The sequence below is a fragment of the Roseivivax isoporae LMG 25204 genome (assembly GCF_000521865.1).
Classification (GTDB): Bacteria; Pseudomonadota; Alphaproteobacteria; order Rhodobacterales; family Rhodobacteraceae; genus Roseivivax; species Roseivivax isoporae.
Window position 1 is genome coordinate 55201 of record NZ_JAME01000014.1, and the last position, 50175, is coordinate 105375.

The 50175-nt window shown below is 71.0% G+C and carries 56 protein-coding genes (1 of these 56 only partly in view); 24 read left to right on the top strand and 32 right to left on the bottom strand.

Going from position 1 to position 50175, the window contains the following annotated elements; all coding sequences use genetic code 11:
- The 3 genes in view from RISW2_RS10665 to RISW2_RS10675 are tightly spaced (at most 19 nt apart) and all read left to right on the top strand, a layout consistent with a single transcriptional unit that may run on beyond the window.
- Positions 1 to 60 carry the 3' portion of a flagellar biosynthesis repressor FlbT gene (locus RISW2_RS10665; protein WP_084615337.1) on the top strand. It extends 393 nt beyond the left edge of the window, so 60 of the gene's 453 nt are visible here — the last part of the coding sequence; its start codon lies off the left edge, out of view; the stop codon is at positions 58 to 60.
- On the top strand, positions 57 to 884 hold the full coding sequence (locus RISW2_RS10670) for a DUF1217 domain-containing protein (RefSeq protein WP_043770378.1): 828 nt from the start codon (positions 57 to 59) through the stop codon (positions 882 to 884). Before RISW2_RS10665 ends, RISW2_RS10670 begins: the two co-directional genes overlap by 4 nt.
- 19 nt (positions 885 to 903) lie before the next feature.
- A complete protein-coding gene (locus tag RISW2_RS10675; protein WP_043770381.1) occupies positions 904 to 1635 on the top strand; it encodes a sulfotransferase family protein in 732 nt (243 codons plus the stop codon).
- Positions 1636 to 1686: 51 nt separating this feature from the next.
- Here RISW2_RS10675 and RISW2_RS10680 read toward each other — a convergent pair whose 3' ends face one another.
- The 5 genes from RISW2_RS10680 to fliF are packed head-to-tail and all read right to left on the bottom strand — an operon-like array spanning position 1687 to position 6435.
- Positions 1687 to 2751 (bottom strand): flagellar motor switch protein FliG, encoded by a 1065-nt coding sequence (locus tag RISW2_RS10680; protein ID WP_043770384.1) that lies wholly within the window; start codon positions 2749 to 2751, stop codon positions 1687 to 1689.
- Positions 2752 to 2776: 25 nt separating this feature from the next.
- Positions 2777 to 3598: a flagellar type III secretion system pore protein FliP gene (gene fliP, locus RISW2_RS10685; RefSeq protein WP_043770387.1), complete on the bottom strand. Its 822-nt coding sequence runs from the start codon at positions 3596 to 3598 to the stop codon at positions 2777 to 2779.
- A 4-nt stretch (positions 3599 to 3602) separates the two neighbouring features.
- Entirely contained in the window at positions 3603 to 4058 is a 456-nt protein-coding gene (locus RISW2_RS25470; protein ID WP_084615338.1) for a FliM/FliN family flagellar motor switch protein, read from the bottom strand.
- The gene (locus RISW2_RS10695) at positions 4051 to 4719 is read right to left on the bottom strand and encodes a FliH/SctL family protein (RefSeq protein WP_043770389.1); all 669 of its coding nucleotides are present in this window, start codon (positions 4717 to 4719) and stop codon (positions 4051 to 4053) included. The genes RISW2_RS25470 and RISW2_RS10695 overlap by 8 nt, the downstream gene beginning before the upstream one ends.
- Before the next feature lie 3 nt (positions 4720 to 4722).
- Complete coding sequence (fliF, locus tag RISW2_RS10700) at positions 4723 to 6435, bottom strand: flagellar basal-body MS-ring/collar protein FliF (RefSeq protein ID WP_244437544.1); 1713 nt, start codon at positions 6433 to 6435, stop codon at positions 4723 to 4725.
- Positions 6436 to 6599: 164 nt separating this feature from the next.
- Here fliF and RISW2_RS10705 point away from each other — a divergent pair, with 164 nt between their 5' ends.
- From RISW2_RS10705 to RISW2_RS10720, 4 genes are read left to right on the top strand one after another with little or no spacing between them, the layout of a single operon-like run.
- Positions 6600 to 7148: a flagellar basal body-associated FliL family protein gene (locus tag RISW2_RS10705; RefSeq protein WP_051491936.1), complete on the top strand. Its 549-nt coding sequence runs from the start codon at positions 6600 to 6602 to the stop codon at positions 7146 to 7148.
- Positions 7145 to 8065, top strand: coding sequence for a flagellar motor switch protein FliM (locus tag RISW2_RS10710; protein ID WP_043770395.1), 921 nt, complete (start codon positions 7145 to 7147; stop codon positions 8063 to 8065). Before RISW2_RS10705 ends, RISW2_RS10710 begins: the two co-directional genes overlap by 4 nt.
- Positions 8062 to 8439 (top strand): hypothetical protein, encoded by a 378-nt coding sequence (locus tag RISW2_RS10715; RefSeq protein WP_043770398.1) that lies wholly within the window; start codon positions 8062 to 8064, stop codon positions 8437 to 8439. Before RISW2_RS10710 ends, RISW2_RS10715 begins: the two co-directional genes overlap by 4 nt.
- The gene (locus RISW2_RS10720; protein ID WP_051491937.1) at positions 8436 to 9107 is read left to right on the top strand and encodes a MotE family protein; all 672 of its coding nucleotides are present in this window, start codon (positions 8436 to 8438) and stop codon (positions 9105 to 9107) included. The genes RISW2_RS10715 and RISW2_RS10720 overlap by 4 nt, the downstream gene beginning before the upstream one ends.
- 4 nt (positions 9108 to 9111) lie before the next feature.
- Here RISW2_RS10720 and RISW2_RS10725 read toward each other — a convergent pair whose 3' ends face one another.
- Genes RISW2_RS10725 through RISW2_RS10760 form a run of 8 tightly spaced genes read right to left on the bottom strand, consistent with a single transcriptional unit; the run spans position 9112 to position 15335 of the window.
- Positions 9112 to 10233: an EscU/YscU/HrcU family type III secretion system export apparatus switch protein gene (locus RISW2_RS10725; RefSeq protein WP_043770401.1), complete on the bottom strand. Its 1122-nt coding sequence runs from the start codon at positions 10231 to 10233 to the stop codon at positions 9112 to 9114.
- A 10-nt stretch (positions 10234 to 10243) separates the two neighbouring features.
- Complete coding sequence (locus tag RISW2_RS10730) at positions 10244 to 10999, bottom strand: flagellar biosynthetic protein FliR (RefSeq protein WP_043770403.1); 756 nt, start codon at positions 10997 to 10999, stop codon at positions 10244 to 10246.
- 4 nt (positions 11000 to 11003) lie between these two features.
- On the bottom strand, positions 11004 to 13094 hold the full coding sequence (gene flhA, locus RISW2_RS10735) for a flagellar biosynthesis protein FlhA (RefSeq protein ID WP_043770407.1): 2091 nt from the start codon (positions 13092 to 13094) through the stop codon (positions 11004 to 11006).
- A 4-nt stretch (positions 13095 to 13098) separates the two neighbouring features.
- Positions 13099 to 13884, bottom strand: a complete 786-nt coding sequence (locus RISW2_RS10740; protein WP_043770410.1) for a lysozyme family protein — start codon at positions 13882 to 13884, stop codon at positions 13099 to 13101.
- Positions 13881 to 14150: a flagellar biosynthesis protein FliQ gene (gene fliQ / locus RISW2_RS10745; RefSeq protein WP_043770413.1), complete on the bottom strand. Its 270-nt coding sequence runs from the start codon at positions 14148 to 14150 to the stop codon at positions 13881 to 13883. Before fliQ ends, RISW2_RS10740 begins: the two co-directional genes overlap by 4 nt.
- Positions 14151 to 14160: 10 nt before the next feature.
- Positions 14161 to 14481 carry a flagellar hook-basal body complex protein FliE gene (fliE, locus tag RISW2_RS10750; protein WP_043770416.1) on the bottom strand — a complete coding sequence of 107 codons (321 nt, stop codon included), beginning with the start codon at positions 14479 to 14481 and terminating at the stop codon, positions 14161 to 14163.
- 23 nt (positions 14482 to 14504) lie between these two features.
- Positions 14505 to 14915 (bottom strand): flagellar basal body rod protein FlgC, encoded by a 411-nt coding sequence (gene flgC, locus RISW2_RS10755; protein WP_043770419.1) that lies wholly within the window; start codon positions 14913 to 14915, stop codon positions 14505 to 14507.
- 12 nt (positions 14916 to 14927) lie between these two features.
- On the bottom strand, positions 14928 to 15335 hold the full coding sequence (locus RISW2_RS10760) for a flagellar basal body rod protein FlgB (protein WP_043770423.1): 408 nt from the start codon (positions 15333 to 15335) through the stop codon (positions 14928 to 14930).
- A gap of 65 nt (positions 15336 to 15400) precedes the next feature.
- On the opposite strand from RISW2_RS10760, the gene RISW2_RS10765 reads away from it, so the two are divergent.
- Entirely contained in the window at positions 15401 to 16768 is a 1368-nt protein-coding gene (locus RISW2_RS10765; RefSeq protein ID WP_244437545.1) for a FliI/YscN family ATPase, read from the top strand.
- Here the strand turns inward: RISW2_RS10765 and RISW2_RS10770 are convergent.
- Positions 16747 to 17433, bottom strand: a complete 687-nt coding sequence (locus RISW2_RS10770) for a D-lyxose/D-mannose family sugar isomerase (RefSeq protein WP_043770426.1) — start codon at positions 17431 to 17433, stop codon at positions 16747 to 16749. The two genes, RISW2_RS10765 and RISW2_RS10770, sit on opposite strands and share 22 nt — an antisense overlap.
- A 134-nt stretch (positions 17434 to 17567) precedes the next feature.
- Here RISW2_RS10770 and RISW2_RS10775 point away from each other — a divergent pair, with 134 nt between their 5' ends.
- The 4 genes from RISW2_RS10775 to RISW2_RS10790 all read left to right on the top strand — a co-directional run bounded on the left by RISW2_RS10775 (position 17568) and on the right by RISW2_RS10790 (position 21913).
- The gene (locus RISW2_RS10775) at positions 17568 to 18338 is read left to right on the top strand and encodes an endonuclease/exonuclease/phosphatase family protein (RefSeq protein ID WP_051491938.1); all 771 of its coding nucleotides are present in this window, start codon (positions 17568 to 17570) and stop codon (positions 18336 to 18338) included.
- An 82-nt stretch (positions 18339 to 18420) separates the two neighbouring features.
- Positions 18421 to 19176, top strand: coding sequence for a CDP-alcohol phosphatidyltransferase family protein (locus RISW2_RS10780; RefSeq protein ID WP_051491939.1), 756 nt, complete (start codon positions 18421 to 18423; stop codon positions 19174 to 19176).
- Positions 19173 to 20864 carry an alkaline phosphatase family protein gene (locus RISW2_RS10785; RefSeq protein WP_051491940.1) on the top strand — a complete coding sequence of 564 codons (1692 nt, stop codon included), beginning with the start codon at positions 19173 to 19175 and terminating at the stop codon, positions 20862 to 20864. The genes RISW2_RS10780 and RISW2_RS10785 overlap by 4 nt, the downstream gene beginning before the upstream one ends.
- Positions 20861 to 21913, top strand: a complete 1053-nt coding sequence (locus tag RISW2_RS10790) for a glycosyltransferase family 4 protein (protein ID WP_211238692.1) — start codon at positions 20861 to 20863, stop codon at positions 21911 to 21913. Before RISW2_RS10785 ends, RISW2_RS10790 begins: the two co-directional genes overlap by 4 nt.
- A 4-nt stretch (positions 21914 to 21917) precedes the next feature.
- On the opposite strand, the gene RISW2_RS10795 is transcribed toward RISW2_RS10790, so the two are convergent.
- The 16 genes from RISW2_RS10795 to RISW2_RS10870 form a co-directional block, all read right to left on the bottom strand.
- Positions 21918 to 22763 carry a RibD family protein gene (locus RISW2_RS10795; RefSeq protein WP_043770431.1) on the bottom strand — a complete coding sequence of 282 codons (846 nt, stop codon included), beginning with the start codon at positions 22761 to 22763 and terminating at the stop codon, positions 21918 to 21920.
- A gap of 21 nt (positions 22764 to 22784) precedes the next feature.
- A complete protein-coding gene (locus RISW2_RS10800) occupies positions 22785 to 23558 on the bottom strand; it encodes a class I SAM-dependent methyltransferase (RefSeq protein ID WP_043770435.1) in 774 nt (257 codons plus the stop codon).
- 3 nt (positions 23559 to 23561) lie between these two features.
- On the bottom strand, positions 23562 to 23957 hold the full coding sequence (locus RISW2_RS10805; RefSeq protein WP_043770438.1) for a 6-pyruvoyl trahydropterin synthase family protein: 396 nt from the start codon (positions 23955 to 23957) through the stop codon (positions 23562 to 23564).
- A gap of 14 nt (positions 23958 to 23971) precedes the next feature.
- Positions 23972 to 24922 (bottom strand): zinc-dependent alcohol dehydrogenase, encoded by a 951-nt coding sequence (locus RISW2_RS10810; RefSeq protein WP_043770572.1) that lies wholly within the window; start codon positions 24920 to 24922, stop codon positions 23972 to 23974.
- Between the two features lie 182 nt (positions 24923 to 25104).
- Positions 25105 to 25899: an inositol monophosphatase family protein gene (locus RISW2_RS10815; RefSeq protein ID WP_043770441.1), complete on the bottom strand. Its 795-nt coding sequence runs from the start codon at positions 25897 to 25899 to the stop codon at positions 25105 to 25107.
- Positions 25896 to 26447 (bottom strand): biotin transporter BioY, encoded by a 552-nt coding sequence (locus tag RISW2_RS10820; RefSeq protein ID WP_043770444.1) that lies wholly within the window; start codon positions 26445 to 26447, stop codon positions 25896 to 25898. The genes RISW2_RS10815 and RISW2_RS10820 overlap by 4 nt, the downstream gene beginning before the upstream one ends.
- 1 nt (position 26448) lies before the next feature.
- Positions 26449 to 27072, bottom strand: a complete 624-nt coding sequence (locus RISW2_RS10825; protein WP_043770449.1) for an energy-coupling factor transporter transmembrane component T family protein — start codon at positions 27070 to 27072, stop codon at positions 26449 to 26451.
- Between the two features lie 15 nt (positions 27073 to 27087).
- On the bottom strand, positions 27088 to 27774 hold the full coding sequence (locus RISW2_RS10830; protein ID WP_043770453.1) for an energy-coupling factor ABC transporter ATP-binding protein: 687 nt from the start codon (positions 27772 to 27774) through the stop codon (positions 27088 to 27090).
- A gap of 22 nt (positions 27775 to 27796) precedes the next feature.
- Positions 27797 to 28822: an ABC transporter permease gene (locus tag RISW2_RS10835; RefSeq protein ID WP_043770457.1), complete on the bottom strand. Its 1026-nt coding sequence runs from the start codon at positions 28820 to 28822 to the stop codon at positions 27797 to 27799.
- Positions 28812 to 30314 (bottom strand): sugar ABC transporter ATP-binding protein, encoded by a 1503-nt coding sequence (locus RISW2_RS10840; RefSeq protein ID WP_043770461.1) that lies wholly within the window; start codon positions 30312 to 30314, stop codon positions 28812 to 28814. Before RISW2_RS10840 ends, RISW2_RS10835 begins: the two co-directional genes overlap by 11 nt.
- Before the next feature lie 67 nt (positions 30315 to 30381).
- Positions 30382 to 31458, bottom strand: a complete 1077-nt coding sequence (torT, locus tag RISW2_RS10845; RefSeq protein WP_043770465.1) for a TMAO reductase system periplasmic protein TorT — start codon at positions 31456 to 31458, stop codon at positions 30382 to 30384.
- A gap of 65 nt (positions 31459 to 31523) precedes the next feature.
- Positions 31524 to 32492 (bottom strand): 5-oxoprolinase subunit C family protein, encoded by a 969-nt coding sequence (locus RISW2_RS10850; RefSeq protein WP_043770470.1) that lies wholly within the window; start codon positions 32490 to 32492, stop codon positions 31524 to 31526.
- The gene (locus RISW2_RS10855) at positions 32482 to 33357 is read right to left on the bottom strand and encodes a 5-oxoprolinase subunit B family protein (protein ID WP_043770473.1); all 876 of its coding nucleotides are present in this window, start codon (positions 33355 to 33357) and stop codon (positions 32482 to 32484) included. The genes RISW2_RS10850 and RISW2_RS10855 overlap by 11 nt, the downstream gene beginning before the upstream one ends.
- On the bottom strand, positions 33354 to 34736 hold the full coding sequence (locus tag RISW2_RS10860) for an acetyl-CoA carboxylase biotin carboxylase subunit (RefSeq protein WP_043770477.1): 1383 nt from the start codon (positions 34734 to 34736) through the stop codon (positions 33354 to 33356). The genes RISW2_RS10855 and RISW2_RS10860 overlap by 4 nt, the downstream gene beginning before the upstream one ends.
- A gap of 2 nt (positions 34737 to 34738) precedes the next feature.
- Entirely contained in the window at positions 34739 to 34975 is a 237-nt protein-coding gene (locus RISW2_RS10865) for an acetyl-CoA carboxylase (RefSeq protein WP_043770482.1), read from the bottom strand.
- Positions 34976 to 34991: 16 nt separating this feature from the next.
- Positions 34992 to 35774, bottom strand: coding sequence for a 5-oxoprolinase subunit PxpA (locus RISW2_RS10870; RefSeq protein ID WP_043770484.1), 783 nt, complete (start codon positions 35772 to 35774; stop codon positions 34992 to 34994).
- A gap of 231 nt (positions 35775 to 36005) precedes the next feature.
- On the opposite strand from RISW2_RS10870, the gene RISW2_RS10875 reads away from it, so the two are divergent.
- The gene (locus RISW2_RS10875) at positions 36006 to 36914 is read left to right on the top strand and encodes a LysR family transcriptional regulator (protein WP_043770487.1); all 909 of its coding nucleotides are present in this window, start codon (positions 36006 to 36008) and stop codon (positions 36912 to 36914) included.
- Positions 36915 to 36934: 20 nt separating this feature from the next.
- Here RISW2_RS10875 and RISW2_RS10880 read toward each other — a convergent pair whose 3' ends face one another.
- Positions 36935 to 37843: a LysR family transcriptional regulator gene (locus tag RISW2_RS10880; protein ID WP_043770491.1), complete on the bottom strand. Its 909-nt coding sequence runs from the start codon at positions 37841 to 37843 to the stop codon at positions 36935 to 36937.
- A gap of 233 nt (positions 37844 to 38076) precedes the next feature.
- Here RISW2_RS10880 and RISW2_RS10885 point away from each other — a divergent pair, with 233 nt between their 5' ends.
- The 3 genes from RISW2_RS10885 to otsB all read left to right on the top strand — a co-directional run bounded on the left by RISW2_RS10885 (position 38077) and on the right by otsB (position 41126).
- Positions 38077 to 39195 carry a cache domain-containing protein gene (locus tag RISW2_RS10885; protein ID WP_043770495.1) on the top strand — a complete coding sequence of 373 codons (1119 nt, stop codon included), beginning with the start codon at positions 38077 to 38079 and terminating at the stop codon, positions 39193 to 39195.
- Between the two features lie 191 nt (positions 39196 to 39386).
- Positions 39387 to 40271, top strand: coding sequence for a formyltetrahydrofolate deformylase (gene purU, locus RISW2_RS10890; protein ID WP_043770500.1), 885 nt, complete (start codon positions 39387 to 39389; stop codon positions 40269 to 40271).
- 114 nt (positions 40272 to 40385) lie between these two features.
- Positions 40386 to 41126 carry a trehalose-phosphatase gene (gene otsB / locus RISW2_RS10895; protein ID WP_043770503.1) on the top strand — a complete coding sequence of 247 codons (741 nt, stop codon included), beginning with the start codon at positions 40386 to 40388 and terminating at the stop codon, positions 41124 to 41126.
- Here the strand turns inward: otsB and RISW2_RS10900 are convergent.
- Entirely contained in the window at positions 41107 to 41871 is a 765-nt protein-coding gene (locus tag RISW2_RS10900; RefSeq protein ID WP_051491941.1) for a Crp/Fnr family transcriptional regulator, read from the bottom strand. The two genes, otsB and RISW2_RS10900, sit on opposite strands and share 20 nt — an antisense overlap.
- Positions 41872 to 42085: 214 nt before the next feature.
- Here RISW2_RS10900 and RISW2_RS10905 point away from each other — a divergent pair, with 214 nt between their 5' ends.
- The 8 genes from RISW2_RS10905 to RISW2_RS10940 all read left to right on the top strand — a co-directional run.
- Positions 42086 to 43516 carry an alpha,alpha-trehalose-phosphate synthase (UDP-forming) gene (locus tag RISW2_RS10905; protein ID WP_084615340.1) on the top strand — a complete coding sequence of 477 codons (1431 nt, stop codon included), beginning with the start codon at positions 42086 to 42088 and terminating at the stop codon, positions 43514 to 43516.
- Complete coding sequence (locus RISW2_RS10910; protein WP_043770508.1) at positions 43516 to 44235, top strand: PIG-L deacetylase family protein; 720 nt, start codon at positions 43516 to 43518, stop codon at positions 44233 to 44235. The genes RISW2_RS10905 and RISW2_RS10910 overlap by 1 nt, the downstream gene beginning before the upstream one ends.
- A gap of 81 nt (positions 44236 to 44316) precedes the next feature.
- Positions 44317 to 44664 (top strand): SPW repeat domain-containing protein, encoded by a 348-nt coding sequence (locus tag RISW2_RS10915; RefSeq protein ID WP_043770513.1) that lies wholly within the window; start codon positions 44317 to 44319, stop codon positions 44662 to 44664.
- 275 nt (positions 44665 to 44939) lie between these two features.
- The gene (locus RISW2_RS10920; RefSeq protein ID WP_043770516.1) at positions 44940 to 45764 is read left to right on the top strand and encodes a manganese catalase family protein; all 825 of its coding nucleotides are present in this window, start codon (positions 44940 to 44942) and stop codon (positions 45762 to 45764) included.
- A gap of 105 nt (positions 45765 to 45869) precedes the next feature.
- Positions 45870 to 46397, top strand: coding sequence for a hypothetical protein (locus RISW2_RS10925; RefSeq protein ID WP_051491942.1), 528 nt, complete (start codon positions 45870 to 45872; stop codon positions 46395 to 46397).
- Positions 46397 to 46843: a phage holin family protein gene (locus RISW2_RS10930; RefSeq protein WP_084615341.1), complete on the top strand. Its 447-nt coding sequence runs from the start codon at positions 46397 to 46399 to the stop codon at positions 46841 to 46843. The genes RISW2_RS10925 and RISW2_RS10930 overlap by 1 nt, the downstream gene beginning before the upstream one ends.
- Positions 46836 to 47873 carry a DUF3618 domain-containing protein gene (locus RISW2_RS23495; protein WP_051491943.1) on the top strand — a complete coding sequence of 346 codons (1038 nt, stop codon included), beginning with the start codon at positions 46836 to 46838 and terminating at the stop codon, positions 47871 to 47873. The genes RISW2_RS10930 and RISW2_RS23495 overlap by 8 nt, the downstream gene beginning before the upstream one ends.
- Before the next feature lie 125 nt (positions 47874 to 47998).
- Positions 47999 to 50175 (top strand): heavy metal translocating P-type ATPase (locus RISW2_RS10940; RefSeq protein ID WP_043770519.1); only part of this gene is annotated, 2177 nt, incomplete at its 3' end.

Here is a 50175-nt window from a genome sequence, read left to right on the forward strand (position 1 = left end):
AAGACCGGGGAAGACGCCGGCTCGATTCCGAGCGAGGCGGCGGGGATCGCGGCGGAATGATCCCGATCGGCGGCATGACCGGGCAGACGGCCCTGACGCTGGTCAAGGCCACCGAGGACCGCGCGCGCGAGCTGATCCGGACATCGGCGCAGCACGAGCGCGCGATCTCGCATTTCCGCGAGAACATCGCCGACGTGAACTCGGTGGACGACCTGATGGCCGACCCCGAGCTCTACGGCTTCGTCATGCGCGCCTTCGATCTCGAGGACCAGATCTTCGGCAAGGCGCTCATGTCCAAGATGCTGAAGAGCGACATCGCCGAGCCCGATGCGCTGGTGAACCGGCTGTCCGACCCCCGGTTCAAGGAACTCTACAACGCGCTCGGCTTCGGTCCCGAGGGGGTCAACACGCTCAACACGATCAGCAGCCGCTGGCGCGAGGAGGTGGTCGACCGCTACGTGACACGGCAGATGATCGACACCTACAACGACCAGAACGAGACGGTCGGCCGCGCGCTCGACTTCCGCGAGAAGATCGGCGGCGTCAGGAACTACTTCGACATCCTCAAGGACCAGGACCTGTCGGTGGTCATGCGCACCGCATTCGGCATCCCCGATGCGGTGGCGGGCATCGACATCGACCGCCAGGCCGAGATCCTCGCCGACAAGTTCGACCTCGAGTCCCTCAAAGACCCCGAGGAGATCGACCGCATCATGCGGCTCTACGTGACGCTGACCGACGCGAGGAACGGCGTGGCCGGCCTGTCCGCCGGAAGCGCCGCGGTGCAGATGCTGTCGACCGGCCTGAACAGGGGCGGCGCGTTCACGCCCATCACCATCGACATCGCCGCGATCAGCGCGCGGCCCGCGAACCCCTACGGCTGAACCCGGACAGGAGATTCCCATGGACCGACACATCCTCATCGCGGGGCAGGGCCGGGCCGGCACGACGCTCTTCTACAACATGCTGCGCCAGACGCTGCAGGGCTTCAGGCTGCCCGCGCGCGAGGTGCCCGCGGCGGGCTACGTCGCGCTGCCGGGCAGCTACGTGACCAAGCGCCCGCTCGACATCTTCGACATCCCGGGCATCCTGAAGCTCAACGACAACCAGAAACGCGTGGACCTGATCGTGTCGCTGCGCGACCCGCGCGACCTTTTGACAAGCCGCCATGCGAGCGTGCCGGACGACTATTTCTGCCATGCGGACCGCACCTACTTCGTGCCGCCCGACGGCAGCGCGCCGATGCTGACGAACCCGGGCCTCATCCCGACGCACCACGCCATCGCCGAGGTCGCCATGTCGGGCGTCTTTCCGCAGGGCGTGTTCCTGCTGAAATACGAACGCCTCGTGGCCGACCCCGAGGCGATGCAGGCGCAGCTCGCCCGCGACCTCGGGCTCGAGTTCGAGGGCCGCTTCTCGGATTTCCACAAGGCCGAGATCCCGGCCGACCTGCAGCGCGCGCTGAACGGCGTGCGGCCGGTGCAGCGCACCGAGATCCCGCGCTGGCAACGCCCCGAGCACCGCGCGCGCATCATCGACCAGTTCACCCGGTTCCCGGAACTCTTCGACATCCTCGTGGCGCTCGACTACGAGGACGACAACCGCTGGTTCGACAGCTTCCGCGCCGCCGCCTGAGGCACCGCGCGCGGCACCGGGGCTGCCCGGACCCGCGCGCAGGCCGGGCCCTCAGCCCATCAGTTCCTCTTCCTCGGCGCCGATCGGCAGGACGATGACCTCGTCCGCCGCGAGCTGGCGCGCGCAGTCCAGCATCGCCGTCTGCGCGGCACGCACGTCGCGCGCGCGCACCTGGCCCATGGTGCGCAGCTCGTCCTCGAGCATGTCGCGCGACCGCTGGGGCAGGGCGGCGAAGAAGCGTTCCAGTACCGCGGCCTTCGCGCCCTTCAGCGCCATGGGCAGGGTGTTGCCGTCCACGCCGCGCATCACCCGCACGAGGCTCTGGGTGTCGAGCTTCACCAGGTCGTCGAAGGTGAACATCTTCTGGCGGATCGCCGGGAAGTCGTCGGGCATCTTCTCCTCGAGCCTCGGGGCGAGCCGTTCGAACGTGTCGTTGTCGAGCCGGTTGAAGAGCTCGGCCATCCGCTTTTCCTTCTCGGCGGCGGTCGGCTGCGCGGCGACCTCGGCCATGTCGCGGTTCAGCGCCTCCTCGATGTGGCGCATCATGTGGTGCGGCACGGCGTCCATGCGGATCATGCGCTCGAGGATGCTGATCATGCGCTCCTCGCCGAGGAGCGGCAGCACGTTCGCCGCGACCGACGTCACGAGGTTCGACAGGATCGCGGCGGCTGTCTGGTCGTGCTCGCCGCGCAGGTAGTTCGCGATCGTGGTCTCGTTCAGCGCGCTGAACCGGGCCCAGAGGTCGCGTTCCTGCAGGGGCCCCCGGATCTCGCGCAGGATCGAGCTGACCTGGTCCTCGGGCAGCACCTTGCGCAGCATGGATTCCGCCATGGTGTACGAGCCGACGACGCTGCCGCCATTCGCGACGGTCTCGCCGAATTCGCGCATGACCTTCTCGACCGAGGGCGCGGGGATGATGCCGAGTCCTGCCATCGCGTGGGTGATCTTTCGGATCTCGTCCTCCGAGAGCCGTTTCATCAGGGTGGTGCCGCGTTCCTCGCCGAGGCAGAGGAACAGCACCGCCGCCTTTTCGGGGCCGCGCAGGGATTGCGGCAGGCCCGATGTCGCGCGGGCCGGGGTGGAGATGGTCTTGCGTTCCATGGTTGCGGCGCTCATCGCTCTCGCTCCCTCTGCGTTGCGTTCATCCGCCGCCCGCGAGCGGCAGATAGCTTTCCATCAGGCTGCCCGCGAGCATGTACCAACCGTCGATCAGCACGAAGAAGATCACCTTGAACGGCAGCGAGATCAGGACGGGGGGAAGCATCATCATGCCCGCGCTCATCAGGATCGAGGCCACGATCAGGTCGATCGCCACGAAGGGCAGGTAGATCAGGAAACCGATGGCGAAGGCGCGCCGCAGCTCCGAGATCATGAAGGCCGGGACCAGCGACCGCCAGCTCGCCTCATCGGCGGTCGCGGCGGGCGGCTCGTTCGCCTCGGGCGTCGCGCCCTCGGACCGCGCCGCGATGTCCTCGAACAGCGCCAGGTCCTTCGGCCGCGTGTTGGCGAACATGAAGGTCTTGAACGGTGCCCCCATGCGCTCGATCGCCTGCCGCTCGGTGATCGTGTTCTCGAGCAGCGGCTCGAGGCCGTCCTCCCACGCGTCGACGAGGACCGGCTGCATGACGAAGAACGTCATGAAGAGCGCCATCGCCGACAGCACCATGTTGGGTGGCGTCTGGTTGAGCCCGAGCGCCGAGCGCAGGATCGAGAACACGATGACGAAGCGCGTGAAGCTCGTCATCACGACAAGGAGCCCCGGCGCGATCGACAGCACCGTGAAGAGCGCCAGCAGCTGGACGATGCGGCCCGAGAGCTGCGCGTTCTCGTCCGATCCGGGCTGCGCGTCCGACAGCGCGTCGGAGAGCGCACCGAGAAAGCCGCCGGCCTCCTGTGCCGTGGCGGGCAGGGCCGCGAGCGCGAGGAGCGCCGCGGCGGAAAGGAGGGCGGCAGCCCGGCTCATGCGCTCAGAATTCGCTCACGTGGTCGCGCACGATCTCGGTCAGGGACACGCCGATGCGGTCGCCCGCGAGCTTGACCAGTTCCCCGCGCGCCACGAGGCGGTCGTTGACCACCAGCTCCACCGGCTCCCCGATCCGCTGGTCGAGCTCGATCACCGATCCGCGCGTCAGCTTCAGCAGCGTCGAGATCGGCATGCGGCAATCGCCCAGCACCACCTTGACCTCGAGATCGACGTTCAGCATCGCCTGGATGCTGCGGCCCGCCACGCCGTCGCCCTCGGGCTTCGCAGTGGTGGTGACCGACTGGCTCTCGTCGAATTCCGGGATCGTCGCGCCGAAATCCTGGTCGCCGGTGGCATCGTCCGCGGCAGCGGGCGCCTCGGCCACGCCGACGCCGGCGGATGCCTCGCGGGGCTCCTCTGCGGGCTTGCCGCGCGGGCTCGTCTTCCTGTCGTCACTCATCGGCTATGCTCCGTCCCGGTGCCGGCCTGACGCCGGTCTCCTTCGCCTCGCGCAGCGTCGCGATCACGCGGTCGCAGAGCGACGCAAAGTGCGTTTCCATGAACCCGTTGTTCCATTCCACCCGGCCGTCGCCGGGCCCGAGCGTGTCGTCGCGGATGATCTCGATCCGCGCGTCGAGCCCGAGCGCCTCGGCCTCCGCCTCGATCCCGGGGCCAAGCCGCTCGGCGCTGTCGGAGGACAGGCGCACGCGCACGCGGCCCGCCCCGAGCGTGAGCTTGAGCGCCGCCAGCACCTCGGTCCGGAGGCGCCCGGGTCCGAGCCTGCCCAGGATTTCCGGCGCGAACTTCTCGCAGAGCGCAAAGGCGAAGTCGGCGGCGTCGGCCTCGAGCTGTGCGCGGTGCAGGTCGGTCGCCGCGACGAGGTCCTGCATGCCGGCGGCCAGCGTGCCGAGCGCCGAGAGCCTCAGGCGCTGCATCTCGGCGTGGGCTTCGGCCATCGCGATGCGGTGTCCCTCGACGCGCCCGTCCTCGAACCCTTCGCGACGCGCGGCCTCGATGCGGCCGAGAATCTCGTCCTCGGCCGCGTCCTCGGCGGCGATGCCCACGCCGCCGCGCTCGATCTCGATCTCCCGGTCGAAGTCCCGGTCAAAGACGAAGCGCATGGATCAGGCCCCCTCGGCCAGCCAGTGGCGCAGCACCCGGATCGACTCGTCGGGTTCGGCGTCCACCAGTTCCCCCACCGACTGGACGCGGCGGCGGCGCACGCCCCCGCGGACCGACGCGAGGGACACGAGGTCGTCGGGCGCGTCGTCGTCGATGATGCCGTCGAGGGCGGGCTCGATGCGCGTCACGCGCCCGTCGTCGCCGGTGATCATGCGCCGGCCGGGATTGGCCGGGATTTGCGGCCGCGCCACGTCGGTGCCGACCTGCTGCGGCGCGGCCTCGCCCTTCGGCAGGGCCGCCGCGTCGGCGTCCGGTGCGGGCGCCGGCGGCGCGTCGAGCGCGCGGCGCAGCGCGGGTCGCACCGCGAAGACGAGGATCGCCACCACGATGGCGAGCGCCAGCACGCCGCGCAGGATCGACATCATGTTCCGCGCGAGAAGGTCGCCCAGCAGGCTGCCCTGCGCGAGGCCGGTATCCTCCTCGAAGGTCATGAACTGCAGCGATTCCACCGACACCGTGTCGCCGCGCTCGGCATCGAAGCCGATGGCGGAGCGCACGAGCCGCTCGATGCGCTCGATCTCCTCCGGGGTGCGCTCGCGGTAGACGGCGGCGCCGTTCGGACCGGTCTCGTAGATGCCGTTGACCAGCACCGCGACCGACACGCGCTCCACGTCGCCCGGCTCGCGCACCGTCTCGGACAGGGTCGATCCGATCTCGTAGTTCACGATCTCGTCCGACTGGGTCGACCGCGAGGAGGACCGCGGCCCGTCCTCGGCCGCATCGGCCAATTCGGGCGGCAGCTGGTTCGCGACGCCGACCTGGCCCGCGGCGGCCTCCGAGCCCTCGGTCGCCTCCTCCCGCGTCTCGGTCGAGCGGATCACCTGCTGGTCGGGGTCGAAGCTTTCCTGCCGGATGACCTGCCGCTCGGTGCTGAGGTCCACGCGCGCCTGCACCCGCACGTTTGCGGCGCCCACGCGCGCGGCGAGGATCTCGGTCACGCTGCGCGACAGGCGCTCCTCCATGGCGGCCTGGTCGCTTGTCACCGCCGCCTCGCCGGGCAGGTCGCTGTCGCGCCCGAGGATCGTCTCGCCGCTGGCCGACAGCACGGTGACGGCGCCGGGAGACATGTCGGGCACGGCCGAGGCCACGAGCGCGCGGATCGCCAGCGCCTGCCGCCGGCTGATCGCGTAGCCGGCGCGCGACCGCACGATGACCGACGCGGTGGCCTCGGGACGGGTGCGCGAGAAGGCCTCGCGTTCGGGAATGACGAGGTGAACGCGCGCGGCCTCGATCCCGTCGATGGTGCGGACCGAGCGCGACAGCTCGCCCTCGAGCGCGCGGAGCCGGTTCACCCGCTGCATGAAGGTGTTCATGCCAAGCCCGCTTGCGTCGTCGAACAGCTCCCAGCCGGGCGTGCCCTGCGAGGGCAGACCCTGGTCGGCGAGCGTCATGCGGGCCCGGGCGATGTCGGCCTCGGGCACGCTGACCACCGATCCTGCGCGGTCGAGCTCGACGCGGAAGCCCGCCTGCTCCAACGTGCTGACGATGCGGCTCGCCGATGCCGGGTCGAGGTCGCCGTAGAGCGGCCGGAAGGACGGTGTCATCACCGTGCCGAGCCCGAGCACCAGGAGGAGCACGAGACCGACGCCTGTCGCACCAAGGGCGATCAGTCGCCCGCGGCCGAGCGCCATGAGATTCTGAGTGAGCACGTTCACAGCTGCTCTGCCTGTTTCTGCCTCGTGCACGTTGTATGCCGGTGAATTTTTCTTATCCGGCCGTGCTTATCCATGATCGTGACCTTTTTATTCTTGTGCGTCAATTGTAAATTTGCCAAGATTAGACAAGAACAAAGCAAACCATAAGTCGGGCAGGACATACGGTGGCGGACGAGGAGAAGCCGAAACGCCCTCTGAAGCGGCGCGTGCTGATCGCAGCCGCCCTTCTGGCGTTCTGCGCCGTGGCGGGCGCCGGCGGCATGGCGATCGCCATGGGGCCGCAATCCTTCCTTGCGCTCGTCATGGGCACGCCCGCGGACGCGGAAGCGGCCGAGGCGCCGGGCGAGACCGGCGGGCCCGCCGAGGGCTCCCGCGAGCACGTCAAGGCTGGCGAGGTCACCATCGTGCCGCTCGACGAGATGATCGTGAACATCACCGCCATCACGCTCACCGGACGCAAGACCACGCGCTTTCTCAAGCTCGACCTCGCCCTCGTGGTCGATCCGGGCCGGGATGGTGCCGACCGGGTCGCCGATCGCGGCCTGTTCCTGCGCGACACGATCCAGGACTACCTGCGCCAGCTGACCGAGGACGATCTCGACGGCAGCGCGGGGCTCGCGCTGCTCAAGGCGGAAATCCTGCGCCGCGCGCGCGCCGTGACCGAGAGCGACGCACCCCGCGAGGTGCTCATTGCCGACATGGTGATCCAATGAACAAGGCCGCAACCGAGGGCTTCAGCCTCGAGGAGGAGATCATCCGCGTCACCGCGGAGAACATCGAGCGCCTGCCGATGCTCGAGCCGATCTTCGAGCGTCACGTGCAGAACCTCGCGGCCGCGATGAAGGGCTTCTCGGGCGTGCCTGCCGAGGCCGAGCTGGTCGGGCTCGACTACGCCGGCGTGGGGGCCGCGCTGGCGGGCATCGGTCCGCACTGGCTGGCCATCGTCTGCGAGGCGCAGCCCTGGGACGGAAGCTTTGCCGTCGCGATCGATCCGAACCTCCTTTTCTCGCTCCTCGAGATCCTGCTCGGCGGCCGGGCGGCCGATCCGGGCGAATGGGTCCCGCGCAGCTTCACCTCGATCGAGAAACGGCTCGCCACGCAGATCTGCGGGCTGGTGCTGTCCGAGCTCTCGACCGCCTTCGCGCCGGTCGAGAAGGCGAGCTTCCACGTCTCGCATTTCGAGAGCAGCCCGCAGGCCACGATGATCGCGCCGGCCAAGAGTCCCTGCGTCAAGGTCACGCTGAACGTGACGCTCGAGGGGCGCGGCGGCGAGCTGGCCATCGTCCTGCCGCACAACACCCTGCACCCGGTACGCGACAAGCTGTCCGAACTGGTGATGGGCGAGAGCATCGGCACCGAGGACGGCTGGCAGGACCGCATGGAACAGGCCCTGTCGGACACGAGCGTGCGCCTGACCGCGATCCTGCAGACGCTGCGCGTGCCGCTGTCCGATGCGCTCGCGTGGCGCAAGGGACAGGTGCTCGATCTCGGCATCGGGCCCGACGACGAGGTTGCGGTCGCGGCGAGCGGGCGGACATTGCTGCGCGGGGCCATGGGCCGGCGGCGGAGCGGGGCCGCGGCCCTGCGGGTGACGGAAATCCTTTTTGACAGGAACGGGGTAATCAGATGACCGGTCTCTTCATCGACATGATGATCATGGCACTCCTTCTCGGCGCGATCGGCTTCGGCCTCGTGCTGGAGCGTCGCGTGCGCCGGCTGATGCAGGTCCTGCAGGAGCTGCAGCCGGCGGTGGACCAGTTCGCCCAGGCCGTGGACCGGACCGAGGAGACCGTGGTGGCGCTCCGCGGTCGCACATCCGGCCGCGAGGCCCCGGCGCCGCAGCCCGAGACCGCGGCCACGCGGCTCTCGCCGCTGCCGACCATGCGCAACCTGCGCAACCAGGCGGCGCGGGCGATGCAGGCCGGCACCGGCGTCGCGGCGGTCGAGGGCAAGGCCGACATGGTGCGGTCCTTCTTCGAGACGGCGCAGCGGAGGCAGTCGTGATCCGGCCCTCCCGGACGCAGATCCTCTTCGGCACGCTCGCCTGTGCCGGGATCCTGCGCGCGGCGATCGGGGCATGGTCCGATGCGCCCGGTGGTGGCGGGGACATGTTCGTGGGCCGGGCGGAGGCCGCCGATGTCGCGGAGGATCCGGCGCCGACGCAAACGGCTGACAGCGCCGAGGACGGCGGGCCGCAGGACGTGGGCGCGCTCGCCGACGAGATCCTCGCCCGCGGCTGCACCATTCCCGAGACTCTCCTGTCGGCGATCAAGACCGAACGCGGGCTCCTGGCCGCGCAGAAGGACCGGCTCGATGCGCGCGCGGCCGAGATCGAGCTCGCCGCCGAGCAGCTCGAGGTCGAGAAGGCGCGGTTCGAGGAGCTGCGCGCCGAGATGACGGGACTGCTCGAGCGGGTTGCCGCGGCACGGACCGCGGACGTCGACCGGCTGGTCGCGCTCTACTCGGCGATGAAACCCGACGACGCGGCGACCATCATGGACGACCTCGACCTCGAGACCACGGTCATGGTGCTGGGCACCATGCGCGAGCGTGACGCGGCCCCCATCCTCGCCCAGCTGAGCCCGGTGCGGGCGCGGGCGATCTCGAAGATCATCCTCGAACGGTCGCAGCTTCCCGGCGACCAGGACCTGACCGGCATCCGCCTGAAGTGACGGTTCAGTCGTCGCGCAGGCTCGACCCCGCGGGCGGCGCGCGCCGGATGCGCGCGCGGATGTCCATGACGTAGCGGATGATCTCGGCCACGGCCTTCCAATGCTCGGCCGGGATCGTCTGGTCCACCTCGACCGCGGCGTGCAGGGCGCGTGCCAGCGGGCGGTTCTCGATCAGCGGCACGTCGTTCTCGCGCGCGAGCTTGCGGATCTGCGCGGCGACGAGGTCGGTGCCCTTGGCGACGCAGACGGGCGCGGCGTCGCGGCCCGCCTCGTAGCGCAGCGCCACCGCGAAATGGGTGGGGTTCGTCAGCACGACGCTGGCGGTTGGCACGGCCTGCGCCACCCGCTGCCGGGCGCGGCGCCGCCGCACTTCGTCGCGCTTGCGCTTGATGAGCGGATCGCCCTCGGAATCCTTGTGCTCGTCGCGCACTTCCTTGAGCGACATCTTCAGCTTCTCGCGCCACTGGTAGCGCCGCCAGACGATGTCGACGATCGCGAGCGGCACGAGGAAGGCGGAGGCGCCGATCAGCACGCGCGACACCTCGTGCTGCAGGTAGCCGGGCAGGGCCTCGGGCGCGAAGAGCCGCCCCTGCCAGATCGCGGTCACCGCGTCCCGCGCGATCCAGACGCCGATGATGCCCACCACGGCGACCTTGGCGAGGTTCTTCGCGAACTCGACCAGCGTGTCCTTGGAAAAGAGCTTCTTCAGGCCCGACAGGGGGTTGATCTTGGACAGGTTGGGCTTGATCCGTTCGCCCGCGACGACGACCTCGCCCTGGATCAGGACGCCGAAGATCGCCAGCGCCACCATGACCGCGAAGGCCGGCGCGAGGATCATCGCGAGCGGCAGGCCGAGGCCGCGCATGACCCGGCCGGCCTCGTCGAGGCCTTCGCCCGCCTCGCCGATCTCGACGCGGCCCGCGCTCTCGATCACGCGCGACAGCGCCTCGGCCAACTGCGGCGCGGCGGCCGGCAGGATGAGCGCGGTCACCACGAAGAGCGAGAAGATGCTCATCAGGTTGCCGGTTTCCTTGGAACTCGGGACGTCGCCCTTCTTGCGGGCGTCGCGGATCTTCTTGTCTGTCGGCTCTTCCGTCTTGCTCGACTTGTCCTCGGTCTCCGACATCGTCGTCTCCTCAGAAGGTCAGCAAGCCGAGCCAGTCGGCGAAGACCGTCAGGAAACCCGACAGCATCGACGGCAGCGCCATGGTCATGACGAGGAGCCCCGAGGCCAGCAGGACCGGCATCGCGACAAAGAACACGGGCAGCGTCGGCATCAGGCGGTTGGCAAGCCCGAGGCCCACGTTGAGGACGAGACCCATGACATAGAAGGGGGCCGCGATCGACACGCCGACGTAGAAGCTCATGCCCGCGGCGCGCACGATCTGCCGCGCCATGTCGCCGGGCATGATGCCGCCCAGCGGGAAGATGTCGTAGGACATGACCATGGCGCCGACGATCACGTGGTGCAGGTCGGTCGCGAAGATCAGCGTCGTGCCCGCGAGCATCAGCGTCGAGGCGACGAGGGTCGCGCCCTCGAACGCGCCCATGCTGGGGGCGAGCGCGTTGGCGAGGCCCGAGGTCATGCCGATCTGGTAGCCGGCGAAGTTGAGCGCGTTCATGAGGATCCGCGCGGTCATCCCGAGCCAGAGCCCGAGCGTCGCCTCGGTGCCGAGAAGCGCCAGGATCGCCGCCAGTCCCGACAGCTCCAGCGGTCCGACCGGCAGGGCGGGGGACAGGGCGATGCACATCACGAGCGCGAGCGCGAGGCGGTGGCGGACCGGGATCGACCGTTCGCCGAAACCCGGCATGAACAGGAAGACCGTGCCGATCCGGGCGAAGATGGCGGCGACGCCCAGGAACTGCGCGGTGACGAAGGCGGTCAGGTCCATCCGCCTAGCCGCCGATCCGCCCGACCGTGCGCAGCGACGCCTTCCGGTGGATCTCGCCGTGCGAGATGATGGGTGTAGAGGGGCTGACGCGCTCGAGCATGGAGCGCACGTGCGGCCGGATCTCGGCCGGCACGAGGATCGCGGGCCAGCTGTCCGACTGCGCCTGCGCCTGGATCTCCTTGCGCGCGGCCAGCACGAATTCCTGCACGCGGTGCGGCGACATCAGGAAGCTCTGGTCGTCGCCGTTTGTGCGGATCGCCTCGAGCAGCTCGCGTTCCCATTCGGGCGAGAGCCCGATCACCGGCAGGTAGCCCGCGGCGTCCGCAAGTGCGGCGCAGATCTGCTTGGACAGCCGCTGGCGCACGTGCTCGGTCACGCGGGTGACGTTCGTCGTGGTGCGCGCGGCCTCCGCGATCGCCTCCACGATCAGCGGGGTGTTGCGGATCGACAGCCGCTCGGCCAGGAGCCGCTGCAGCACGTGCTGCAGCAGGATCGTGGGCGAGGGCACGTTCAGGTCCGCGACGAGCTTCTGGTAGTCGCGGTCCAGCCGTTCGACCGCGTCTTTGGCCGCGGCGTAGTTCAGCAATTCCGCCATGTGGTCCTTGACCACTTCGGTCAGGTGCGTGGTCAGCACGCTCTCGGGGTCGACCACGGTCAGGCCGTGTTCCTCGGCCCGCTGCGCGCCCGCCCGGTCCACCCAGAGCGCCTCGAGCCCGAACGCCGGGTCGCGAGCCTTTTCACCGGCGAGCTTGATCGTCATCTCCGGCGGGGTCAGCACCATGCGGCCGTTCGGGCGGATGTCTCCGCGCACGGCCTCGGTCCCCTGCACGAGGATGCGGTAGGTGTTGATCGGCAGCGAGGGTTCGTCGCGGATCCGAACCGCCGGCAGGACGAAGCCGTATTCGCGGGCGAAAAGGCCGCGCAGGCTCTTGATCTTGCCGGGAAGGGCCGCGTCGTCGCTGTCCGAAAGCGCCACCAGCGCCGCGCCGAGCTCGAGGCACAGGTCGTCGACGCGCATCGTCTCCTTCAGCGCCTCCTCCTCGGTCAGCTGCGGCGTGTCCTTGGCGCGTTTCTCCGCCACCGCCTTGGTGCGCGCATCGCGCCGGGTCTGCCGGTCGAGCAGGACGCCGGTGCCGGCCATCAGCGCCGCGAGCACCACGAAGACCGCGAGCGGAAAGCCGGGCAGGAGCCCCATCCCGAGCAGCAGCGCTCCGGCCATGTAGAGCGCCTTGGGGAAGCGGCCGAGCTGCGACAGGACGATCTCGTTCGCCGCGCCCTCGGTGCCGCCCTTGGTGACGATGAGGCCTGCGGCCATCGACACGACCAGCGCCGGGATCTGGCTGACGAGCCCGTCGCCGATCGTGAGCGTGGTGTAGGTCGCAGCGGCGTCCGACAGGCTGAGCCCGTGCTGGACCGTCCCGATCAGGATGCCGCCCAGGATGTTGATGAGGACGATGATGATGCCCGCGACCGCGTCGCCGCGCACGAATTTCGACGCGCCGTCCATGGCGCCGAAGAACCCCGTCTCCTCCTCGAGCTTGCGGCGGCGTGCCTGCGCCTCTGCGTCGTCGATGAGGCCGGCGCCGAGGTCGGCGTCGATCGCCATCTGCTTGCCCGGCATGGCGTCGAGCGAGAAGCGCGCGGACACCTCGGCGATCCGGGTCGAGCCCTTGGTGATGACGATGAAGTTGATGACCACGAGGATCGCGAAGATCACTATGCCGATCGCGTAGGACCCGGCCACGATGAAGCGCGAGAAGCCCTCGATCACGCCGCCCGCGGCCCCCGTCCCGGTATGGCCCTCGGACAGGATCAGCCGGGTCGAGGCGACGTTCAGCGACAGCCGCATCAGCGTCACTACGAGGAGGAGCGTCGGGAAGGCGTTGAATTCGAGCGGCGCCTTGATCCAGAGCGCGACCATCAGGATCAGCACCGACACCGACAGCGAGATCGCGAGCCCGAGGTCCAGGAGGAACGCGGGCAGCGGCACGAAGAGCATCGCGAGCACCAGCGTGACGCCGATGGCGAAGCCCACGTCGCGGTTGGCGAGACCCTTCGCCCAGACATCGGCGGACACGGTGCGGCTGGCCGACATGCGATCAGTTTCCCTTGCGCAGGTTGGGCAGGAGCGGCTGCAGCTCGCCCGCGGCAAAGAGCGACCGGCGCGCCGAGCCCTCGGCATGCGCGGCCGACCAGAACGGCCCCCCGAGCGGCGCCGGCGCCGGAGCGTCGGCCACATGGCGTGCGGCCCCGCCCGCCATCGCGCGGAAGGTGTCGATGCGCTGGTTGGCCACGCGGATGTTGCGCAGCACCGAGGCGCGGTAGATGGCCTGCTTCTCGGGCGTGCGGGAATGGTAGGCGCCGGCGGCCTCCTGCCAGTCGCCGGTCTCGGCATAGAGCCGCTTGAGGAAGCGTGCCGCGTAATCGGCGTTGACCTCGGGGCGGAAGCCGTCCCGCACGTCGTCGAAGGCGTCCGGATGCCAGCGCATGTTGATCTGCAGGCAGCCCACGTCGATCGAGGACACGCCGCGCGCGTGTTCCTTGGCGATGAAGTCGAGCGCGCCGTGCAGCGTGTCGAAATGGTAGCCCGCGCCCTCGGAATTCACCGCCCACGGCCAGACCGTGAGCTCGCCGTTCTGCATGAGCCCCGCCTCCTGCAGGCCGATCCCGAGAAGGATGTTGCCCGGGATGCCGTGACGCTGCTGGGCGTCGAGGATGGCGCGGATGCAGATGCCGCTGACCCCGCCGGACCGCGGCGCCTGCGCCGTCGTGCCCGCCGCGCCGCCCCCGCCGGCATAGAAGGATTCCCATCCCGTGGGCGCGGCCGGACCGGCCGGCAGCGCGGCGACGAGGGCCGCCGCGGCGAGGGCGCCCGGTCCCCTCATAACCCGCCGCTCGCGATCGCGTCGAAGCTGCGGTCCGAGAGGCCCTGCAGCATCGAGTAGATGAAGGGCGTGGTGGCGGCGACGCCGATCAGGATGACGACGATCTTCGGCACGAAGGTCAGCGTCATTTCCTGGATCTGCGTCAGCGCCTGGAAGAAGGCGATGATCAGCCCGACGGCGAGCGCGAGCGCGAGCACCGGCGCGGTGCCGATCAGCACCGTCCAGATCGCGTCCGTCAGGAAGTCGTAAACCTCACCCTCGGTCATGGTGCATGCCTCAAATCGGCATTCGCATGATTTCCTGGTAGGCTTCGACCAGCTTGTCGCGGATGGCGACCGTGACCTTCACGGTCGATTCGAGGCTGAGGGTGGCCTGCACCACGTCCTGCGTCGAATGTCCGCCCGCGAGGCCTTCGGTCATGACCGCCTCGGCGCTGCGGGCGCGCTCGACGGCATTGGCGCCGGCCTCGGCCAGCATGTCGGCGAAATCCGCGCCGGCGGGCCCGGTCGCGGGCGCCGCGCCCGGTTCGGTCCGCAGACCCTGCGACAGCCGGTAGGCGCCGAGGGCCGCGTTGGAGGAGACGAGACTTTCTGTCATCACCCTGTTCCCGTGTCAGAACGTCATTTGAGAAGGTCGAGCAGGCGCGACCGCATGCGGCGGCCCGTCTCGAACATGGTCAGGTTGGCTTCGTAGCTGCGCGCGGCCTCGCGCATGTCGGCGATCTCGAGCATGGCGTTCACGTTCGGCACCTTGACGAACCCGTCCTCGTTGGCGGCCGGGTGCGAGGGGTCGTGCACCAGTGCGAATTCGCCCGGCTCGCGGCCGACGGTCGATACCTCGACCATGCTGGCGCCGCTGGCGCGGTCGAGATGCTCCGAGAACGAGATGGTCTTGCGCCGGTAGGGATCGGCGCCGGGCGTGGTGCCGCGGGTGTCCGCGTTTGCCACGTTCTCGGACACGACGCGCAGGCGCGAGCCCTGCGCCGACATGCCGCTCGCCGCGATGGCGGAGATGGATTTCAACGGATCCATGCGGGTCTCTCCTTAACGGCGGCCGCCGATGGCCAGGATCATCATGTCGTGGCCCTTGCGGTAAAGGTCGGCGGCCAGGCGGTAGCTTTCCTCGGTATCGGTAGCGACGATCATCTGCTCCTCGAGCGCGACGGTGTTGCCGTCGATGCTGCGCACGCGCGCGTCGCGGTCGACATGCGTGGCATGGCCCGACGCCGCACGGCCCGCGCCCTCGATGTGCCCGGCCCGGGTGACGGCGAGCCCGGTGCGGGCCGGCGCACTTCCCTCGCCGATCAGGTCGTCGAAGGCGGCGACGTCGCGGGCGCGGTAGCCCGGCGTGTTGGCGTTGGCGATGTTCTGGGAGACGACTTCCTGCTTGGCGGCAAGCCAGCGCAGCCGCTCCGAGGCAAGTTCGAAGAAGGAAAGAGAACCGATATTCATACTATACCCTGCCCGTTTATTCATCTATTATCATGAATAAGTGGAGGCACCAAGGGAAACTATCCTTGCAAACCATCTTTTCGACCATGCGCGCCGCGGTGGAGGCGGTGCCGAACGCGCGGCGCGTCGGCCGGGTCTCGGCGGTGATCGGGCTGAGGCTCACGGTGACCGGGCTCGACCGCGCGCTCGGCATCGGCACGCGCTGCACGGTGCACGGCGAGGCCGGGCCGGTGCCGGGCGAGGTGGTGGGCGTCGACGCGGCCGGCGCGCATATCCTGCCCTTCGGGACCTGGGACGGCGTCGGGCCGGGCACGCCGGTCGAGATCGGCGGCGCCGAGGAGGGATTGCGTGCGGGCCCCGACTGGATCGGGCGCGTGATCGACGCGCTCGGCCGCCCGGTGGACGGGCGCGGGCCGCTTCCGCCCGCGGGACGCGCCCGCCCGGTGCGGGCGGCGCCGCCTTCGGCCTTTGCCCGCCGCCCGGTGGGCGCCCGGCTCGAGACCGGCGTCAGGACGCTCGACGTCTTCGCGCCGCTCTGCCACGGGCAGCGCATGGGCATCTTCGCGGGCTCGGGCGTCGGCAAGTCGACCCTGATGTCGATGCTCGCCCGTCGGGCCGAGACCGACGCGATCGTGGTGGGGCTCGTGGGCGAACGCGGGCGGGAGGTGCAGGACTTCATCCGCACGGCCCTCGGCGAGGAGGGGCTCGCGCGGTCCATCCTCGTCGTCGCCACGGGGGACGAGGCGCCGCTCCTGCGCCGGCAGGCCGCGTGGACCGCGACCGCGGTGGCAGAGGCCCTGCGCGATGCCGGCATGCGGGTCCTGCTGATGATCGACAGCGTGACGCGGTTCGCGCAGGCGCAGCGCGAGATCGGCCTGTCGCTGGGCGAGCCGCCGGCCGCGCGGGGCTTTCCGCCCAGCGTCTTTTCCGAGCTGCCGCAGCTTCTGGAACGGGCGGGACCGGGCAGCGCGGGGCAGGGCGACATCACGGCGCTCTACACCGTGCTCGTCGACGGCGACGACATGAACGACCCGGTCGCCGACGCGGTGCGCGGCACGCTCGACGGCCATCTCGTGCTGTCGCGTCGCATCGCCGAGCGCGGCAGGTATCCCGCCGTCGACCTCGAACGCAGCCTGTCGCGGATGCTTCCCGACTGCCACAGCGACACCGAGAACGCGATCCTCGGCGCCGCCCGTGCCGCCATCGCCCGCTATACCGACATGGAGGAACTGATCCGCCTCGGTGCCTATCGTCGCGGCACCGATGCCGAGGTCGACCGCGCCATCCTCTTTGCCGAGGCGGCGGAGAAGTTCCTGGCCCAGGGCCGCGGCGAGGCGACGCCCGCGGCCGATGCCTTCGCGGGCCTCGCGAGGCTTCTCGACGACGCGGGCTGGCCGCGGGGTCTGAGCGCTCAGCCGAGCCAGCCTGCGTAGTCGCTGACGAGCAGGTGCCGCGGCTCGGTGTCCTCCTCGATCGAGGCGAAGCGCCCGATCGGATCGCGGAACACGTTGTCGGTCTCGTCGTCGTTGACGGTCGACACCTCGCCCACCAGCACGTCGCCGCCCTCGCCCCAGAACGCGTGCCAGTCGCCCGGCATCAGGGTCACGCTTTCGCCGGGCGCAAGGCGCAGCTTCTCGCCCGCGGCGTAGGGCCGCGCGATGCCGTCGCAGAGCACGGTGCCGCCGCGATCCTCCGCGAAGCGGCCGGCATCGTCCGAGCCATAGAGTTCCACCACCAGCGTCGCGCCGCCGCGGTTGATGATATCCTCGGCCTTGATGACGTGGGTGTGCAGCGGCGACAGCTGGTCCTGCCGGGTGATCAGCAGCTTCTCGGCGTAGCACATGCCCCGCCCGCGCGAGAGGTCGTCCTGCCGCCCGTTGCGCAGGGTGAACAGGAAAAGGCCCATCTCGTCGAAGCGGCCGGCGCCGTAATCGGTGATGTCCCAGCCGCAGCGCGCATCGATCACGTGCCGGGCCTCGGCGGCGCGCGCGCGGAACGTCTCGGGGCTCCAGTAGGCGAAGGGCGGCAGGGTGAAGCCGTGGGCGCGGATCATCTCGTCCGCCGCGCCGAGGATGTCGTTGATCGCGGAACGCTTCATGCGGGTCTCCTGTGGGGCGGGATCGGGGCGACCCTGCCCCGGCGGGCGGGTCGGCCGCAAGCCCCCCCGGCTTGCTTCGCGCGGCCCGCGCCGCATCTCTACCGCAAGGCGGACCGGACGGAGGACTGCGTCTCTTGCGGCACGGAGCGAACGGGGACGATCGGCACGGGCTGTCGGTGGGCGTCTGGAACGTGCATCGCGGGCGCTGGAACGACGGGTGCCAGAACCCCGCAGGGACGGTCGACGTCTTCCTGCGCGAGGTCTGGCCGCGGGGGCTCGACCTCATGGTGTTCGTCGAGGCCGACGAGGAGGCGCGGCCGCAGCGCGGCGTCCTCGACCTGCGCGCCATCGCGCACGCGACGGGCCTCGTGCACGCGCAGGCCGATCCGGCCCTGCGCTGGGGGCCGCAGAGCCACGGGTTCCACGGCGTCGTGGTGCTGGCGCGGCCCGACATCGTCCTCGAGGGTGGCGCGCTCATGGACCTGCCGGGGCAGTGCCACCGGGGGGCCGTGGCGCTCGATTGCCGGCGGGACGGGAATCCCTTCCGGCTGATCGCCACGCACCTGTCGCTGGCGCAGCCGCTGCGCATCGCGCAGATGCGCACGCTCGGCCAGTTCCTGTCGCGGTCGGCGACGCGGCCGACCGTCCTCTGCGGGGACCTCAACGAATGGCGTCCCTGGGGCGGCCTCGCCTTCGCGCCGCGGGTGACGATCCGGCGGTTCGCGGGGCCTGCACGGCGCAGCTTTCCGGCGGGGCGGCCGCTCCTGCCGCTCGACCGCGTGCTCGGCGCCGACGGGGCACGGGTGACGGCATTCGAGGTGCTGGACGGCCCCGGCCTGCGCGCCGCGTCGGATCACCGCCCGGTGCGCGCAGAGGTCGTCCTCGACCCCGCGCCGGGCGGCTGAACGACCCGCGCGGGCCGCGTCCTCACGATCCTGTTGGCGGGCGCGGCCTTGACCGCTTGGCGGACCTCCTACCTGTGGACGCATGACAGATTTGCGACAGGACCCCCCGCCCCCGATCCGCGCCGCGCGCGCGCGCGTCCTGTTCGGGGCGTGCGAGGCGCAGCGCGACTTCGCCCTCTGCGCGCTCGGCGGGGCCGTGCTGATCGCGCTCCTGGCCAAGGCGCTCGCTCCGGGGATCGAGGCGCTCGCGGTCCTCGCGCTCTACGCGGTGGCGGCGACGGCGATCGTCACGCGGCTGCCCCACGACCTGCCCTATCCGGCGCTCGGCTGGTGCAACGTGGTCACGGCATTCCGCGGCGTTCTCGTCGCCTTCCTGGCCGTGCCGCTGCTGACGGGCACGGGCACGCCGTGGCTCGTCCCGGCGGTGGCGCTCCTCGCGCTCTCGCTCGACGGGGTCGACGGGTGGCTCGCGCGGACGCGCGGCATGACCTCCCGCTTCGGCGCGCGGTTCGACCTCGAGGTCGACGCGGCGCTCGCCTGCATCCTCGCCCTGCACGCGGCGCACGGCGTCTCTGCGGCGCTGGTGCCGGCCATGCTGGTGCTGGGCTTCCTGCGCTACGTGTTCGTCGCGGCGGCGCTGCTCCTGCCGTGGCTCGGCCGAGACCTGCCCGACCGGTTCTCGCGCAAGGCGGCCTGCGTCGTGCAGCTCTCGGCGCTGATCGTGCTGCAGGTGCCGGTCCTGCCACATGTGGCGATCGGGCCGGTGGCGCTCGGGGCGGCGGCGATCCTGTCGGCCTCGTTCGGCCGCGACGTGTTGTGGCTCTGGCAGCGGAGATGACTGGCAGGACAATCGCCCGGAGGGGCATCGCGCTGGCGCTCGCCGCGCTTGTTCTCGACCTCCTCCTGATCCTGCCGAACCACCCCGGCGCCATGACGCCCGGGGCACTGCGGCTCATTCCGCTGGAACTGCCCGCGATCCTTCTCGGGTTCCTGGCGCTCGGCCCCGGCCGCGCGGGCCGGATCCTGCGGGTCCTCGTGGTCGGGGCGCTCGTGGTGCTCGTCACGCTCAAGGTCGCGGACCTCGTGACGCAGGTGGCGTTGTCGCGGTCCTTCAACCCGGTCGCGGACTGGCCGCTGATCCCGGCGGGCCTGAACGTTCTGGCGGGGAGCCTCGGGACGCTCGCCGCCGTGGGCGCGGCGGTGGCGGGGATCGCCGCGGTCGTGGCGCTGACGGGGCTCGCCACCTGGACCACGGGGGTCTGGATGCGCAGCGGGGCCGCGCGGCCTGTGCGGCCGGTCCTCGGCGCCGCGGCCCTCGCCGCGGCGGGCGTTGCGGTCGGCGAGGTTGGCGAGGCGCGCGGCCTCTGGCGCCTGCCGGCCGAGCCTCCGGGCGCGGCCTTCACCGCACGCACGGGCGTCGAGAAGGTGGCGCTCGGGCGCCGCACGGTCGCGGCGATGCGCGACTTCGCGGTGCAGGCGCGCGACGACGCCGTGGCCGGGCGCGAGGGGCTTCTCGACGCGATCGACACCGATCTTCTCGTGATTTTCGTGGAAAGCTACGGCCGCGCGAGCCTCGACGGCGCCACCTATGCGCCGACGCACCGCGCGACGCTCGGCCGCGCCGAAGAGGCGCTCGATGCCGCGGGCCTTGCCTCGCGGTCGGGCCTTCTCGTCGCGCCGACGAGCGGCGGGCAGAGCTGGCTGTCGCACACGACCCTCGCGACCGGGCTCTGGGTGCCGGACCAGATGCGCCACGTGGCGGCGCTGCGGACCGGGCGGCGGACGCTCTGGCAGATCGCGGGCGGCGCCGGGTTCCGCAGTCTCGCGGTCATGCCCGGCATCACCATGCCCTGGCCCGAGGCCCGCGCGCTCGGCTTCGAGGAGACACGGGTCGCGGCATCGCTCGGATACCGCGGAGAGCCGTTCGACTGGGTCACCATGCCCGACCAATACACGCTGCGGCAGCTCGAGCACATCCTCGACGGCGCGGACCGCGCGCCCGTGGCGGCGCAGGTCGCGCTCATCTCCTCGCACGCTCCCTGGACGCCCATCGCGGAACCCGTGGACTGGCAGGCCGTGGGGGACGGCAGCATCTTCGACGGCAGCCGCCGCGCCGGTGACGCGCCGGCTGTGGTCTGGCGCGACCGCGACCGCGTGCGCGAGCAGTACCGCCTCGCGCTCGACTACGCGCTCTCGACGGTGTTCGAGTTCGCCGCGCGGCGCGGCGAGGCGGCGCGGCCGCCGCTGATCCTGATCCTCGGGGACCACCAGGCCGCGGGCTGGATCGCCGAGGATACCCGCCCGCACGTGCCCGCGCACCTGATCGGGTCGCCCGATCTCGTGGCCCGGGCCTCGGACTGGGGCTGGGAGGCCGGTCTTCTGCCCGGCCCCGCGGTGGACCCGCTGCCCATGGACCGCATGCGCGACCTGATCCTGCGCACCTTCAGCTCGCCAGACCGGCTTGCGGATGCCCGCGCGGCGGGTGCAGATGCGGCGGCAGCACCGCGAAAGGGACCGACCGAGTGAGCGCCACCGTGACCTTCGCCCTGCCGGGATCGCTCGACGCGCTGACCGGGGGCACGATCTACGACCGCCGGCTCTGCGAGGCGCTGACCGAGGCGGGCCGCGACGTGCGGCCGCTCCTGCTCGACTCGGGCTTTCCGGCCCCGGGCGCAGCCGGCATGGACGACGCGCTCGACCGGCTTGCGGCGGTGCCAGCGGACCACGTCCTGGTGGTCGACGGGCTTGCCTTCGGGGCGCTCGACACCGGGGGGCTCGGGCGGATCCGCGCGCCCGTGGTGGCGATGGTGCACCATCCGCTCGCCCTCGAGAGCGGGCTGCCGGACGCCGAGGCAGACCGTCTCTTCCGCAGCGAACGCGACAACCTCGCCCACGCGCGCCACGTCCTCGTCCCGAGCCCCCACACCGCGTCGATCCTTGGCGAGCGCTACGGTGTCGATCCGGGTCGCGTCACCGTCGCGCGGCCGGGCACCGACCGTCCCGCGCTGCGGCCCGATCCGGCCGAAAAGGCCGCACCGCCGCTGATCCTCGCCGTCGGCATGCTGCATCCGCGGAAGGGACACGACGTGCTCATCGACGCGCTGGCAGGAATAGCCGGCCTCGACTGGCAGGCGGTGATCGCCGGCGGCGAGCGCGCCGACGGCGAACGCGCGCGGCTCGTGGCGCGGGCGGAGGGACATGGCATCGCCGACCGTGTCCGCCTGCCGGGATCGGTGCCGCGCGACGCGCTTCTCGACCTCTACCGCCGGGCCACGGTCTTTGCGCTCGCCACGCGGTACGAGGGGTACGGGATCGTGTTCGACGAGGCGCTGCTGAACGGGCTGCCGATCGTCAGCTGCCGCGCCGGGGCCGTCCCGGATACCGTTCCGGCCGATGCCGGACGCGTCGTGCCGGTCGACGACGCGGACGCCTTCGCCGGCGCCCTGCGCGCGCTCCTGTCCGACGCGGATCACCGGGACAGGCTGGCGCGGGCCGCCGCCGCGGCGGGAGCCCGGCTGCCCGGCTGGGGCGACACCGCGCGGGTCGCGGCGCAGGTCTTCGACAGCCTCGTCTGAGCCGTCAGTCCGGCGCGGCGCGGCGGGTCACGAGCTTCGGCCCGCCATGGATCGGCTGCGCGGCTTCGGACGCTGCAGGCGAGAGCGCGCAGTCGAAAAGGACATCGGTATCGAGGCCGAAGACCCGGGTCTCCGGCCGGATCGCGTCCGAGAGCCGCGCGACCGGCGATTGTGTGGTCAGGCCCTGCGGGCCACCCCCGATCAGCAGCGGCGCCACCGCGACCTGCAGCCGGGTCAGCAGGCCCGCCTCAAGGAAGCTCGCGATGGTGATGCCGCCGCCCTCGATCAGGATCGACGAGAGGCCCGCTTCGTGCAGCGCCGACAGGATGTCGTGCGGATCGAAGCGCCCGTCGGCCCGCACCGGCAGGCGGATCACCTCGACCCGCTCCGGGCGCGGGCGATCCACTGCCTGGATCACGATGCGCCGCGCGTCGTCGTCGGCGGTCAGGAGGCCCGCGTCGTCGGGCAGGCGCCCTTGCGGATCGACCACGATGCGCGCGGGATTGCACCCGCTGCAGAGCCGCACGGTCAGCCGCGGCGCGTCGTGCAGCGCCGTGCGCACGCCGATCACCACGCCGTCGACCAGCGCGCGCATGCGGTGCAGGTGCGCGAGCCCGCCGGCGCCCGACACGTCGCGCGCGTCGCCGGTGACGGTGGCGATGCGCCCGTCGAGCGACTGGCCGATCTGGCCGATGGTCACCGGCCCGAGGTCGCGCCGCGCCATCGGCCCGTAGAGGTCGAGCGCGGCGCGTTCCGCCGGGCTCCAGCTGCCGCAGCAATGGCACGCCCGGGCAGAGCGCACGTTCAGGATGCGGTCCCAGACACGGGGAGTGACCTCTACGTTCTGCATGTGCGTGCTCCTCTTACCCTCTCACGTCGTCGCCGTCGGGGGCCGTGCGAACAGGTCGCGGTGACCGATCTCCGCGCGGCTGTCGGCGATGGCCTCCTGCCGCGCGGCATTCCACTCCGTCGCGTCGTCGCGCCCGGCCTCGCGCGCCGCGGTGGCGACGCCCTCGAGAAAGGCGCGCTGAAGCGCCGCCTCGTCCGGCCCGAGCCGCCAGGGACTCGGCGCCTCCGCCACAATATAACCTGCGCGGCGGAAAGGTCCTGCCGCGGCGTCCGCCGCACCGGGGCCGAGCGCGGGACCGAACCCCTTGTCGCCCGTCATGTGCGCGTTGAAGGCCGCGACCACCGCGTCGTCGCCCGGCCGCGGCGCCGTCCACCGCATGACGCCATCATAGGTCAGGGCCGCGTAGAAGGGCACGCCGCGGGCGGACAGGACGCGCGCCAGCCGCTCGAGCCAGTCCTCGGACACGAGGTCGAGAAGCGCCGAGGCGGTGACCAGCGACACGCCGTCGAGCGGCAGCGCCTCGACATCGTTCAGGTCGTGCCGGATGCACTCGACACGGTCGCCGCCCTCGGCCGCCGCCACGTCGAGCAGCGCCGGATCGCTGTCGAGAAGCCGCCAGCGCGCGTCCGGCAGGAGACCGTCGAAGGACCGCCGCGTCGACCCGGTGCCGCTGCCGAGGTCGAGCACCACCGGCGCCGGGCCTGCCGCGGCCGCGGCTTCGGCAAGGAGACCCGCGTCGCGCGCGGCGCGGTCGGCGGGTTCACGCAGGGCGAGCCAGTCGGCGGCGAATGCCATCGCTCAGATCTCCGCCTCGTACCACGCGCGTGCGGTATGGCTCTCGTGCAGCTGGATGCGCAGGCGCTTGACCCGGCCGCTGTCCTTGAGGTCGCCCGCGCGGACCCGCTCGGCCATCACCTTGAAGATGTGCCCGCAGAGGAACTCGGTCGTGGTGAACTTGCCCGCGAATTCCGGCACCTCGTCGAGGTTCTTGTAGCGCAGCGGCCCGAGCGCGTCGGTCAGCACCTCGGTCGCAAGGCCGATGTCGACCACCAGCCCGTGCTCGTCGATGTCGTCGGTGAAGAAGGCCGCATCGACGATGAAGGTCGCGCCGTGCATCCCTTGCGCCGGGCCGAAGAGCTCGGAGGGGAAGGAGTGGGCGATCATGATGTGGTCACGGACTTCGACGGCAAACATGGGTCTTCCTGTGTTCAGTTCGGGTAACGGATGCGGTGGCAGAGCGTCTGCGGGTCGTCGAGGATCGCCGCGTAGCGCCCGGGCAGGTCGGCAAAGCCGGTCTCGCCGGAGATCAGGACGTCAAGCGCCGGATCGGCAAGAAGTTCCAGCGCCTTCGTCAGCCGCCGGCGATAGGTCCAGCGCGGCGCGCGCAGTGGCGGCAGCGCGCCCACCTGCGAGCTGACGAGCCTCAGGCGCAGGCTGTGGAACGCGCCGCCGAGCGGCACCTCGGTGGTGCCCGCGCCATGCCAGCTCGCCTCGACCACGGTGGCCTGCGGTCCGGCGGCGGCGAGGGCAGAGGCGAGGCCCCGCGCGCTCGCGCTCGCGTGGATGACGACGTCGCAGTCGCCGGGCGCGTCGCCCGGTCCCGCGAAGCCGCAGCCGAGCGCCGCGGCCAGCGATCCCCGCTCGGGCAGCGTGTCGACCAGCGTGACCTCGGCCCCGGGCAGGCGCGCGGCGAGGTAGCCGACCAGCGCCCCGACGGTTCCCGCGCCCACGATGGCGACCCGGTCGCCCGCGCCCGCGCCCGAATCCCAGAGCACGTTGAGCGCGGTCTCCATGTTGGCGGCGAGCACCGCGCGTTCGGGCGGAACGTCCTCGGGCAGGGGGATCAGCGCATCCTCGGGCAGGCGCATGTGCGCCTGGTGCGGGGCCAGCGCGAAGACGTTCCTGCCCGCATGCGCGCCCTCGGTCGCGCGCGCAACGGCGGCGTAGCCGTATTTCACCGGGAAGGGAAAGTCGCCCTCCTGGAACGGCGCACGCATGCGCGCGGCGTCGGATTCGGGGACGCGGCCCTCGAAGACGAGCCGTTCCGTCCCCCGGCTGATTCCGGAAAAGAGCGTGTCGAGCGCGACCCCGTCCCCCTCCGCCCCGGGGCGAAGTTCGACCGTCCGCGGCCCGATGCACCAGAGCGCGTCCGTGGTCATGCGGCCGGGCGGTGCCACGCGCGGCTGCGGGTCGTCGGGCGCGATCCTGCGGCGCCCGCTTGGGTCGAGGTGTCGGCCGGCGGCATTCGGCGAGATCCGCGAAGTTTCTCAGACATTTCCCGCATCTAGTCCGGTGGCCGTGCGGACAAGCCCGAGACCGCAAAAATGCGCGTGATCGCGCCCTACCCGTCGCGGAGCAGCGCGGCGAAGGCGTCGAACACGCCCGGGGCGGCGGCCAGCACCGTGCCGCGGTCCTCGGGCCGTTCGGCGGGATCGAGCGCGGCCACGCGCACGCCGGCGGCGCGCATGATGACGAGGCCGCCCGCGATGTCCCAGGGCCGGAGCCGGCGCTCCCAGAACCCGTCGTAGCGGCCCGCCGCGACCCAGGCGAGGTCGAGTGCCGCGGCGCCCATGCGCCGCACGCCCGCGCATTGCGGCACGAGCCGCGCGATGTCGCGCGCGTGCGCGTCGATGTGCGGCATGTCGCCGAAGGGGATGCCGGTCGCGAAGAGCGCGGGCGTCAGGGTCGCGGTCGCGGCAGGGGCGATGGAGGTGCCGTTCAGCGTGGCGGGTCCCTCCGCGCGGGCGGCGAAGGTCTCGCCCCGCAGCGGGTCGTGCACCACGCCGAGGACGAGCTTCCCGTCCTCCTCGAGCGCGACCGATACCGCCCAGTGCGGGATGCCGCGCAGGAAATTCGTCGTGCCGTCGAGCGGATCGACGATCCAGCGGCGCCGTGCCGGCGCGCCTTCGCCCGTTTCCTCGCCGAGCCATCCGTCGTCGGGGCGCGCGGCGGCAAAGCCTGCGCGCAGGTGCCGCTCGGCGTCCATGTCGGCCTCGGACACGAAGTCGCCGGCGCGCTTGTCCTGCGGGGTCAGGCGGTCGCGGGCGCGCCAGTGATCGTCCAGGATAGCCCCCGCGGCGCGCGCGAGCCGCAGCGCCAGCGAGAGGTCGGTTTCGGTCACCGCGCCGGCGCTCATCCCGCCGGCCGCGAGGGCACGCTGCCCGGCCGCGCGCGCGCCAGCGTCGCGGTCACGAGGCCCGCCAGCACGGCCTTCAGGATGTCGCCCGGGATGAACGGCGTCGAGAGCAGCGTCGCCTCGGGCAGCGACTTGCCGAGGATCGCCGCCATGCCGAGGATGCCGGGGATGTACAGGACGAGGATGCCGCCCAGCACCGCGCCCGCCGCGGCCGCGGGGAAGGTCGGCCAGCGCTTCAGCCGCTCGGTCACGAGACCCGCGACGAAGGCCGCCGGGATCCAGCCCACGAGGAAGCCCACGGTGGGGCCGAAGAACACGCCGAGCCCGCCGCGGCCGCCGGCAAGGAGCGGCAGGCCGAGCGCCACGAGCACGACGACGAGCGTTGCCGCCAGCGCGCCGCGCCAGGCGCCGAGGACGGTGCCCGCCAGCATCACGCCCAGCGACTGCGCCGAGATCGGCACGCCCGAGATCAGTGTCAGCGACGGCACGAGACCCAGGATGGCGATGAGCGCCGCGAAGAGCGCGATGAAGGTGACGTCCCGTTCCATGTCAGGTCTCCTGTTCGTTCTGCGGGCTTCCGAGGCCTCCGCGGGCGCGGATCGCCTCGGCCACGTGCTCGGCGTCGTCGAGGGCGGCGACCGCCATGGGCGTGACCAGCCGCCATGTCGGACGACGCGGGCTCCGGGCCGCCCATGCCTCGCGCAATGCGCGACCGCGTGCAAGCAGAACCGGCGTGAAGCGTATGACGAGCGCCATGGCGAAGACCGCGACCTGCGGGTCGAGCCCGAGCCGGCGCAGGGGCGCCAGCGCCCGCGTGAGGAACGCCATCAGGTCGTCGAGCCGCGTGGTCATGGTGACGAGCGTCGCCATGGCCACCGCCGCGACGATGCGCCCCGACAAGGCGAGCCCGCGGTCGAGCTCGCCCGTCGCGCCGTGCCAGACGAGCAGCACCGCGACGAAGATCCAGAGCGGCCGGATCGCGCGCAGGCCTGCGCGCGCCGCGACGGGCCCGAGCGCGGCGAAGCCCGCGGCGGCGAACCCGAGCGGCAGCAGCATGAGCACCGGGTCCTCCACGAAGAACACCGCGAGGCTGAAGACCGCGAGCGCGGCCAGCTTCGGGCCGGGCGGGATCCGGTGCGCCCAGGTTTCGACCGGCGAGGTCAGCGCCAGCATCGCGGCGTCCTCCGGTCAGGCCAGGCGTTCGGCATCGGGCGCCTCCATCTCGGCGAGGTAGGCCGGCAGCACGGCGGCGGGCGGACCGTCGGCCCGCACGGTGCCCGCGTCGATCCATACCACCCGGTCGTAGCCGTCGATCGCGGCCGGATCGTGGGTGATCTGGATCACAGTCTCCTCGAGCCCGGCCACGAGCGCCCGCAGCGCGCGCGTCGTCGGAATGTCGAGCCCGCTGAACGGCTCGTCAAAGAGGATGACCCGGGGCCGCATCGCCAGCACCGCCATCAGGCAGACGAGGTGCCGCTGGCCCTGGCTCAGCTCCGCCACGGGCCGCCCGGCCCAGTCGGCGCGGCCGAAGCGCACCAGCATCTCGGCCGCCCCGGCCGGATCGCGGCCGAGCTGCCGCAGGCCGAAGGCGAGTTCCTCCTCCACCGTCGGAAAGATGATCTGGTGATCCGGGTTCTGGAACAGGATGCCGACGCTGCGCAGCGCGGCGCGCCTGTCGCGCGCCATGTCCGCCCCGCCGATCGTCACCCGTCCCGCCTCGGGCACGATCAGCCCGGCGATCGCGCGGGCGAGCGTCGACTTTCCCGACCCGTTGCGGCCGACGATGCCGATGCGCCGTTCGGGCAGCGACAGCCGGAGCGAGTCCAGCACCCGCCGTCCGCCCAGGCTGACGGTGACGTCTTCCACCTCGATCAAGGGATCCTCCCGGCCTGCGTCCTCAGGCGCCGCGCAGGATCATCCGGTATCGCATCTGGTCGAAGATCACCGCGAGGATCAGGAGCGCGCCCAGCAGAACCATCTGCATGTACGAGGAGACCTGTGCAAGGTTCATCCCGTTCTGCACGAGCACGATGAAGAACGCGCCGAGGACCACGTTCTCGACCCGGCCGATGCCGCCGCGGAGCGACACGCCGGCGATGACGCAGGCCGCGATGCTCTCGAGCGCGATCGTCCCGCCGAGATTGGCCTCGCCGGATTCCACGCGCGCGGTCAGCAGGATGCCCGTCAGCGAGGCGATGAGCGCGCAGAGCGTGTAGGCGATCATCAGCGTGCGCTTGGTGTCGATGGCCGACAGGTGGGCCGCCTTGATGTTGCCGCCGACAGCGTAGATCTGCGTGCCGAGCCGCGTACGGGCCATGAGCACCCACATCACGGCGATGCAGGCGAGCGCGATCAGCACCGGCACGGGCACGCCCCAGAGCCGCCCGAAGCCGAAGATGTTGCCGAACTCGAAGGGCAGGCCCGACACCGGCACGCCGCCGGTGAGGAACAGCGCGAGCCCCGCGCCCACGGACGACACGCCCAGCGTCATGATGAAGGGCGAGACCTCGAAATACGCGACGCCCACGCCGTTCACGAGCCCGAGGAGCAGCGCCGCCCCAAACCCCGCGGCCATGCCGATCAGGATCGCGAGGAAGACCGCGTCGGGAAAGAGGCCGCTCGCCCAGACCATCGCCAGCGCCGAGACGACCGAGGTCAGCGCGATGGCCGTGCCCACGGACAGGTCGAACCCGCCGGTGACGAGCGCCAGCATCTGCCCCATGGAGACGAGGACGAGGTAGACCGACTGCCGCGCCACGTTGACGAGGTTCTGCCCGGTCAGGAAGTTCGCGGAGAGCGCCGAGAAGATCGCGATGGCGCCCACCAGGAAGAAGGGCAGGACGCCGAGGCGCAGGAAGACGCGGCGCAGGATCGCCCCCGCGCCCCGCGGGCCTTGGTCGGTGCGGGCGGTGTCAGCTGGCATGGGATCGGTCCCCGTCCTCGAAGAAATGGCGCAGGATTGTGTCCTCGGCGATCTCGTCGCCGCTCAGTTCGGCGGTCACGCGCCCGCCCGCCATCACCATCAGGCGATGCGAGAGGTTCATGACCTCGGGCAGGTCCGACGAGATGACGACGACGGCGCGGCCCGCCTCGGCCAGGTCCTTGACCAGCCGGTAGAGCGCGGCGCGGGTGCCCACGTCGACGCCCACCGTCGGCTCGTCGAGGATGTAGATGTCGGCCGGCTGGCCGAAGCACTTGCCGAACAGGACCTTCTGCTGGTTGCCGCCCGACAGCTGCGTGACGTAGCGCGGGCGGTAGGCTTGCGGCAGCTCGACCCGGTCGGCGGTGGCGTCCACGTCGCGGCGCACCGCGCGCCAGTCGACCAGCGCGCCGCCGCGGCCCATCACCACGTTGAGTGCGAGGTTGTCGGCGGCGGACCGCACGAGGTCGAGCCCCTCGCCCTTGCGGTCGGGCGAGAGGTAGTAGAGCCCCCGCGCGATCAGGTCGCGCGTGGGCGCGCGGGTGACGTCCTCGCCGGCCAGTTCGAGCCGACCGCCGAGCCGCGGCAGAAGGCCCATCGCGGCCCGGAAGAGCCGCGACTTGCCGCAGCCCACGAGCCCCGCGACGCCCAGCACCTCGCCGGCGCGCAGCTCGAAGGATACCGGGCTCAGCCCCGGCGCGCGCAGCGCCTCGGCGCGCATCAGGACCTCGCCCGGGCGCCGCGCGATGGCGGGATAAATCTCGGACATGGCGCGGCCGGTCATCATCTCGACCAGCCGGTCCTCGTCGGTGTCGGCCATGGCGACGGTGCCGATCTTCGCCCCGTCGCGCAGGACCGTGACGCGGTCGGCGATGCGACGGAATTCCTGGATGCGGTGCGAGATGTAGACGATGCCGGTGCCGCGCGCCTTCTGCCCCGCGAGATAGGCGAACAGGTGGTCGACCTCGCGATCGGTCAGCGACGCGGTCGGCTCGTCGAGGATCAGGACCCGCGCGTCGCCATGATGCGCCTTGGCGATCTCTACCATCTGCTGCTGCGCCCGCGACAGGCCCGCCACCATGGCGCGCGGGTCGATGTCGAAGTCGAGCTCGGCGAAGATGGCCGCGGCCTGCCGGCGCATGGCGCGATGGTCGACGAAGGGGCCCCGCAGCGGTTCGCGCCCGAGAAAGATGTTCTCGGCCACGCTCAGCGTGGGGATCAGAGAGAATTCCTGGAAGACCGTGTAGATGCCGGCCGCCTGGGCGTCGGCGACGGAGGCGAAGCGGACCTCGCGCCCGTCCATGCGGACGCTGCCCGCGCTCGGGACATTGGCGCCCGCGAGCATGGAGATGAGCGTCGACTTGCCCGCGCCGTTCTCGCCGAAGAGCACGTGCACCTCGCCGCGCGCGAGGTCGAAGTCGACAGCGTCGAGAGCGCGCACGCCGGGATAGTCCCGGGTCAGGCCGCGCGTGGTCAGGAGCGGTTCGGGTGACATGGTGCAGACGCGCCGGAACGCGCGGCCTTCGGGGTGCGAAGGGTCGCGGGCTCCGGCGCTCTCCCTCTCAGCCGGCGTCGACCGAGAAGACCGGGCGGAAGTTCTCGGGCGGCAGGATGTCCTCGCGCGAGACCTCGCCGAGATTGTCCTGGTTCACCACGAAGATCTTCGGCCCCACATGCTTGATGTAGTCCTGCTCCTCGAGGATGCGCACCGCCTGGTCGACGGCGATGCGGCCCTGGATCACCATGGAATCCGCGGGCGCCGCCTCGATGAAGCCGCGTTCGATCCCCTCGTAGACGCCGGGCGTCATGTAGAAGGCGAGGATGCCGATCTGGTCGGTCAGCCCGCGCGAGCGCAGGAGACCCTGCGCCGCCTCGGCGGTCACCGCCGTCCCGGCGAGGTAGTCGACCTCGGGGTTCGCCTGCAGCACGTCCTCGACGAGCTTCAGCTGTGCCTCCTTGCCGGTGTCGCCGTAGCGCGGCTCGAGCACCTCGACCGCCGATCCTTCGATCGCCTCCATGAAGCCCTGGTGCGCGGCCTCGACCCAGCCCGCGCCCGCGGGACCGGGGAACCAGCCGACCTGCACCGGATCGCTGCCGGCCGGGTGCTTCCCGGCGAGGTAGCGCCCGGTCTCGGCGCCCATCGTGTGGAAGGACACGAGCGATTTCGCGGCGATCTGGTCCGAAGACACGCCGTTGATGACATCGATCACCGGCGTCCCGCCACCCGCGACCTCGCCGATCACCGAGTTGAGCCCGTCGAACGAGATCGCGCCGATGATCACCGCGTCGGCACCCGAGGCCACGCAGTCCTCGATCTGGCTGATCTGGGTGGCGAGCTCGGTATAGCCGCCGGCCTCGACCACGTTCAGGTTCACGCCGAGCCGCTTCGCCTCTTCCACGACGCCGTAATCGACGCCGAGCCAATAGGCGTCCTTCATGTGCGGGAAGGACACGCAGATGTTCCACGGCTGGCTCGCGCTTTCGAGCGGCTCGTAGGTCACGGCCGAAACCGTGCCATCGGCGGCGAAGGCGGGCGTCACCTCCTCGGCCTCGTAGGGATACCAGGCGTCCTGCGCCAGCGCCGCGAAGGGCAGGGCGGTGAGGACCGCGGCGAGCGCGGTCGTTCCTCTGTAGGTCATGGTCGTCTCTCCTGTCGGTGTGGTGGCCGGGTTGTCCCGGCTCGGTCTCACGGGGTGCGGCGCGCTCAGGCGAGCGCGCCGCGGATCTTGTCGAGCATGGCGACCTGGTCGCGCCGGGCCGCGAGCGCCTCCTCCATGTCCACGCGCACGAAGCGCACGGGCGTGTTGGGCTGCAGCTGGCCGATCAGGTCCATGTCGGCCGAGATGACGGCGCCGAGCGTGAAGTATCCGCCGCCCGACACCGCATCGCGGTGCAGAACGATGGGCTCGGTCCCGCCGGGAACCTGGATCGAGCCGTAGGAATAGCAGCCGTCCACGATGTTCGAGGGATCGGCACCCGCGCCGAAGGGCTGTTCACGCTCCACGAACTCGAGCGGCCGTCCACCCTTGAAGCGGTAGCCCATGCGGTCTGCTTCGGCCGCCACTGTCCATTCGTCGGCGAAGAAGCTTTCCTGCGCGGCCTCGGTGATGCGGTGCCAGTAGAGGCCCGGCAGCACCCGCAGCTCGGCCGGGCGGCCCGGCATGCGGCGCAGCTCCGGCGCGACGGTGCGCCCCGCCTTGCCCGTGCCCTGGCCCACCGGCAGCACGTCGCCCGCGGCGACCGCACGGCCCTCGATCCCGCCGAGCGCGCCGATCGGGTAGGTCGCGCGCGAGCCGAGGTCGGGCGGCGTGTCGATGCCGCCCGCGACGGCGATGTAGAGCCGCGCGCCCTCGGTCAGGAAGCCGAACTTGAGCGTCTGGCCCTTCTTCACCTCGAACGAGGTCCAGCCGTCGACCGCCGCGCCGTCGAGCGTCATCGGCATGGTCGCGCCCGCGACCGCGACGACCATGTCCGCGCCGAAGCGGATCTCGGGGCCCATGAACACCGCCTCGAGGCAGGCCGCGTCCTCGGGATTGCCCACGAGCAGGTTCGCCGCGCGCAGGCTCAGCCGGTCCATGGCGCCGCCCTCGGGGATACCGAGGTGGAAATAGCCGGGACGGCCCAGGTCCTGGATCGTGGTCGAGAGGCCGGGGGATACGATCTCAAGCGTCATCGAGCGCCTCCATCAGCTTCTTGTTCGTGTCCGCCATGTCCGCGTTGAACTCGGCGAGGTCGAATGTCACCTCGGCGGTCCGGGGCGACCAGGTGTTCGCCTCGACCTCGGCGGTGATGCGGTCGTACTCGGCGCGGTCGATCGGTTTCCACTTCACGATGTCGCCCGGACGGAAGAACACCATGAAATCGCGCAGGTAGGACGTCTGCTGCCGCGGGTCGTAGATCGGCATCGGCGTGATGCCGAACATCTGGTAGCCGCCCGCCCCGCGCACGGAATAGACGCAGGAGAAGCAGCCGCCGTATCCCACCGTCAGCTTCGGCGTGTCGGTGCGGGGCCGGACGTATTTCGGCACCTCGATCTGCTTCTCGCGCTCGACGAGCTGGTAAAGGAACGGCAGGCCCGACACGAAGCCCACCATCGACACGAACCACGGCGCGGAATGGTGCGCCTCGATGAAGGCGTCGACGCTGTCGTAGCCGTTGATCCGCGCCGCGTAGTCGAGATCGGTGCCCTGCGGGTCCTGGTGCCGCTCGCGGAAACGCATGAGCGTCTCGTGCGTCCAGGGATCGCGGTAGAACACCGGCACCTCGACGATGCGCGTGGTCATGCGCTTCTCGGCGTCCTCGGCCTTGGCCTCGAGCTCCTGGATGCGCTTCAGCATCTCGTCGGGATGCGTCACGTCGGGATCGAAGCGCACCTGGAAAGACGCGTTCGCCGGGCAGATCTCGGTCACCCCGGGGATCTTCGCATCCCGGACCGCGTTGCTCATGGACAGGGACTTGAAGAACGCGTCGAGCGACATCTCCTCGTCCATCTCGACGTAGATGTGCTCGTCCCCTCCGAACGTATACCGTGTCTTCACGATGCACCTCCTGTTGTCTGCGTTTCGAGCCCGCCGCCCGCGAGCCACGGTTCGAGCCATTGGGTGTGGAATGCGCCGGCCCGCACGTCCGCATCGGCCGCGAGCGCGAGGTGCAGCGGCACGGTCGTCCGGATGCCGTCGACCCGCAGCGCCTCGAGCGCCGTCTCGAGGCGCGCGATGGCGGCGGCACGGTCGGGCGCGTGCACGATGAGCTTGCCGACCAGGGAGTCGTAGAAGGGCGGAATCTGGTAGCCCTCGTAGAGGAAGTGGTCGAACCGCACGCCCTCGCCCTCGGGCACCGAGAGGCCGGTCACCTCTCCGGGGGAGGGGAGGAACTGCATCGCCGGATCCTCGGCGTTGATGCGCACCTCGATGGCGTGACCGGACAGGCGGATGTCCTCCTGGGCCACGGACAGGGGCGCGCCCGCGGCGACCGAGATCATCTCGGCCACGAGGTCGATGCCCGTCACCATCTCGGTCACCGGGTGCTCGACCTGGATGCGGGTGTTCATCTCGATGAAGAAGAACTGCCCCGAGGATTCCTCGTAGAGATATTCGAGCGTGCCCGCGCCGCGATAGCCCACCGCCTCGGCCAGCTGCACCGCCGACGCGCAGAGCCTGTCGCGGGTGGCGGCGTCGAGGCAGGTCGCCGGTGCCTCCTCCCAGACCTTCTGGCGGCGGCGCTGGAGCGAGCATTCCCGTTCGAAGCAGTGCACCGCGCGGGTGCCGTCGCCGAGGATCTGCACCTCGATGTGCCGCGGATCCTTCACCGCGCGCTCGACGTAGAGCCCGCCGTCGCCGAACGCGGCCTGTGCCTCGGCCTGGGCCTGGGGCGCGAGCTTGCGCAGGGACGCCTCGTCCTCGGCCACGCGGATGCCGCGGCCGCCGCCGCCCGCCGCGGCCTTGATCATGACCGGGTAGCCCACGTCGGCCGCGACCTGCACCGCCGCGTCGACGCCCTCGACCCGGCCCTTCGATCCCGGGACCACCGGCACGCCGGCCGCCTTGGCGGCGCTGCGTGCGGCGACCTTGTCGCCCATCCGCTCGATCGTGTCCGCGGAGGGTCCGACGAAGATCAGCCCCGCCTCCTCGACCGCCCGGGCAAAGCGCGGGCTCTCCGAGAGAAAGCCGTAGCCCGGGTGCACCGCGTCGGCGCCCGACTCGACCGCGGCCCGCACCACGCGGTCGACGTTCAGGTAGCTCTCCTTGGCCGGGGCTGGGCCGATCTCGACCGCGCTGTCGGCGAGCCGCACGGCCAGCATGTCGCGGTCCGCCTCGGAATGGGCCTGGACCGTCTCGATCCCGAGCGACTGCGCCGCACGGACGATCCGGACGGCGATCTCGCCGCGATTGGCGATGAAGAGCTTCCGGATCGCCATGGTCAGGCGTCGATCTCGGCCAGGACCGCGCCCGCCGTCACGGGCGACTCGTTGTCGGCGACGTAACCCTTGAAGGTACCGGCCGCCTCGGCCTTGACCTCGATGAAGGTCTTCATGACCTCGACGAGGCCGATCGTCTCGCCCGCCGCGACCGCGTCGCCCGCGGCCTTGTAGGGGTCCTGGTCGGGGGCCGGGCGGTGGTAGAACGTGCCCGGAACGGGGGCCTGGATCTCTGCCATGATGTCTCCTGTCGGTTCAGTTCGTGCGCTCGAGCACCGTGAGGGCGGGCGCGATGGTGATGCCGTTCTCGGTCAGCGCGCTGCGGATGGCGCGGCCGATCTCGACGGCGCCGGGCGTGTCCGAGTGGAAGCAGATGGATTCGAAAGCGATGTCGATGTCCTGCCCGCTTTCGGTGGTGACGCGGCCCTCGCGGCAGGCACGCAGGCATTTCTCGGCGACCGCCTGCGGATCGGGACGCGCGACCTTGCGCTTGAACACGATGGCGCCGTCGTCGCCGTAATCGCGGTCGGCGTAGAATTCGCGCACCACCGGCAGACCGTGACGGCGCGCGACCTCGTACGTGCGCGAGACGCCCATGCAGAACAGGATCGGGTCGCCGCCCACCTCCTGCAGCGCCTCGACGATCTTCGAGGACAGCTCCTCGTTCTTCGCGGCCTCCATGTAGAGCGCGCCATGCGGCTTCACGTGCTGCAGTGCGATGCCGTGCCGGCGGCCGAACTCGCGGATCGCGCCCACCTGGTACAGGATGTCGTTGACCAGCTCGTCGGCGGGCGCCGCGATGTTGCGCCGCCCGAACCCCTGCAGGTCGCGGTAGCCCGGATGCGCGCCGAGCCCGACGCCGTGGCTCTGGGCGAGCTTGACCACGCGGTTCATGGAATTCGGATCGCCCGCATGGAACCCGGCAGCGATGTTCGCGGACGAGATGATCTCCATCAGATCCTCGTCCGGCGCATCGCCGAGCACCCAGTGCCCAAAGCCTTCGCCCATGTCGCAGTTCAGATCGACGATATCGCGCATCGCTTTCCTCTGCTCCCGTTGTCATGAAAGTGTCGAGGAAACCGGCATGCGATGTAAATTTCAGATTTTTGTGGCCTCGATATCGGAAAAATCGAACGAGGACTTGATCCCGAGGGGCGTTTAGGGTGGGATTCCGTGGCGTAAGGGCCGCGTTCGTCGGTCACGGACGGCCGGCATTCGGGTTTTCCGAACGCGGGCCGCAACCAAGCGCGAAAGGCAGAAGGCAGCGCGATGAACCTCAAGCACCTGAAGTACTTCGTTGCCACCGCCGAGAGCGGGCAGGTCAGCCGCGCCGCGACGGCGCTGTCGATCTCGCAATCCTCGGTGACGAGCGCGATCCGCGGGCTCGAGGAGGACCTCGGCGCGGAGCTGTTCCTGCGCTCGACCAGCGGGATGGAGCTGACCGATGCCGGCCGCGAGTTCCTGAACTCGGCGCGCGACATCCTCGACAAGCTGGCGCAGGCCCGCAGGCTGACGCCCCGGCCCGAATCCGTGGCCGGCACGATCTCGATCGCGGCCACCTACACGGTCATGGGCTATTTCCTGCCCTTCCACCTCGACCGGCTGGCGCAGCTCTATCCCGGGCTCGAGATCCGGCTGAGCGAGCTCAACCGGGAAAGCATCGAGGAGGGCCTGCTGTCCAACCGATTCGACATGGCGGTCCTGCTGACCTCGAACGTCGCCAATCCAGACCTCGACTGCACGACGCTGTTCCGCTCGACGCGACGGCTGTGGGTAGCGAACGACCATCCCTTCAACCGGCGCGGCAAGGCCACGTTCGAGGAGATCGCGCAGGAAAACTACATCATGCTGACCGTGGACGAGGCCGCGCACACCGCCATGCGCTACTGGAGCCTCACGGGGCTGAGCCCGAAGGTGCGGCTGCGCACCTCGTCGACCGAGGCGGTGCGGTCCATGGTGGCGAACGGCGAGGGCGTGACGATCCTGTCCGACATGGTCTACCGGCCCTGGTCGCTCGAGGGCAAGCGGATCGGGACGGTCGCGACCGACCGCGAAATCCCGACGATGAACGTGGGCCTCGCCTGGCGCAAGGGCATGGTCCCGACCGGCCCGCTCGCCACCTTCCACGACTATTTCCGGCAGTACTACCTGTCGCCGCAGGGCGCCGTTCCCGCCTGACCTTCCGGCGGTTCCGGGCCTCAGGTCCGCGCGTGGGCGAAGGCCGGGTCGGCGCGCAGGCGGTCCGTGATGAAATCGACGAAGGCGCGGACCTTTGCCGGGGTTGTGCGGTTGCCGGCATGCACCACCTGGACCGGCAGCGGCGCCTCCTCGTGGTCCTCGAGGGTCAGCTGCAGCCGTCCGTCCCGCAGCATCGGCGCCACCTGGTAGGACAGCACGCGCGTAAGCGCCCAGCCTTCGGCGGCAATGCCGATGGCCGCGCCGTTCGTGCTGCAGCGGATGCGGGGCTGGACGCGGACGCTGACCTTCTCCTTGCGGCCGAAACGCCATTCGACGGCGGAATAGGCGCTCGTCACGGCGACGATGCGATGCCGGCGCAGGTCGTCGGGAACCCCCGGCACGCCGTGTTCGCGGAAATAGGTGGGCGCCCCCACCACCACCTGCCGCACCGTGCCGATGGAGGCCGCGCGCAGGCTCGAATCGGGCATTCGACCGATCCGCAGCGCCACGTCGATCCCCTCGTCCGCCAAATTGGTCACCCGGTCGACCAGCAGCAGCTGCACGTCGACATCCGGGTACTGGTCGCAGAACGCGGTCACCAGCGGCGCCACGTAGATCTGCCCGAAGAGCACCGGCGCGGTGATTGTGAGCGTCCCGACCGGCCGCGCCCGCACGCCGGCCGCGGCCGCCTCGGCCTCGTCGATGTCGGCGAGGATGCGGTCGCATTCCGGCTCGAACCGGGCACCAGCCTCGGTGAGCCGCACCGTGCGCGTGGTGCGCACGAAAAGGTCCGCGCCGATGCGGCTTTCCAGCGCGGCGACGGTGCGCGTGACCGATGCCGCGCTCATGTCGAGCTTGCGCGCAGCGCCCGCGAAACTGCGTTCGCGCGCCACCTCGAGAAAGACCCGCATCGCGTGGACCCTGTCCATCGCTCACCTCGTCGCTCTGCATCCCTGGATTGCGGGGCGGACCTTCATCATACGCCGCCGGCCGTCACAAGGCCGGCCCTAAGGTCACCGCGGCGATGCGCGGAGCGGAGCCTACGGCGCGGCTCGCATCGCCTCATTTGAGCCACGATCGGTTTTTAACCAAGGCATCGGGTGGCAGTAAACCGCCTACGCCGCGTGTATTGCGGCGTGTCTCAGAACGGGAGTGTTGGGTAATGGAACGTAACCGCGCGCAGGGACCGAAGCTCGCCACGGTCCTCGTATGGTGCAACGCGCTGATCCTCGGCGCGGCACTGGTCGCCGGCTTCGTCTGGCTTCAGAGAAACGCGGACCGCCACCATGTGCAGGTCCAGGAAGCCGCCGCGCTGCGCGGCGCCGAGGCGCTGAGCCTCGCCTTTTCGGAAGCTGTCGAACGCGAATGGCAGAGCTTGCGGGCCATTGCCGGCACGCTCGGGGACGCCACCCCCGAAGTGACCCGCGCCTTCATCGACGCGGTGGGCAAGGCCAGCCCCGCGATCGCCTGGGTCGGGCTTGCCGATCCGTCCGGGCGCGTGATCGCCGGAACGGGCGGCGCAAACGAGGGTACCGACGTCTCGGGACGCCGCTGGCACCGCGAGGGCCTGCGCGGCGAAAGCTCGGGCAGCGTCTTTGCCGACACGTTCGACGGCGCGGATGCCGGCCAGGAATTCGTGAACCTGTCGATGCCCGTGCGCAATGCCGAGGGCGAGGTGACCGGGGTCGCGGTCTACCGCCTGCGGATGTCGTGGGTCGACGACTACCTCAGCATCGCCGCCGACTCGCTCGACCTCGACGCCTTTCTCCTCGGCCGCGACGGCACGGTCGTGGCCGGCACCGCAGACCGCTTCGGCGCGGACCTCACGCGGGAGGAGCTGCTGCAGGCCGGGCTCCAGCCGGTCCGCGGCACCGTGGTCGACGGCAACGAGGAGCGGGGCTTCGTGTCGGCCTCGCTCGGTCGCGTCGCCGGACCGCACGTCCCCGATTTCGGGTGGAGCCTGCTGGTGCGCGTGCCCTCGGATCCCGCGGGCCGACCCCTGATCTCGTGGGACGTGGTCGGCATCTCGACCGTCGCGCTGATGATGGTCGTGATCGTCGCGCTGATGTGGGCCCTCAACCGCCATTTCGTGCAGCCGATCGAGGAACTGGCCGACTGTGCAACGGCGCTCGGCGACGGCAAGCTCGTCTTCCCGCGCGAGCGCGGCGCCTCGACCGAGGCCGCGGTCCTGTCGCAGGCTCTGGCGCGGATCCAGACCATCCTGCAATCGGGCAGTTCCGCCGACGGATACGGCCGCGGCGAGGATGGCAGCGGCGCCTGAGGCGTCCTGACCCCCACCGGCATCGAAGGGACCCGCGGGCGATCCGCGGGTCCCTTTCATTCGCGGCGCCGAAGGTCGGACGCGAGCGTCAAACCGTCGCTTGCCACGCCTCGCGCGCCGGGACGGCCTGCCATATCGCGCAGGACCAGGCCGCGCGGACGCGGCGCCCGAACGCAACGAAAGAGAATGCCATGTCGAAACTCGTCCTGACCGTGCAGTGCAAGACCGCGGTCGGCCTCGTCGCCGCCATCTCGGGCTTCCTTGCCGAGAAGGGGTGCAACATCACCGACGCGGCGCAATACGACGACCAGGCGACCGGGCGCTTCTTCATCCGCGTTGTGGTCGAGGCTCCCGAGGGCGTGACCGCCGACGGCCTGCAGGACGAGTTCGCCCCCGTCGCCGAGCGTTTCGGCATGGAGGTGCAGACGATGCCCGAGGGGCGCCGCATGAAGACGCTCATCATGGTGTCGCGCTTCGGCCACTGTCTGAACGACCTTCTCTACCGCGCGCGCATCGGCGCGCTGCCGATCGAGGTCGTGGGCGTGATCTCGAACCACCTCGACTACCAGAAGCTCGTGGTGAACGCCGACATCCCGTTCCACCACATCCGGGTGACGAAGGAGAACAAGGCCGATGCCGAGGCGCGGCAGATGGCCGTGGTGGAGGAGACGGGCGCGGAACTGGTGGTGCTGGCGCGCTACATGCAGGTCCTGTCGGACGAGATGTGCCGCCGGATGTCGGGGCGGATCATCAACATCCACCATTCCTTCCTGCCCTCGTTCAAGGGCGCGAACCCCTACAAGCAGGCCTATGCAAGGGGGGTGAAGCTGATCGGCGCGACGTCGCACTACGTCACCGCCGATCTCGACGAGGGGCCGATCATCGAGCAGGACATCATCCGCGTCACCCACGGGCAGTCCGCCGACGACTTCGTGTCGCTCGGCCGCGAGGTCGAGGCGTCGGTTCTGGCGCGGGCGGTGCACGCTCATGCGGGACACCGCGTGTTCCTCAACGGCGACAAGACGGTGGTGTTTCCCGCCTCGCGCGGCGCCTACGCCTCCGAACGGATGGGCTGACGCCGGCTGTCCCGCGATTTACTTTGGTGAATTGCGGGATCGCCCCGCCGCTCCGGGGCGTTCCACGCGGGAACGGCGGCGCATGTCCGCCGGGGTTCAGCCCGCAGGGACAGCATGACCGACCATCCACCGACGATCGATCCGGCGCGACACGCGCTCTTCCTTGATTTCGACGGCACCCTCGCCCCCATCGTGGCCCGTCCCGAGGACGCGCGGATGCCGCCGCAGACCCGCGCGACGCTGGGCGCGCTCGCCCGGCGCATGGACGGCGCCGTTGCCATCGTCTCGGGCCGCGCGCTGGCCGATCTCGAGCCGCTTCTCGACGGGCTCGACGTGGCGCTGTCGGGCTCGCACGGCCACGAGATCCGCATGCCGGGCGAGGAGACGGGCGAGGTCCCGCCGCTGGCGGAGCCGCTGCGCGCGGCACTCGGCCACCTCGAAAGCCTGGCCCGGTCGCAGAACCTGCGGCTGGAGGTGAAGCCCGGCGCGATCACGCTGCATTATCGCGGGATGCCGCATCTCGAGGACATGGTGCGCGACGAGGTCCGCGAGACGGCCGAGGCACATGCCGGGCTGAAGCCCATGCACGGCAACATGGTGAGCGAGGTCGTGCTCGACGGCGTCGGAAAAGGGGCGGCGCTCCGCACCTTCCTGAGCCACGCGCCCTTCGCGGGGCGGCGGCCGGTGATGATCGGCGACGACGTCACGGACGAGGACGGGTTCCGCGCCGCGCACGCGCTCGGCGGCTTCGGCATCAAGATCGGGGTCGCCGAGACCGAGGCGGCGTTCCGGCTCGGGGACGTGCCGGCGCTGGCCGACTGGCTCTCGGCGCTCGCTACCCGGTCGCCGGGCTGAGGCCCGCGGCGCTCGGACGCGAGGTCTCGAGATAGCCCGGGTCGAAATGGGCCAGCGCACTCAGCGCCGGGAAATCCGGGATCTCCACCCGCTTGCGCTGCCAGACGATCAGCGATTGCGCGCGCAGTTCCTGGACCGCGCGGTTCACGTGCGTGCGCGACAGCCCGAAGAGCCGTTCGAAATCCTTCTGCTCGAGCGGCATGTCGAAGCCGTTGTCCTCGACGAAGCCGATGATGTCGTAGCGCACGTAGAGCTCGCACAGGAAATGCGCGATGCGCTGCTTGGCGCGCAGGGTCGCGCCCGCGGCCAGCCACACCCGGTGCACCTTGGCGTCGATCAGGGTCATCATCCACAGCAGCCGCGTCAGCCGCGGATGGTCGCGCATGACCCGGTGCAGCGCGTCCTTGGGCACGAACTGCACGCGGCACTCGCCCTGCGCCACCACCGAATGGTCCAGCCGTTCGAGCACCAGCGCGTGCAGGTCGACGAAATCGCCGGGGATCTGCACCGAGGACACGATGCCCTTGTCGGTGAAGGCGGGCTGAACGCGCAGTGCCATGCCCGAGACCACGATGCAGCTGTGATCGGGTGACGGCCCTTTCGGGATGATCGTCTCGCCGTGGGCGAAGCGTTCGCTGCGCACCGGCAGGTGGGCGAGGACCGCGGCCTCCCGTTCGTCGAGCGCGGCGCGGCGTCCGATCACCAGGGACAGCAGATGGGATGTCTTGGTCATGTTGTCGGCCATGGTCTGGTATCCCTCCGTGTCGATCGAGCCGGCAAAGACATGCCGATGCCACGGCGGACCGCAAGTCTTCGCCAGTTCCGCGATTGCGGTAAGTCAATCCAGTTTCATGTCGAGGAACGCGCAATTCCGGCAAGTCGTTGCATCGCCAAGTGGTCCGATCGCCAACGTCCGCTCGTTCCACGGGAAAATCTCTTGTTTCGGAAAGCCAAGTCCCATGCCTGGAAAACTCGTCGTCGTCTCGAACCGGATCCCCACGGGCGCTGCGCCGTCGGGCGGGCTGGTCGTGGCGGTCCACGACGCGCTGCGCGGAAGCGGCGGCCTGTGGGTCGGGGCCCATCCCGATCCCGCGGGCCCCGGTGACGACGGCCTGACCGAGATCGCGCGCGACAGCTACACCCGCTGCGCCTTTCACCTGACCGAGGAGGAATACGACAACTACTACCTCGGCTTCGCGAATTCCGTGCTCTGGCCCCTGTGCCACGGGCGCACCGACCTCGTGGAGATCGAGCGCCGCTACGAGGAAACCTATCTCGCGGTGAACCGCCGTGTCGCCCGCCTGCTGGCTGACCGCATCGGCGACGACGACCAGGTCTGGGTGCACGACTACCATTTCCTGCCGCTGGCGCAGGAGCTGCGCAGGCTCGGGGTGGTGGCGCGCATCGGCTTCTTCCTGCACATCCCGTTCCCGCCGCTCGGGGCGTTGTCGACGCTGCCGACGCCAGACGACTTCGCGGCCTGGCTGTCGGCCTTCGACCTGGTCGGCCTGCAGACGCGGGGCGATACGGCGCGCTGCCTCGAGATGTTCCGCTCCGACCCGCGGGCGGAGTTCATGCGTGACGGCACCGTCAAGTTCCGCGACCGGGTGGTGGCGGTGCGCTCCTTTCCCATCGGGATCGAGACCGACGCCTTCGCCGAGCTTGCCCGGGCGCCGGAGGAGCAGGCCGCGCTCGGGGCCGACATGGGCGAGAAGCTGGTGATCGGGGTCGACCGGCTCGACTATTCGAAGGGCCTGCCGAACCGGTTCCGCGCCTTCGGAGCCTTCCTCGACGACCGGGCGCCGGACGCGCCGCGCGCAAGCCTCCTGCAGATCGCGCCGCCCACGCGCGAGCGGGTCGCCGCCTACCGCGCGATCCGGACCGAACTCGAGGAGATCGCGGGCCGGCTGAACGGCGCGCATTCCGAACTCGACTGGACGCCCATCCGCTACATCCACCACGCCGTCGACCGGGCGGTGCTGGCGGGGCTCTACCGGCGGGCGGGCGCGTGTCTCGTCACCTCGCTGGCGGACGGGATGAACCTCGTGGCCAAGGAATACGTGGCCGCACAGGATCCCGAAGATCCGGGCGTGCTGATCCTGTCGCGCTTCGCGGGCGCTGCGGAGGACATGACCGAGGCCCTGCTTGTGAACCCCTACGACATCGGCGAGATGGCCACGGCCATCGCGACCGCGTTCGACATGCCCCTCGAGGAACGGCGCGCGCGCCACGCCGCCTGCCTCGAGGCGGTGCGCGAGACCGACGTGTCGGTCTGGGCGTCGAACTTCCTGTCGTGCCTCAGCACCTGCGTCCCGACGATGCGCATGCCCGAGCGCCGCGCGTCGGCGGGGCCGGAGATGACCCGTCCCGTCGAGAAGGAGCCCTCGTGATGCCCGATCCGGATACCGAAACCGATCCCTCGCAGACGATCGCGAGGCTCTTGAGCGACGGCCCCGTCCTCGTCCTGACGCCGCATCCCGACGACGAGGTCTTCGGCTGCGGGGCGCTCCTCTGGCATGCCTTCGCGCGGCATGGCGCGCAGGTGGTCTGCATGGCCGAGGCCGCGCATGCGGGGCGCCATGGCGGCCACCCGGCGGCACGGCGGGGCGAGCTCGAGCTTGCCATCGCGCATCTGGGCGGTCGGCCGCACGACATCACGTCGCTCAGGCTCGCACCCGGCTGGGCGGGCCAGCGCGACACCTTCCGCATGATCGCGACCCACGTGGGCGCCGTCGCCCGCGCGATCGGCGCCCGGCGCATCTTCGCCACCGCCCAGACCAGTGACAACGAAGACCACCGCGCCGTCGCAGAGATCGCCGGGATCGCGGCCGGGATGTTTGACCTCGACCTCTGGCATTACCCGGTCTGGGCCACGTGGCCCGACGATCACGGCGCCCGCGGAACGCTCTACCGGCTTCCGGTGGGCCGGGCGGCGGCGGCCAAGGCGCGGGCGCTCGCGGCCTTCCGCAGCCGCTTCGTCACCCGCGCCCATCCCGAATGCGCCCTGCCCGAGCTTCTGCCCAAGGCCTATCGCGACCGCTTCCTGAAGGGTGACGAGATGTTCTACCAGCCTCTGGGCGCGACCGTGCAACCCGACGAGATGGCATGACTTTTCCGGTCCGTGCCGGACCGGAACATTTGCGGGGAACGCCTGTTTGACGGGCTCACCGGCGGGACTGAAAGGACTGCCATGATCTCTGTGAATACCCATGCCGTGATCGACTACGTCGTCGGCGTTCTTCTGATCCTAGCGCCGTTCCTGCTCGGCTTCGCCAATGGCGGGGCGGCGATGTGGGTGCCGATCCTCCTCGGGGCCGGCATCCTGCTCTACAGCCTCGTGACGGCCTACCGCTATTCGGTGGCCAAGGTGATCCCGCTGTCGGTGCACCTCGGCCTCGACGCCGCGGGCGGCCTGCTCCTGCTGGTCTCCCCGTGGCTGTTTGGCTTTGCGCAGCTTGTGTGGTGGCCGCACGTGATCGTGGGGCTGGCCGAGCTGGGCGTCGTCATGATGACGCAGCGCAACCGCGCGGCGGCCTGACAGGTCCGGCGCGCGCTGGACGGGCAGGGGCGGGCGTCCCTGCCCGGCCTTCCCTCCCGACGCTTCCGCGATCCGCCGCCGACGGGCGGACCCCCGTGGCCTGCCGCGCGGAACATTCCGCGGCAGCCGCTGTTGCCGAGGGTCCGCGGGATCGGGGCGACCGGGCCCGCAGCGTCCGGCATCACCAGCCGCCCGGCCGGGGCGGCCGACACGGGGCAGGCCGACGGCCCGCCGCGCGAGACCAGAAACCTTCCGCTCCCGCAAGGAGAGACCCCATGTTCCATCATTCCTCGAAACTGCAGTACAAGGTCCGGGTCGACACGCCCGACCCGCAATTCGCGAAATACCTGCAGCAGGCCATCGGCGGCGTCGAGGGCGAGATCCGCGTCGCCATGCAATACTTCTTCCAGGCCATGGGCGCCCGGGGCGACCCGAAGTACCGCGACCTCCTGATGATGACCGCGACGGAAGAGCTGTCGCATATCGAGTTCCTGGGCCACGCCGTCGCCCTGAACCTCGAGGGCGCGCCGGTGACGGTCCAGGACGAGGCCGCCAAGGATCCCGTGGTCAACGCCATCATGGGCGGCGCCAACCCGCGCCACATCCTGTCCTCGGGCCTTTCCGCCATGCCGGTCAACGCCAATGGCGTCCCCTTCGACATGAGCCACGTCTACGCGACCGGCAACCTCGCCGCCGACATGATGGCCAACGTCACCGCGGAATCCGGCGGCCGGGTGCTTGCGAGCCGGCTCTACAACATGACCGACGACAGCGGCATGAAGGACATGCTGTCCTTCCTGATCGCGCGCGACACCATGCACCAGCAGCAGTGGGCCGCCGTGGTCGAGGAGCTGGGCGGCTGGACCGGCACGTTCCCGATCCCGAACTCGACGCCCGAGGCCCACGAGGCGACCGAGCATTCCTACTATTTCCTGAACACGTCGCTCGACGAGCCGACGCCCGAGGGCCGCTGGACCTCCGGCCCCTCGCTCGACGGGCGGTCCGAGTTCAGCGCCCGCGACAAGCCCGAACCGCTTGGCCAGAAGCCCGACCTCGGCAAGGCCAAGCCGCATTCGGGGGCGCAGCGCGAGCAGACCTGACGACGACCGGGGCCGCCGGGCGGGCGACGCCCTGCCCGGCGGGGACGGGGATGGCGGATCTCACCGGGGGGGAGCAGCCACATCACAACACGCGAGGAACGCGACATGTCAGACACACACGACACCACCCGCAACGCGGGGCGCGAGGCCGGAGAGGACGTCCGGCGATCCGCCGAGCGGCTCGGGCACGACGCCCGGTCGGCCGCAGAAGACGTCGGCCGGCGGGCACAGGACCAAGCGTTCCGCCAGATGGAAAGCGCCAAGGGCGGCATCGCCTCGGAACTGGCGGGGCTTGCGCGCGCGCTGCGTGCCGCCGCGGGCGAGCTCACGCCCGGGTCCATCCAGGAACGCGGCTTCGACCAGATGGCGGGCGGTCTCGACAGCGCGGCCGACACCGTGCGCGACCGCGACCTCGGACAGCTCGCCGACGACATCAGCGGAATGGCACGGCGCAACCCGATCGGCTTTCTCGGCGGTGCGGCGCTGCTCGGCTTTGCCGCCACGCGCTTTGCCAAGGCGTCGTCGCGCCATGGCGGCACCGTGGACGCGACCGTCGACGCCCCGAGCCACGCGGGCGCCACGACCGAACCGGCGACCGTCCCCGCCGAACCCAAGCGACCGGGAGATCTGTGATGACGACCACCGACAGCCATGCGACCGAGCCGGCCGGCGGACATGCCGGCACGCGCCGCCAGGTGCGCGATACCGGAAACCTGCTGAGCGAAGCTTTGTCCTACGTGATGGCGCTCATGCGCGGAGAGATCGACCTCTTCCGCGCCGAGATCGACCGCAACATGAAGAAGGCCGGCGCCGCGCTCGGGATGATCCTGGGCGGGCTCGTCCTGCTGCTTGTCTCGCTGAACGTGCTCGCGGCGGCGCTCGTGAACGCGATCGCGAAATGGGGACTCGGCCCCGGGTGGGCGGCGCTTCTCGTGGGCTTCGTGCTGCTCGTGATCGCGGGCATCCTCGTGAAGAGCGGACAGAGCACCCTGAAACTGGCCTCGCTCGCGCCGACGCGCACGCGCCGCAACGTGATGCGAGACGCCGAGACGATGAGAAAGGAAGTCGGACATGAGTGACACCCGCACCCCCGACGAGATCGAGCGCGAGCTGGAGCAGAACCGCGAGGGGCTGCGCGACACGCTCGGCGCCCTGCAGAACTCGTTCTCGGCCGAAAGCGTGTTCCGCAGCATCACCACCGATCTCGGGCGGCACGGCGACGCCTGGGGCCGCTCGGCCATGGACGCCGCGCGCGGCAACCCGCTGGCACTGGCGCTGACCGGCATCGGGCTCGGCTGGCTGATGTTCGGCAGCGGTCCATCGGCCGACCGGATCGACCGCGCGGCGCGCGAGGCCGGCGATTTCGGCCATCGCCGCTGGTCGCGGCACGAGGGCCGGGACGACGAGACGCGCATCGACCCGCGCGAGCCGGTCCATGGCGCGTCGGAGCCTGCCTGGATGCACGATCCCGACCCGATGCCGGCGGGCGATCCCGAGGTGGGCGGCGTCGGCGCCGCGACCACGGGCACCGGCAGCGACCACCGCCGCCACCGGGTCGAGGCCATGCGCGCTCGGCTCTCGCACGGGACCGAGCGCATGAACGCCTCGGCCCGCGAGCGTGTCATCGCAGCGCGCGAACGGGCCATGCGCGCCCGCGACCAGACCCGCCGGCAGGCCGGGCGCGGCGCGCAGCACGGCATGGATTTCTTCGAGGACCATCCGCTCGCGGCCGGCGCCATGGCGATCGCCGCCGGCGCGCTCATCGCGGGCACCCTGCGCCACACGGAGACCGAGGACCGCTACCTCGGGGGCGAGAGCGACAAGCTCATCGCCGATGCCGAACGCATCTTCCGCGAGGAAAGCGACAAGGCGATGAACGTCGCCGGGGCCGCCCTCGACGAGGCCTCGGCCGCCACCCGCGAGGCGCGCGAGGAGAGCGGCGCGACCGTGCGCCACCTCAAGGACGAGGCCGACCGCAGGACGAGCGGCGAGGGCTCGGCGGCGGACGCCGCGGTAGAGCGGACAGAGGACGCGGTGCGCCGCGTCGCCGATGCCGCGGGCCGCAAGGCCGAGGAAGAGAACCTCGGCCGGCGCGACCGCGACCGCTAGAGACCCCCGCGCCGCCGCCCGGCAGGTTTCCGGGCGGCGGCGAAATCGGTGCGCTTGGCGCTTGACCTTCCAGCAACTGGAAGACCTATCTGAAGGGTCGGACCAGCAGCCCCGGAGGGATCCCGATGCCCGCGCCAGCCGATCACCAGTTTTCCGTCGAGGGCCTGTCCTGCGCCGGGTGCGTCGGGCGGGCCGAACGCGCGCTCGCGGGCGTTCCGGGCGTCACCGCGGCCGAGGTCAACCTCGCCACGGGGCGCGCGCGGGTGCGCCACGACGGCGCCGATCCCGCCGCGTTGAGCCGCGCGCTCGACGACGCGGGCTATCCCGCGCGGCGCGCACGCGTCACGCTCGATCTGGCCTCCATGTCCTGCGCGTCCTGCGTCGGCCGGGTGGAACGGGCGCTGAAGGCCGTGCCGGGCGTCCTGTCGGCCGAGGTGAACCTCGCCACCGGCCGCGCCGAGGTCATGGTGATCGACGGCACGGTCACGCCGCAGGCGCTGGCCGCCGCCGCGCGCGGGGCGGGCTATCCCGCAAAGCTGCACGCCCCCGACGCGCCGCCCCGCGACGACGCCGCCGAGCAGGGCCGGGAGGTCGCCGCGCTGCGCCGCTCGGTGATCGTCGCGGCCGCGCTGGCCCTGCCGGTCTTCGTGGTCGAGATGGGAGGCCACGCGGTGCCGGCCTTCCACCACTGGCTGGTCGCCACCATGGGGCAGCAGGCGCTGTGGCTCCTCCAGTGGGTCCTGACGACCGCGGTGCTCGCGGGGCCGGGCCGGATGTTCTATGTCCGCGGCGTGCCGGCCCTGCTGAAGGGCGCGCCCGACATGAACGCGCTCGTGGCGCTCGGGACGGCGGCCGCCTACGGCTACTCGGTGATCGCGACCTTCCTGCCCGGGCTTCTGCCCGAGGCCGCACGCCACGTCTACTTCGAGGCGGCGGCGGTGATCGTCGTGCTGATCCTGCTCGGCCGGCTGCTCGAGGCGCGGGCGCGCGGACGCACCGGCGCGGCGATCCGCAGGCTCGCGGGCCTCAGGCCGCGCACGGCACGGGTGGTTCGCGACGGAGCCGCGCGCGTGGTCGCCATCGACACGATCGGCACCGGCGACACCGTCGAGGTCCGGCCGGGCGAACGCCTTCCGGTGGACGGCGTCGTGACGTCCGGCCTGTCCTACGTGGACGAATCCATGATCACCGGCGAACCCGTGCCGGTCGCCAAGCGCACCGGCGGCGCGGTTACCGGCGGCACGGTGAACGGCACCGGAGCGCTGACCATCCGCGCGACGGCGGTCGGCGCCGACACGGTGCTGAGCCAGATCATCCGCATGGTCGAGGACGCGCAGGGCGCGCGGCTGCCGATCCAGGACCTCGTCAACCGCATCACGCTATGGTTCGTGCCCGCAGTGCTGGCCGCCGCCGTGCTGACCGTGGCAGCCTGGATGCTGTTCGGGCCGGCACCGGCGCTGACCCACGCCCTTGTCGCGGGCGTCGCGGTCCTGATCGTGGCCTGCCCCTGTGCCATGGGCCTCGCGACGCCGACCTCGATCATGGTCGGCACCGGACGGGCGGCCGATCTCGGCGTCCTGTTCCGCCGGGGCGACGCGCTCCAGAAGCTGCGCGACGTGGACGTTGTCGCCTTCGACAAGACCGGCACGCTGACCGAGGGCCGCCCCACGCTCGCCCGGTTCGCCGCGGCACCGGGCCATGACCGCGCGGCGCTGCTCGCCGCCGTCGCAGGGGTCGAGGCGCGGTCCGAACATCCGGTCGCGCGCGCCATCGTCGCGGGCGCCGAGGCCGAGGGCCTCGTGCCCGCGCAGGCCGAGGCGGTCGAGGCGCTGCCGGGCATGGGCGTGCAGGCGTGCGTGGACGGGCACGATATCCTGATCGGTGCGGGCCGACTGATGGCGCGCGAGGGCCTGTCGGTCGCGGCCTTCGCGGACGAGGCCGGGCAGCGCGCGGCCGAGGGGCAGACGGTGCTCTACGTGGCACGGGACGGCGCGGTCGCGGCGGTCGTCGCCGTCGCCGACCCGGTCAAGAGCTCGGCGCGGGCGGCGGTCGAGGCGCTGCGCGCCGAGGGTCTGCGCGTCGCGATGATCACCGGCGACGGCACGGCGACGGCGCGGGCCGTGGCGCGCCGGCTCGGGATCGAGGACGTGGTGGCCGAGGTGATGCCCGACGGCAAGGTCGCGGCGCTCGCCCGGCTGCGCGGGTCTGGCCGCATCGCCTTCGTCGGCGACGGGATCAACGACGCGCCGGCACTGGCGGCGGCGGACGTGGGCATCGCGATCGGCACCGGCACCGACGTCGC

Coding starts and splice junctions, on each gene's coding strand:
- RISW2_RS10925 (WP_051491942.1), top strand. CDS start 45,870: ATGTCAGACACACACGACACCACCCGCAACGCGGGGCGCGAGGCCGGA.
- RISW2_RS25470 (WP_084615338.1), bottom strand. CDS start 4,058: ATGAGTGACGACAGGAAGACGAGCCCGCGCGGCAAGCCCGCAGAGGAG.
- RISW2_RS10900 (WP_051491941.1), bottom strand. CDS start 41,871: ATGGCCGACAACATGACCAAGACATCCCATCTGCTGTCCCTGGTGATC.
- RISW2_RS10920 (WP_043770516.1), top strand. CDS start 44,940: ATGTTCCATCATTCCTCGAAACTGCAGTACAAGGTCCGGGTCGACACG.
- RISW2_RS10675 (WP_043770381.1), top strand. CDS start 904: ATGGACCGACACATCCTCATCGCGGGGCAGGGCCGGGCCGGCACGACG.
- torT (WP_043770465.1), bottom strand. CDS start 31,458: ATGACCTACAGAGGAACGACCGCGCTCGCCGCGGTCCTCACCGCCCTG.
- RISW2_RS10850 (WP_043770470.1), bottom strand. CDS start 32,492: ATGACGCTTGAGATCGTATCCCCCGGCCTCTCGACCACGATCCAGGAC.
- RISW2_RS10785 (WP_051491940.1), top strand. CDS start 19,173: ATGACTGGCAGGACAATCGCCCGGAGGGGCATCGCGCTGGCGCTCGCC.
- RISW2_RS10930 (WP_084615341.1), top strand. CDS start 46,397: ATGACGACCACCGACAGCCATGCGACCGAGCCGGCCGGCGGACATGCC.
- RISW2_RS10725 (WP_043770401.1), bottom strand. CDS start 10,233: ATGTCGGAGACCGAGGACAAGTCGAGCAAGACGGAAGAGCCGACAGAC.
- RISW2_RS10695 (WP_043770389.1), bottom strand. CDS start 4,719: ATGCGCTTCGTCTTTGACCGGGACTTCGACCGGGAGATCGAGATCGAG.
- RISW2_RS10885 (WP_043770495.1), top strand. CDS start 38,077: ATGGAACGTAACCGCGCGCAGGGACCGAAGCTCGCCACGGTCCTCGTA.
- RISW2_RS10670 (WP_043770378.1), top strand. CDS start 57: ATGATCCCGATCGGCGGCATGACCGGGCAGACGGCCCTGACGCTGGTC.
- RISW2_RS10795 (WP_043770431.1), bottom strand. CDS start 22,763: ATGCAGAACGTAGAGGTCACTCCCCGTGTCTGGGACCGCATCCTGAAC.
- RISW2_RS10905 (WP_084615340.1), top strand. CDS start 42,086: ATGCCTGGAAAACTCGTCGTCGTCTCGAACCGGATCCCCACGGGCGCT.
- RISW2_RS10770 (WP_043770426.1), bottom strand. CDS start 17,433: ATGAAGCGTTCCGCGATCAACGACATCCTCGGCGCGGCGGACGAGATG.
- fliP (WP_043770387.1), bottom strand. CDS start 3,598: ATGAGCCGGGCTGCCGCCCTCCTTTCCGCCGCGGCGCTCCTCGCGCTC.
- RISW2_RS10865 (WP_043770482.1), bottom strand. CDS start 34,975: ATGGCAGAGATCCAGGCCCCCGTTCCGGGCACGTTCTACCACCGCCCG.
- fliE (WP_043770416.1), bottom strand. CDS start 14,481: ATGACAGAAAGTCTCGTCTCCTCCAACGCGGCCCTCGGCGCCTACCGG.
- RISW2_RS10800 (WP_043770435.1), bottom strand. CDS start 23,558: ATGGCATTCGCCGCCGACTGGCTCGCCCTGCGTGAACCCGCCGACCGC.
- RISW2_RS10815 (WP_043770441.1), bottom strand. CDS start 25,899: ATGAGCGCCGGCGCGGTGACCGAAACCGACCTCTCGCTGGCGCTGCGG.
- purU (WP_043770500.1), top strand. CDS start 39,387: ATGTCGAAACTCGTCCTGACCGTGCAGTGCAAGACCGCGGTCGGCCTC.
- RISW2_RS10715 (WP_043770398.1), top strand. CDS start 8,062: ATGACCGGTCTCTTCATCGACATGATGATCATGGCACTCCTTCTCGGC.
- RISW2_RS10780 (WP_051491939.1), top strand. CDS start 18,421: ATGACAGATTTGCGACAGGACCCCCCGCCCCCGATCCGCGCCGCGCGC.
- RISW2_RS10820 (WP_043770444.1), bottom strand. CDS start 26,447: ATGGAACGGGACGTCACCTTCATCGCGCTCTTCGCGGCGCTCATCGCC.
- RISW2_RS10880 (WP_043770491.1), bottom strand. CDS start 37,843: ATGGACAGGGTCCACGCGATGCGGGTCTTTCTCGAGGTGGCGCGCGAA.
- RISW2_RS10825 (WP_043770449.1), bottom strand. CDS start 27,072: ATGCTGGCGCTGACCTCGCCGGTCGAAACCTGGGCGCACCGGATCCCG.
- RISW2_RS10740 (WP_043770410.1), bottom strand. CDS start 13,884: ATGAGGGGACCGGGCGCCCTCGCCGCGGCGGCCCTCGTCGCCGCGCTG.
- RISW2_RS10910 (WP_043770508.1), top strand. CDS start 43,516: ATGCCCGATCCGGATACCGAAACCGATCCCTCGCAGACGATCGCGAGG.
- RISW2_RS10710 (WP_043770395.1), top strand. CDS start 7,145: ATGAACAAGGCCGCAACCGAGGGCTTCAGCCTCGAGGAGGAGATCATC.
- otsB (WP_043770503.1), top strand. CDS start 40,386: ATGACCGACCATCCACCGACGATCGATCCGGCGCGACACGCGCTCTTC.
- flhA (WP_043770407.1), bottom strand. CDS start 13,094: ATGTCGGCCAGCCGCACCGTGTCCGCCGATGTCTGGGCGAAGGGTCTC.
- RISW2_RS10860 (WP_043770477.1), bottom strand. CDS start 34,736: ATGGCGATCCGGAAGCTCTTCATCGCCAATCGCGGCGAGATCGCCGTC.
- RISW2_RS10730 (WP_043770403.1), bottom strand. CDS start 10,999: ATGGACCTGACCGCCTTCGTCACCGCGCAGTTCCTGGGCGTCGCCGCC.
- flgC (WP_043770419.1), bottom strand. CDS start 14,915: ATGGATCCGTTGAAATCCATCTCCGCCATCGCGGCGAGCGGCATGTCG.
- RISW2_RS10870 (WP_043770484.1), bottom strand. CDS start 35,774: ATGCGCGATATCGTCGATCTGAACTGCGACATGGGCGAAGGCTTTGGG.
- RISW2_RS10915 (WP_043770513.1), top strand. CDS start 44,317: ATGATCTCTGTGAATACCCATGCCGTGATCGACTACGTCGTCGGCGTT.
- RISW2_RS23495 (WP_051491943.1), top strand. CDS start 46,836: ATGAGTGACACCCGCACCCCCGACGAGATCGAGCGCGAGCTGGAGCAG.
- fliQ (WP_043770413.1), bottom strand. CDS start 14,150: ATGACCGAGGGTGAGGTTTACGACTTCCTGACGGACGCGATCTGGACG.
- RISW2_RS10680 (WP_043770384.1), bottom strand. CDS start 2,751: ATGAGCGCCGCAACCATGGAACGCAAGACCATCTCCACCCCGGCCCGC.
- RISW2_RS10805 (WP_043770438.1), bottom strand. CDS start 23,957: ATGTTTGCCGTCGAAGTCCGTGACCACATCATGATCGCCCACTCCTTC.
- RISW2_RS10875 (WP_043770487.1), top strand. CDS start 36,006: ATGAACCTCAAGCACCTGAAGTACTTCGTTGCCACCGCCGAGAGCGGG.
- RISW2_RS10760 (WP_043770423.1), bottom strand. CDS start 15,335: ATGAATATCGGTTCTCTTTCCTTCTTCGAACTTGCCTCGGAGCGGCTG.
- RISW2_RS10835 (WP_043770457.1), bottom strand. CDS start 28,822: ATGCCAGCTGACACCGCCCGCACCGACCAAGGCCCGCGGGGCGCGGGG.
- RISW2_RS10840 (WP_043770461.1), bottom strand. CDS start 30,314: ATGTCACCCGAACCGCTCCTGACCACGCGCGGCCTGACCCGGGACTAT.
- RISW2_RS10810 (WP_043770572.1), bottom strand. CDS start 24,922: ATGACCACGGACGCGCTCTGGTGCATCGGGCCGCGGACGGTCGAACTT.